Below are 54,936 nucleotides of genomic sequence, written 5' to 3'. Positions count from 1 at the left end.
GCTGCACCTCGGTTTCCAGGCGGCTCGCCAGGTCCAGCTGCATGCCGAGCACGCACACCAGGATCAGCACGAACGCGCCCAGCATGCCCGACATCAGGTCGCCGAACACCGCCCACACCGGGACGGTCGGCTCCAGGCCGGCGTCGAGGTCGATTTCGTCGCGCACCATCTCAGGCCTCGGCGCTCACAGCGGCCTGGCGGCTCGCGAACTGCTGCAGGTCTTCGACGATCTGCTTCTGCGACATGATGCTCAGGTCGATCACCTCGCGCGCCTGCGCCACGTAGTAGGCCAGCTGCTCGTCGCTGCGCGCCAGCGACTTGCCAAGCGCGCCTTCGATGCGCTGCAGGTGGGCCACCAGCTTGTCGTTCGATTCGCCGAAGCGCTGCACGGCGAAACCGAAGGCCTCGCCCAGGCTCGCCACCTCGACCGCGCCGCCGGTGATCTGCGCGGCGATGCCGGCCATCTTCTCGGTCTCGCTCTCGACCTTCTCGGTAAAGCTGCTGCCGACGCGCTCCATCATCTCCGCCGAGGCCGTGACCAGCGCATCGATCGCGGTGCGCTGTTCGGTCGACGCGTGGTTCACCGCGCCGAGCAGGGTTTCGAGTGTGCCGAGGATGCGGTTGCGCTCTTCCAGCATGTCGTTGTCGCGCGCCATGCCGTCGGACAATTTCTGGCGCAGTTCGGCGATCACGTCGGCCGCGGCCTTCGGCGCTTCGGCCGCCACCTGCAGCAGCTGCGCGACTTCGGCAACGGTCTGCTTGGCGTTCGCCTCGGCCTGCGCCGACATGTCGCGCACGGTCTGCGCGAGCGTCTCGCTCATCTGCTGTTGCTGGCTCAGGCTGTGCGCGCCGGCCTGCTGCCATTCCTTCTGCAGCGAGGCTGCCACGGTCTCGAGCGATTCGCTCCAGGCCGCGAGGCGCTGCGCGTCGCGCGTGGCGAGTTCGGTCTGCAGGCTCGCATGCGCCTCGCGCACGCCCTCCAGCAGCGAGGCCGCGGCCTTGGGCGCTTCCGACGCCGCCTGCAGCAGCTGGGAGACTTCGGCCACGGTCTGCTTCGCATGCGCTTCCGACTGGGCGGTCATGCCGCGCACGGTCTGCGCCAGCGTGTCGCTCAGTTGCTGCTGCTGGCTCAGCGACTGCGCTCCGGCCTGCTGCCATTCCTGGCGCAGCGTCGCGGCCATGCCTTCGAGCGACTCGGTCCAGCTCGACAGGCGCTGCGCGTCTCGCACCGCCAGCTCGGTCTGCAGGTTCGCGTGCGCCTCGCGCACGCCTTCCAGCAGCGAAGCCGCCGCCTTGGGCGCTTCCGAAGCGGCCTGCAGCAGTTGCGTGACCTCGGCCACGGTCTGCTTGGCATGGACGTCGGACCGGTCGGTCATCTCGCGCACGGTCTGCGCCAGCGTGTCGCTCAGTTGCAGCTGCTGGTCCAGCGTGTGTGCACCGGCCTCCTGCCATTCCTTGCGCAGCGAGACCGCCATGGTCTCGAGCGAGCCGGTCCAGGCCGCGAGGCGCTGCGCGTCGCGTGCCGCCAGCTCGGTCTGCAGGCCGGCATGCGCCTGGCCGACCGTCTGCAACAGCGAGGCCGAGTGCTGCTCGAACGCGGCCGCCGCCGCGACGAGCGCGCGGTGTGCCTCGCCCGAGTACTGCTCGCTCACACGCTGATGCTGCGCCAGCGCGCTGCCCCAGGTCTCGGAGACGCCACCCACGGTGCTTTGCAGCCGTTCGGACACGCCCGCAACCAGTGCGTCCGAGCGCTGCGCGAAGGTCTCGGCGAAACGCTCCAGCGTGCCACGCAGGTCCTCGGACAGCGCGCCGCTCGCGCGCTGGTGCTCGGCCAGCGCGGCCTTCCAGGTGTCGGCAACGCCGGCGGTCGAGGCATCGAAGCGGCTCGACAGGCCTTCGAGCTGCAGCTGCACCGCTTGCGCCACGCCGCCGTGCAGCGAAGCCGCCTCGCGCGCGATGCCGGCCATGGCGGCCTCCACCACGGGCTGGATCGTCGCGCCCGCGAGGCGGGCGCTGTCGGTCACGCTGTCTTTCAGTGCGCGATCGACCGAGGCCGCGAGGCCGCTGTACGCGGCTTCGGCCTTCTGATGGAAGCTGTCCTGGCTGGCGACGAGGCGCTCGGCCTGCGCCTGGCCCTGGCGCTCCATCGTCGCCATCAACGCCTGGAGCTGGCCGATCATCTCGGGCATGGCCTGGGCCACCGGCTGGATCGACGCGCCGGCGATGCGGGCGCTTTCGGCCAGGCTGTCCTTGAGCGAGCGATCGACCGACGAGGCCAGCCCGCTGTAGATCGCCTCGGTCTTCTGATGGAAGCTGTCCTGGCTCGCGAGCAGGCGTTGGCCCTGCGCCTGGTTCTGCTGTTCCATGGCGGCGACCACGGCCTGCAGCTGGCCGACCAGCGCGGGAATCGCCTCGGCCTGCTGCTGCATCAGGCGGAACGACTCATCACGGCGGTGCGCCAGCGAATGGCCGCGCAAGGTGGTCGCGATCTGCGTGTCGAGCGCCTGCCCGGCCAGCAGCCGTTCGCGCCGGCACAGCGCCGAGGCCAGGCCCAGCATGGCCGATGCCGCCACGCCCGCCACCGAGGTGCCGAAGGCCAGGCCCAGGCCGCGCACGGGCGCCGACAGCGAGTTGCGGATGGCCTGCACGTCGGTCGCGCTTTCGAGCGCCAATCCGGTGCCGTTGAGCGTGACCACCATGCCCAGGAAGGTGCCCAGCATGCCCAGCAACACCAGCAGCCCCGCGAGGTACGGCGTGAGGGCCGGGCCCGGCAGGCCGACGCGCTCGCCCTCGACGCGCAGGCGCACCGCGTTGCGCAGCGAGGGATGCAGTGCACCGAGCCAATCGCCGAGGCTGGCCGGTGGCGCCGACAGGTCGCTCACGGCGTGCGACAGCGTGCCGGTGGCCTGGTGGAAGCGGTGCAGTTCCAGCGCGCCCATCAGGTAGAACGCGCCGATCAGCACCGTGATCACCAGGGCCAGCGGGTTGGAGCCGACGTAGCTGGCACCGACCCAGCACACGACGGCCAGGCCCGCGATGAAGACGGCGTATTGGAAAAATCTGTTCATGAAGGCTTGTTGTCTCTTGAGGGCTGCTGGCTAGCGATCGCGAAGGGCTTCGAGCAGGCCTTCGACCGGTTGCATGCGAATGTCCAGTTCGGCCCGCAGCACGCTTTGCATGTCGCGGCCGAACACGTCCAGCCAGCCGCCGGCGGCGGTCGGTGCTGGCGGGGGGTTGTCGGGGTGTGCGTCCTGCGCGGCCTGGTCTGCCCGGTGGGCCAGATCGGTGTCACGCAGGCGCTTGAAGTGTTTCTCCAGCAGCGCGGGCACGGTCGCCAGCAGGCTGCGCTCGCGGGCGCCCACCACCTGTTCCAGGATGGCGTCCACCGCGGCCAGCCGGGCCAGTTCGGGTGAGCGCGTCGCCAGCCGGGCCCGCAGGCGGGCACGCAGCGGCTCGATGCCTGTTTCCATGGCCTGCTGGCGTGCGAAGTAGCGGCGGCGGTACGGCGGAAAGTCGTCGTTCGCGCCCGGCAGCACGGAGGCCACGCCGCCTTCGGCATTGGCCTTGGCCAGCGCGGCCTTCAGGCGCGCGCATTCCAGCGCCTCCTCGGTGGCGTCGGACGCCCGGGCGCCGGGCAGGGCTACGCCCAGATCGGAATCCAGAGCTGCAGACAGGGAGATGGCATCGGTCCAACTGAACCACTGACCCAAACGATCCGCGAGGGCTTGCCTGGATTCGGGAACGTCGGTGTCGCTCAATTGAGCGAGCAAGCGAGTGAGCGCCGAGCCGGTGAAGCCTGTGCGCCGTGACACTTGCACCATACCGCGAGAGAGGGAGAAAACCGGGCAGTTTACACCGGTCAACTGGGCGCTTCTCCTCTGTGAACTGGTGCACGGAAGGCATCGGAGAAGTGAAACAGTCTGCGACAGAAACCGAAGAAACCGGGCCCCGGAAGGACGGCCGTTTCCGCGTCAAGACACACCGAATACCCAGAACAGGTGAGTGTGCTTGTTTACATTTGTCGCAAGAATGAATACTTTCATTTCCCAGGAAACCGAAGAGCCGCAGAGCTCGGTCAGGGTGGGTTCTGGACTGCATGGTCGATTGGACAAATGTCGTCATCTCATTCGGTTTCCGCCTGCCCCTGCCACCTCGCGGACATGGATCGCCAGCCGCGCAGCGGGTGGATGCGCCTGCTGCCCTGGCTGCGCCTGTACCGCTGCTCGCGCTGCAACAAGCCCCAGCTTCTGTCCAAGCAGAAGGTGGACAACGCCCGCATCGTGCACGCCGCCCAGGTGCGCGCACGCGGCGGCTGAGGTCGCTGCCCGAGATTTCCCTGCTATCATTTTTGCGTTCGTGCGCCCTGCGCGAACCGGGCCGAGGACGACCTCGGCCTTGCACCTCCACCTTGCAAGGGACGGCCCTTTCCTGACTTCTCACGAAGTTTCGACATGGCCACACTGCTCTCTTCCTGGCGCCTCGCGGCGCAACGTTTCCTCCTTCTTTTTCGCCTTCCTCATGCCTGCGAGCCGGATGCCTTCCGGCTGACGCTCGGTGCCGTGCGCCTGCACGTGCGCACGGGCGCGACGCGGCTGTCCTACCGCGCTGAATTTCCACGTGAGTTCACACGATCGGGAGCCGCGCGATGAACGGTCTTGATCTGCACTGGCCCGCGTTGACCATGGCGGTGGCCCTCGCCTACGCCGCCTGGCATGCGCGCCGCGAACAATGCGAGCCCCGCGACGTGAAGGCCCTGTGGGTCGCGAGCGCGCTCAGCCTGGCGGGCAGCGGCATGCTGGCCCTGGCTTCCCTTCTGATGTCGGAGTGACAACGCACATGACAACAAGCCCAACAAGCCCTCCGTCCCGCCTGGTGCCGCCCGCCACCTGGGCCCTGATCGCCGCCGCCTGGCTGGTGGTCGGGCTCTTCGTCGCCTTTGGCGACCGCTGGCTGGCCGCGCCGATCAGCCCCGTGGTGGCCGTCTGCGTCTTCCTCGCGTTGTTCGTCACCATCCTGGCCGCCTCGTTCGGCGTGGTGCGCGAGGCGGACCACCTGGCGCACCAGCTGGGCGAGCCCTACGGCACGCTGATCCTGACGCTCTCGATCGTGTCGATCGAGGTGATCCTGATCGCGTCGGTGCTGCTCGGCCCCGGCGAGTTCCCGACCATCGGTCGCGACTCGATCTTCGCCGTGATGATGATCATCCTGAACCTGGTCATCGGCATCTGCCTCATCGCCGGTTCGGCCCGCCACGGCGACCAGGAATACAACGCCCAGGGCACCACCGCCTACCTGTCGATGATCGTGCTGCTCACCGGCACGGCGCTGGTACTGCCCAACCACACTTCGGGCGCGGGCGAGTTCACGCCCGTGCAGGCCATCGGCATGTCGGTGCTCACCGCCGTGCTGTACGGCGCCTTTCTCTGGATGCAGATGCGCAGCCACCAGCGCTTCTTCATCCAGCCGGAGACGGGGCGGTTGTCGGTTCGGGCGACCATGCCCTCACCCACGCCCTCACCCGCCACGCAGACCGATCACGGCGGCCTGGACAAACGCGCCGTGGTCGTTCGCTCGCTGCTGTTGCTCGCGATGATCCTGCCCATCGTGCTGCTGGCGCACTACCTCGCGGTGGTCGCCGACTACGGCATCGCCGCAGCCGGCGCACCAGCGGCCGTGGGCGGTGTGCTCATCGCCATCATCGTGTTCACGCCCGAGTCGATCACCGCCGTGCGCGCCGCGATGAACAACGAGATGCAGCGCGCCGTCAACCTGTGCCTGGGGGCCTTCGTCTCCACCGTCGGACTCACGGTGCCAGCGGTGCTGGTGATCGGGCTGGTCACGGGCAAGCAGGTGGTCATGGGCATCTCCGGCGCTGAAACGCTGCTGTTCGCGGTGACTGCCGTGCTGACGATGCTGAGCTTCAACGGGCAGCGCACGTCGCCGATCCAGGGGCTCATGCACCTCCTGCTGTTCGCGGTGTACGGAATGCTGCTGTTCCTGCCCTGAGGCTGTACAGGGCTCACGGCCGGGAAACAGGCACGGGGGTACCCCCCAATCGGTACACCTTCGCAGGCAGAAGCGGGCGAACGGCGAGATACCGCGCCATCGCCGGTGCCTCGAAGGCCCGGCCATCGGCCCTTTCGCGGCTCAGCGCCGATTTCCATTCATTCGAATGAAATCAAATGAAAATATAGTTACTAATTGTTGATGGAACGAGATTTCAATTGATTGTGCACACCAAAGTAGTAATGTGAACTCGTCACACATTGTGGTCTCTGGTAATAAAAATGTATTCCAAGCCATCACTGCCAAGCAGCCCCGCCGACGCCGCGATTTCTCGCGGTGCGTGACATGGTCCATCCACAGGATGCATCCCCATGCCAGTCCAGGGCCCCGCTCCCAGCATCGACGCCAGCTTGGCGACGGATGCGCTCATGGTGGGACGCATGCGACTCGTGCTGTCGATCTCGGCGCTGCTGGCGATCACGGTCGACGCCGCCGATAGCCGGCAGCAGATCCCCGCGGCGGTCTGGCTGGCCTTCGTCGGCTACCTCCTTCACAGCCTGCTGATCCACGTCTGCACGACGGTGGGGCGGCCCTACTTCCAGGGCAGGGCCATCCACTGGTCCGATGTGCTGTGGTTCACGCTGATCCTCGCGGTGACCGACGGCACCCGCAGCCTGTTCTTCCTTTTCTACTTCTTCGCCATCCTCACCTCGTCGTTCCGCTGGGGCTTCGAGGAAGGCGCCCGCGTGACGATCGCGTCGGTCGCCTCGTTCGCCGCCTGCGGGCTGGCCACGGGCACGGAAGACACCCCGCAACTGCTGATGCGCACCGCCTTCCTGCTGGCGCTGGGGCACATGATCGTGTATTGGGGTGGCTCCAAGCTGGCGCTGCAGCGGCGCCTGGCGCTCCTGGGCGACGTGAGCCAGCTCTCGAACCCGCGTTTCGGCGCCGCGCGCACCATCGCCCGCACGATGGAACGCACCCTGGCCTTCTTCAAGGCCAGCCATTGCATCCTGCTGACGCGCGACCGGTCCACCGGCATGTGGCTGCTGCGAACGCTGCGCGAAGACGACGCCTGCGAGCAGGTGAGCATCCAGACCATCGGCCGCCTCGCGGAATCGCCGCTCATGGCCCTTGCACCCGACAGCATCGTATTGAGCAGCCGCCTGCCCTGGCCCCTGAGCCACCTTCGCGCGCAGAACCAGGTCTTCGATGCGGGCGCGACCGCCTGGCGCAGCGCCGACGAAGAAGGCGCGCAGCTCTTCACCGCCATCGCGGCCCTGCTGGAAGCGCACGCCTTCATCAGCGCGCCGCTGCCGATGCGCCTGGGCGAGGGCCGGGTGTTCGTGTCGTCGCGCCACGGCCAGCTCGGCAAGTCCGACGCGCTGTTCCTCGCCCACCTCATGGCGCAGATCTTCCCGGTCATCGAGACCATCGAGGTGCTCGACCGGATGGCCTCGGAAGCCGCGTCGACGGAGCGCCTGAAGATCGCGCTCGACCTGCACGACACGGCCATCCAGCCCTACATCGGCCTGCGCATGGGCCTGTGCGCGCTGCGCAAGCGGGCCGCTGCCGACAACCCGCTGCGCGAAGACCTCGACAAACTCGCGGACGTGGCCGACGGCGTGATCGCCGACCTGCGCCGCTACGCCGGCGAAGTCAGGCGCGGAGCCGACGATTCCGGCGGGCTCGTACGGCCCCACCTGGAACGCCAGGCCGCGCGGATCAAGGGCCTGTACGGCATCGACATCGACATCGTGATGACCATCGACGCCCCGCTCCACCTGGACGACCGGGTGACCGCGGAGCTGCTGCAGATGGTGAGCGAAGGACTGAACAACATCTGCAAGCACACCCATGCGCGCCACGGCAGCGTGCGCATCGACTGCAAGAACGGCCAGCTGGCGTTGTGCATCGAGAACGACGCCTGCCAGGAAAGCTTCACCGCCTTCCAGCCCCGCTCCCTCACCGAGCGCGCCGCGGCCCTGGGCGGCCAGGCGCATGTCGACCGATGCGCGAATGGCGGCACGGCGGTGCGGATCGAAATCCCGATCTGACCGCGCCGCAACACAGGAGGAGTCCCTCATGCAAACCCTCGACCATCCCGACCACCCCATTGCCGTGTTGCTCGTGGACGACCACAAGACCATGCTGTGGGGCCTCTCGAAGCTCATCGACGGCGAACAGCCGCGCATGAAGGTGGTCGGCACGGCCAGCTGTTGCGACGAAGCGGTGGCCACGGCGCAAAGCCTCGCGCCCGATGTCATCGTGCTGGACCTCGACCTGGACGGTCACAGCGCCCTGGACATCCTGCCCCAGCTGCTGACCAACGAGGGGTCGCGCGTGATGGTGCTGACGGCGGAGAAAGAGCAGCGCACACTCGACCTGGCCGTGCTGTACGGTGCGCGCGGCGTGGTGGGCAAGGACGCCTCGGCGCAGCAGCTGCTCGACGCCATCGAGCGCGTGTTCCGCGGCGAACTCTGCGTCGACGCGCAGACCATGGGCCGCGTCTTCTGCGAACTCACGTCGGCCAGAAAGCCGCCGAAGGCCGACCCCGAAGCGGCCCGGCAGGCCACGCTGACGCACAAGGAACGCGAGATCATCCGCGTCGTCGTGACCGGCTGCGGCGCCTCCAACAAGGCGCTCGCCGAGCGCGTCTTCGTCACCGAGCACACGCTGCGCAACCACCTGTGCGCGATCTACCAGAAGCTGGGCGTCACGAACCGGCTCGAGCTGTACATCTACGCAACCAAGCACCAGCTCGACGCCCTGGCGGCCTGAGCCGTTGCGGCAACGCCTCCCGGCGCGTGCGCGCCGCTCACAACTGCTGCCCGGCCAACATCGGCATGATCATCCGGATCACGCGGATCGCCGCCGGCGTGAGGATCACGAGCGAGATGCACGGGAAGATGCACAGCACCAGCGGCAGCAGCATCTTGGTCGGCACCTTGGCGGCCAGCTCCTCGGCGCGCACCTGGCGCTTGTGGCGCAGGTCGTCCGAGAACACGCGCAACGACTCCCCGATGCTGGTGCCGAAGCGGTCCGCCTGGGTCAGCATGGTCGCGAAGGTGCCGATTTCTTCCACGCCTGTGCGCAGTGCCAGGTTGCGCAGCGATTTCTCGCGGGTGCCGCCGGCGCGCATTTCCAGGTTGGTCCAGTGCAGCTCCTGCGCGAGCGCCTGGCTCTTGATCTGGATTTCGTCGGTGACCTTGGCCAGCCCCGCGTCCAGTCCGAGCCCCGCCTCCACGCACACCAGCATGAGGTCGGCAGCGTCGGGAAAGTTCTCGAAGATCTCGCGGCGCCGCGCACGGATGCGCAGGCGTAGCACCAGGTTGGGCAGGTAGCAGCCGGCCAGCGCCGCCAACGCGAGCCACAGCAGCATCGTCACGCCACCCTCCACCCCTGCCGCGCGCATCACGAGGAACGCGAGGGCCGCGAAGCCCAGCGGCAGCAGCGTCTTCAGGCCGAAGTAGACGAGGTACGCATCCGGATGGCGGATGCCGGCGTTCAGGAAGCGCACGCGCAGCGGCGACAGGTCGGCCTCGCCAGTCGGGGACGACAGCTGCGCGAACGGGCCGACGAGCTTGACGGCCGTCTCGGTCCAGGCCGACTTGCCGGACGGCAGCGCCACCGCCTGCAGCCGCTGCGCGGTGCGCGTCGGGGACAACCACACCGCCAGGCCGATGACCGCCAGCGACACGGACAGAAAAACCAGGATGGGAAACAGCATGGCCATGACGCTTCTCCTTCAGACGTGAATCTTCACGATCTTGCGCAGGATCACGATGCCCACCAACATGAGCACCAGCATGTACTGCAGCACCGTCTGGCCGATCGGGTCGGTCCACAGCGGCGACATGAACTCGGGATTGAAGATGTTCATGAGCGCCGCCAGGGCGAACGGCATGATGCCCAGAATCCAGGCCGACAGCCGCCCTTCAGAGGACAGCACTCGCACCCGCGCGAGCAGCTTGAAGCGCTCACGAATGAGTCGGCTCAGGTTGCCCAGCACCTCGGTCAGGTTGCCGCCCGAATCGCGCTGGATCAGCACCGACACCACGAAGTAGCGCAGGTCGGTGAGCGGCACACGCTCGCTCAGGTTGGTCAGCGCCTGCTGCAGCGAGACGCCGAAGTTCACCTCGTCGGCGACCAGGCGGAACTCGCTGGCGATCGGCTCGGGCATTTCCTCGCCGATCATCTGCACGCCGCTGGCAAAGGAGTGACCCGCGCGCAAGGCGCGCGTCACGAGGTCCAGGGCGTCCGGCAGCTGCTTTTCGAGGCGGTCCAGCCGGCGGCTGCGCTGACGCTGCAGGTACAGGACGGGAAGCGCCGCCGCCACGGCCCCGGCCAGTAGCGCCAACATCGCGGGCTGGTGCGCCAGCCACACGGCGCAGAACGCGAACACGCCGAGCGCACCGCAGGCCAGCAGAAAACTGGAGACCGTCCAGTCCAGCCCCGCCTGCAGGATGAAGCGGTCCAGCCGGTGCGCCCGCGGCAGCGCCAGCAACTGGCGCTGCATCCAGGGCACGTCGCTGAGCATGCGCTCCTTGGCGAGATGGGCCTGCGGTGTGCGGTCGACCGCGGCGGACATCGCCTGCAGCCGCTTCTCGATCTTGCGCGCGTCGGGCCCCTTGTAGGACCGCCACAGCAGGTAGAGCCCCTCGATCATGAGCAGCGCGGTCACGAAGACCAGCACCGTGACCGTGATCAGCGTGTCACCACCCAGGTTGTCGAACATGGCGAGCTCCTATTCGTAGTGCTTTTCGGGATCGAAGATGCTGTCGGACAGTTCCACGCCGTACGCATGCAGCCGCTCCATGAACTTCGGCCGGACGCCTGTCGCGTGGAAATGCCCGCGCACCTGGCCGTCGGGCCCCATGCCCGTCTGGTGGAAGGTGAAGATCTCCTGCATGGTGACGATCTCGCCCTCCATGCCCGTGATCTCCTGGATGCTGGTGACCTTGCGCCGACCGTCGATGAGCCGCAAGACCTGGACGACCACCGTGATCGCCGAGGCGATCTGCTGACGCACCGTGCGGTGCGGCAGGTTCAGGTTTGCCATGCCGATCATGTTTTCCAGCCGCGCCAGCGCATCGCGCGGCGAGTTGGCATGGATGGTGGTGAGCGAGCCTTCGTGACCGGTGTTCATCGCCTGCAGCATGTCGACCGCTTCGGCGCCGCGCACTTCGCCGATCACGATGCGGTCGGGCCGCATGCGCAGCGCGTTGCGCACCAGCGCGCGCTGCGTGATCTCGCCCTTGCCCTCGATGTTCGTCGGCCGCGTCTCCATGCGCGCGACGTGCGGCTGCTGCAGCTGGAGCTCGGCCGCGTCCTCGATGGTGATGATGCGTTCGGACTCCGGAATGAAGCCGGAGAGAATGTTCAGCAGCGTGGTTTTCCCCGCCCCGGTGCCGCCCGAGATCAGCATGTTGACCTTGGCCTGGGCCAGGCCTTCGAGCATCTGCGCCATCGGCGGCGTGAGCGACTTGAGATCGTTCACCAGGTTGCCCATGCGCAGCGGGATCTTCGCGAAACGTCGGATCGACATCATCGGCCCGTCGAGCGCCACCGGCGCAATGACGGCGTTGACCCGCGAACCGTCGGGCAGCCGCGCATCGACCATGGGACTGGACTCGTCGATGCGACGCCCGACCAGAGAGACGATCTTGTCGATGATGCGCAGCAGGTGCTTCTCGTCCGTGAAGCTGACGTTGGTCAACTCCAGCCGGCCCCGGCGCTCCACGTAGATGCTGGTGGGCGAGTTCACGAGAATGTCCGACACGGTTGGGTCGGCCATCAGCAGCTCGATGGGCCCGAAGCCCAGCATCTCGTGCTGGATGTCGCGGATCAGCGTGCGCCGCTCGATGTCGTTGAGCGCCTCGGGCTCCTCCTGCAGGAGCCGACCGACCATGGTCGAGATTTCCTGGCGCAGCGCGTCGGGCTGGAGGGTTTCGAGCGCTGCCAGGTCGAAGCGCTCCAGCAGCTTCAGGTGCATGCGCTCCTTCAGCAGCTTGTAGGTGTCGGAGGCAAAGGGCGACGTGGTCAGCTCGACGACCGGCCCCGCCGGCCGCGTGCCGGCATCGCCGTCGATCGCATTGAGTTGGTCCCTGAATGACATGGTTGGCACCTCCGCCTGGGTATTGATGGGAATCCGCCCTGTCGCCTTACTTCAGGCACGGCGGAAGAGCCGCCCCATGAAGCCGGGCGTCGCCTCCGGTCGCGGACTGAGCGTGTGCGCGATCTCGTCGAGCCGCCTGGCGAGCGCGCTGCCGCGCGACATCTCCGCCAGCGGCACGCCGCGGTTGATGGACGCCTCGACGTCCTTGCCGCCGTCCGGCACCGCCGTGAACATCACGCCGGGCAACGACCGGCGCATGTCCGACAGCCCGATCTCGCCGCCGCCGGTGCTGCGGTTCACCAGCAGTTCCACCTTGCCGGGCGCGTAGCCGAGCGACTTGAACACCTGCACCAGGCGCGTCACGTTGCGGATATGCGGCAGGCTGGTCTGCAGCACGGGAAAGATGTGCTCCGCGCGGTCGAGCACGCGCAGCGTGAGCGTGTCGATGCGCGTGCCGAGGTCGAAGATCACGAAGTCGTACTGCGTGAGCGCCACCTGCAGGATGGCATCGATGTGCTCGGCCTTGACGTCCAGCGCGCGCGCCAGGTCCTCGGGCGCGGGCAGGATGCTGTAGCTGGGCGACACGCGCACCACGCTCGCCGCCAGCAGCGAGGCATCAAGGCGCCCGATGTCGCGCGCCACGTCGGCCATCGTCGAGGTCGGGCGCAGGTCGCTCACATACGACAGCGCGTCGCCGAACTGCAGGTTCAGGTCGATCAGCAGCACCGATCGCTCGCGCGACAGCTGGTGTGCGATGTTGGTTGCGAGAAAGGTCGCCCCGCTGCCGCCCTTGCAGGGCATGAACGCAACGATCCGCCCCGCACTGTGCGCCTGAGCGCCAGCCATCTTGAGGGCGATGCGGCCGACAGCGGCCTCGAGCGCGGCGGTGTCGGCGGGCGACGGCAGCACCTCGCGCACGCCCGCGCGCATCGCGTGGATCAGGAACTCGGGTGTCTGCATCGCGCACAGCAGCACCACCGCCACTGCCGGATGCCGCAGTGTCAGTGCCTCCACCAGCGAAAGCTCCTGCAGGTCGCAGCACATGCCGTCGACCAGCAGCAGGTCGGGCGCGACCTTCTCGACGACCGCCTGCATCCGGCTCTTGCCGCCTTCAAAGAGCGACACGGCATGGCCGCGCGCCTCCAGCACCTTGCGCATGTCCTGCAAGTGGTTCGGATTGGGGGAAACGATGGCGATCTTCATGGTCGTGTCCGGTGTGCTGCTAGGAACAGATGGCCGCGCTGTGCGGGTCTTGCCGCATGACCTCGCGGGGCAGGAAGGTGGAGAACCCCGGCATCGGGATGAGCGGCGCGACGGCGCCCACGATCGGGGAGATCCATTGGTAGTTGAGGCCCGTGATACTGACCGTGACACCCTGGCAGGTACTTGCCGTGCAGCCTGAGGGAATCCAGGTCACGCTCGCCGTCTGCACCTGCGGCAACAAGGCCCGCATCCTGGCGAGCACCAGGGCCTGCTGCGTGGTGTCGTCGCACACCACGGCATAGCGCGCGCCGGCGCGCGTCGCCTCGTTGGCCGCATTCCAGGTGAACAGCATGCGGGCGAAGTCCACGATGCCCAGCACCAGCATCAGGAAGACCAGAAGACCCAGTGCGAACTCGAGGGTGGTCGCGCCCTTGACGTGGTGTCTCATGATGGCGCCCTCATGGTGGCGGAGATGTCGCTGAAGACGATGTTGCCGTTGGTGCCAGTGAACTGCACGCCGAACACCGACGCGAACATCGAGTGGAAGGTGTAGCCGGTGATGCGCACCGTGACCGTGTTGATGATCGGGTCCGCTCCCGCCAGCTGCCAGGTGCAGCAGCTGCCGGCCGGCACGTTCGCCAGGCTCAGGCCGCGTGCCAACGGCGCGCCGGTGCCGGCGGTGTTGCCGTACACGACCAGATTGCGCGCCTGGGTGACGTTCGTGCCGGGCGTCTGGACCGAGAGATAGCGCACTGCGTCACGGGCCGACTTGGTGACCGTGTTGTATTCGTACATCGCGCGTCCGAACTCGGTGGTGATGAAGGTGAGCAGCAACAACAGCGGCGTGATCAGCGCCAGCTCGATCAGCGCGGCGCCGCGTTGCCGGAGGGAAGAGGTTTTCTTCGTCGTCATGGTGCTCACCTCACAAGGACCGGAACCAGCGGGCCGGCCGAACCGCCAGGGAGCCCGCTGGTGGTGCAGGGACTCGACGTCGGCGAGACCACGCCGGCGTTGCCGAGGTATTCGAGCTGCGTGTCGCTCATGGGAATCTGCAGCGGCTGGAGCATCAGGAAGCAGAGGTAGTCGATCACATGGGACGAACCATCGACCACGGGCGCCGTGACGATGCGGCGGTCCATGCCGTACTGCTTGTGCCCCCCCGCCACGTTGCCGGGCGCAGCAAGTTTCTGGAAGCTGTTGAGCGACAGGCCCGTGCGCGTTTCGCAGCCGTTCAGGCTGGCTCCGGTGTCGTCGCACGACGCATAGGCCGCGCGCTTGGTCACGAAGTTCTGCGCGCTCGCCGGTGCGCCGGTGGGCGGGCTGCCGTCGTAGGCATTGGGCACTGCGCCGGCAGCACGCGGGGGCCAGTTGGTCACGGTGTAGGCATAGCCCGTGTAGTCCGGTCGCCCCGCGCTCGGACTGCCGCTATTCTTGTAGATGCCGAAGCGCTCGTTCCAGACCTCGGCGATCGAGGCCTGCACGCCGGGGGTACCGATCGGGTCGCCAATCCGGGTTTCACAGTCGCTGCCGCTCAATTCATCTCTGGTTTCGTCGGCGCTGCTGGTGCCGTTGAGGTTGGCCCAGCCGATCTGGCCGCCGGTTGCGGCGTTCTGGGCCCTGATCAACGTCACCCACTCGCCCCGGACGAAGCCGTAGTCGGGTGCGGTACCGCCGGGCTTGGGCTTGACCAGGACCGGAATCGGGCAGGTGGTCTGGGCGCTGCCGCGGGTTGCCACGGCGTTGGCCGCAACGCTGCGCGTGGACGGATTGCCGGCGTAATCCCCGGAGAACGCGCCCATGGCCTTCATGAGCCAGATCTGGATGTTGGGCTGGGTGTGGGTGCACTGCGCATAGCGTGCACTGGCAGGCGCGGTGGTGACCGCGTAGGACGCATCGCGAAACGTGATGTCGGCCGCAATGAGCTTGCCTTGCCCGCTCCAGGTGGCCGACTGCAGGTTCACGTTGTTGGCGTTGCCAGCGGTCTGGCCCGCGCTGCGCGCCCGGTTGATGGCCGTGCTCTCCCCGTTGAGTTCATTCGCAGCGGCCAGCGCACAGCTGTCCACCGCCGTCTGCAGTTCGGTGCGAGCGACGAAGAGCCGGCCGAAATCGAGCGCTATGCCCATGAAACCGAGCAGGAACAGCAGGAACAGCGCGACCGTGATGATCATCGCGCCACGCTGGCGACGAGGGGAGCTGTGGGCTCTCATGATCGGCTCCTGTGCAGTGGTGGCAATTCGACAAGGTCAGTGCTTCAGGCGCAGTTGACGCCGCCGAGGCAAGTCAAAACGCGATCAATGAGATCGCTGAGACCGGTGCCGGTTACCAATGGGCTCAACGCGATGATCAGCAGCATCGAGATCACGGCGATGACCAGTGCGTACTCCACCACCTGAGCACCGCTCTCTTCCTTCAGAAAGGACTGGAACATGGGACTACTCCTTTTTCGTTGAGAAGAATGCGGACCTGGTAAGTGAGGCGGTGAACGTGGGGTATGCCCCGGCTCACCCGCCTAGCTGCTTACACGCAACCGCCAGTCGTCGAGGTCAGGCATGTGGTGACGCGACCGATGAAGGTCGAAAAGCTGCCACCGCTGTCGGTAAGCGCCTTCAGCGCAACGACCAGCGCGATCGAAACGACCGCGATGATCAGTGCGTACTCCACCACTTGAGCGCCGCTCTCGTCCTGCAGGAATGACTTGAACATGGAGCTACTCCTTTTCCATTGAGAAGAATGAGGATCCGGCAAGTGGGGTGGCGAGCGTGGAGCACGCCCTAGCTCGCCCACCCACTTACACGCAACCGCCCGTCGTCGAAGTCAGGCAGGTGGTGACGCGACCGATGAAGGTCGAAAAGCTGCCGCCGCTGTTGGTCAGCGCCTTCAATGCAACGACCAGCGCGATCGAGACGACGGCAATGATCAGTGCGTACTCGATGACCTGTGCACCCTCTTCGTCGCGCAGGAAACCGCGGGAGGATTGGCCGATGGCCTGGAGAAGGTTTTTCATGGTTCTTTCCTTTCAAGGTTTGAACAGTCGGAAATCAGGTTTCAGGAAATTGACGTGGTGAGGAAAAAATTTCATTGCGTTGTGGCGCTCTCCTTTCCATGTGAAGACTCTGTGAAACGAATCCGCGAAAGGCGACCTGTCACTTCGCCGTGCCACCGATCTGGCCGCCGATGTTGATGACGTTGGTCACCGGCGGCGGCTTCTTGTAAGACTCTTGGTACTGCACCATCGCCTCGCGCGACGCGCGGCCGTCCATGCCCGTGACCGGATCGCCGTTCTTGCCGGCGTTCGGGTTCAGCGTCATCTTCTTTCTGGCGTCCCGCACGGCTTCGCCGAAGCGCGCGTCGTAGTTGGGTGTGACGCTCGAGCAACCTGCTGCCAGGAGGCATGCGAGCACGAGGGGAGTCGATCGGATGAACATGGCGGGGCTCCTCACGGGGTTTCGCTGGCCGGGGCGGCCGGTGCCGGGGTGCTGCTTTCGAGGGCCCCATTGAGGTACACCTCGGCGCGGCTCGGAAGCACGTGGTTGTCGGTCGGTACGCGCGGCGACTCGGCCAGCGGGCGCACCAGGCGCGGTGTGATGACGAACATCAGCTCGGTCTGTTCGTTCTGGAACTCGGTGCTGCGAAACAGCGCGCCCATCACCGGCACTTCGCCCAGGCCCGGATAGCGCTTGATCGCCTCCGTCGCGTTGCTCTTGATGAGGCCGGCGATGACGAAGCTCTGCCCGTCGTTGAGTTGCACCGTGGTATCGGCGCGCCGTACCGTGAGCGAAGGCACGACGGACGTCACGCCCCCGACCGTGGTGAAGGGTGAACCGGTCTGCGACAGGTCCGACACCTCCGACACCATCTTGAGATTGATGCGGTCGCCGTTGAGCACTGTCGGCATGAACTTGACGCCGATGCCGAATTCTTTTTCTTCCAGCGTGATGGTGCTCCCGGTACCGGTACCACCGGTTTGCGCCACCGGAATGAAGATCTTGCCGCCCGACAGGAAGCTGGCCTGCTGGCCACTGATGGCCATGATGTTGGGCTCGGCCAGGATGCGCACCAGGCCGTCGTCCTTCTGGCCGTCGATGGTCACCACGCCGCGGCCGATGCGCAGTGCCTCGACCAGGCCACCGCCCGTGCTCAAGAAATTGGAGATCAGCGAATAGTTGTGAAGGCCGCCGCCGCTCATGCGCGAGATGCCCACGCGTGCACCCAGCCGGTCGAGCAGGGTCTTGCTGACCTCTGCGATCTTCACCTCGAGCATCACCTGCTGGGGCGTCCCGACGCGCAGCAGGTTCACCACCCTCTTTCCGTCAGCGCCGTAGGCCGAGGCCAGGCTCATCACGTCGTCAAGCTTCAGCGCGTCGCTGATCTCGCCGGTGAGCACGATGGATTTTTCCGCACTGCGCACGCGGATGCGGCGCTCCTCCGGCATCAGCTCAGCCAGCTTGGCCTGCAGCGCCCCGGGATCGACGGTCACGATCACATCCTTGATGTAGCAGGTGCCGTCGGCACTTTGCAGCACCACGTTCATCGAGCCGGCCTGGCGGCCGCGGAAGAACAGGTCGGTCGGGCTCAGCAGCGTGACCTCGATGTCGGCCACGCCGTCGCCCACGTTCGCATTGGGCGCCGGCATCGCTGCTGCGGGCTGCGCCGGCGCTGCGGGCGCGGCCGCCCGGCCCTGCGGCTGCCCGCCGACCACGATGCGCACAACGCGCGCCTTCAACGGAATGACCACCGACTTGCCGAGCATGGCGTGCGTCGGCTGGTCGTCCGGAATGATGGCGGTGCAGCGTCGGCTGGCCGGGGCTGCGGGGGCTGCGGGTGCTGCCGCCGCAAGTGCAGCAGGCGCGGGCATGGCGGCGGCCGTGACCGGGGCGGTTGCCACGACCTCCGCGGCCATGGCGGGGGTCGCCACTGTCGCGAGGGTCGCCAGCAGACGGGCGATGGTGGTTGTGAGTGGGCGCACTTGGTGTTCCTCCTGACGGACGATCAGAAACAGGTGAGCGAGTTGCCGGCGTGCTGGATCACCTCCACGCACTCAGCGGCTCGCGGCGTGGCGGGACCCGCCAGCCGTACACGCGGGCGAGCCGGTGCCGCAGCGACGGAGACCGGCACGATGTCCTTCTTCTCGCCGAACAGCTGTCCCTTGGTGATCCCGAGGGTGGCGACCGTGGTCTTGTCCATCTGGTTGCGCAGCACCAGCGACAGGGTCCCCACGCTGCGTGCCAGGTCGAGCTTTTCGGAGTCTTCGAGCGAGAGCTCCAGCGTCACCGCACTCACGACCTTCGGCTTGGTGTCGTCGCGGTTGGCCTCCTGGGCCACCGCCAGCACCAGCACTTTCTCAAGCACGGTCTTGCTGATCTGCAGCGCGTCTTCGCCGCGCCCTTTTTCCTGCTGGGCGTTGACCATCACGTCGACGTAGTTGCCCGGCAGCGCGAAGCCGGCAACGCCGACGACGTCGTTGACGCGCACCGTCATGGCCCTCTTGCCGCTGGCGATCACCGCCGACAGCCCGCCCTGCGTGCCCACCGGCGCCAGCTTGCCCTCCATGAGCGCTTCACCGCGCAGCACGCCGACCTTCACCACCCGGTCGTTCAGCGCCTTGATGTCGCTGAACGAGCCGTTCGGCACCGAGCCGCTGGGCCAGTCGACCGTGGACAACATCTGCGCGTTGACGCGGCTGCCCAGATCGATGTCGACGGCGGCCACGACCACCTTGTTGGACGCGATGCCGCTTTGCCGAGAGATCCAGCCGGTCGCGTAGACCGCGGCCGCCAGCCCGAACAGCAGGGCCAGAAAGATCAGCCCGATCGCCTTGATGTTCTTCATACGAACCTCCGCCACTTGTGAAACATGTAGGAGCTAGACAAAGCCCAGCTGGTGTGCCAGCACCTGGACCACCGAGCCCGCGGCAATGCAGACGCCGTAGGGCAACTTGCCCACGGACTGGCCCGCCTGCAGGCGCCCGTCGGGCCGCACGCCCGCGATGGTGGAAAAGACCACGCCCTGCGCCGCCGTCTTGACGTTGCCGAGCATGTGGACGAGGCGGCGGCGATGGATCGCGAAGGCCAGCGCCGCAACGCCGCCCGCGATGAAAGTGAAGAGCACAGCCATCAGCGCCTGCTGGGGCCCCAGGAAGGCCCCGGTCATGGCCATCAGCTTGACGTCACCCGCACCCATGATCCCGAGCGCATAGAACGGCAGCATCGCGCCGAAGCCCACGGCCAGGCCGCCAAAGGCGGCCAGTGCACCGGACGACGGCGTGCGTGCCGCCATCGTTCCGTAAAGGATCGCGAAGAACGCGCCGCCGAAGGTCAGCCAGTTGGGAATGCGATAGAAGCGCCAGTCGCTGACAGCCGCCACGCAGAGCAGCGCGAAGAGCGCCAGCATGCGGACGTCCGTCGCCAACATCGCGAGCAGTTCGAGAACAGCGTTGAATTCCTGCATGGTGGACTCCCCGTGTTCAGGCGCTGCGCCGCAGGGCGAGCAGCAGCAAGAGGGCCACGACCATCACCAGCGCACCGATCAGTGCGAACTCCATGAACGACATGCCGGCGTCTTCGCGCAGCAGGCTCAGGGCGGTTCTCGGCAGAACTTCGAGCGGTTCCATGCGGCTTCCCCGGTGGTCGTGACCGGCCGAAACCACTAGCCTTCCCAGCGTGGGAAGAAGCGTTCGGCATGGGGATGACTGTAGGAATCGCGCCGCTTTCGCACATGAGCGGAGCGCCCTTTCCTGGGGGAGTCAGGTGTCCCGCGACGGCGCGGGGCGGGCATGACAAAACGCCTACCCGACAAGGCGGGTCATTGCGACCCGCACCGTGCGAGGGCGGGAGAAGACGCAGGCGCGCTTCAGATCACCTGTGCTTCACGCAACGCCTCGAGCCGCGCCTCGTCGAGGCCCAGTTCGCCATACACCTCGTCGTTGTGCTGCCCCGTGCGCGGCCCCGTGGCGGCGGGCCGGACGCCCTCGCGCCCCACGAAACGCGGCACGGCCGCCGGAGCCGGCACGGTGCCGAACTGCTCGTCCGGCACGTCGATGAAGGCAGCGCGCGCCTGCATGTGCGGATCGGCCTGCAGGTCGGCGATCGAATACACCTTGCCGTAGGGCACCTCCTCGCGGTCCAGCCGGGCAGCCAGTTCGGCGAAGGGGAAGCTGCCGCACCAGTCGGCAATGATGCGGTCCAGCGCCTCGAGGTTGCGGATGCGCGCGGCGTTGTCGGCAAAGCGGGCGTCCGTGAGCAGGTCTTCGCGGCCGATGGCCCGGCAGATGCGCGCGAAGATCGGCCCGCCCGTGCCCACCAACGTGAACCACACGCCATCTGCCGCGCGGAACACGTTGGACGGCGCGGTGTAGGTGGCGCGCGAGCCGGTGCGCTCGCGCACCACGCCGCCGATGCGGTGCTCGGCCGCGAGCGGATCGAGCAGGCGCGACATCGCCTCCGTGGCCGACAGGTCGATCTCGGCGCCCCGCTGCTGCGCGGGCGGCAGCGCGTTGCGCTCGGCCAATGCGGTGCTGATGGCGAAGGCGCCGAACAGGCCCGCCACCACGTCGCCCAGCGGATAGTTCATGTGCTGCGGCGGGCCGCCGGGTTCGCCGGTCAGGTGCGTGAAGCCGCTCATCGCCTCGAAGATGCGGGCAAATCCGGGCCGGCGCGCGTAGGGGCCGGTCTGGCCGAAGCCCGTGAGGCGCAGCACGATCAGCCGCGGATTGGCCGCGTGCAGCGCGGCGATGTCCAGCCCCCATCCGTCGAGCGTGCCGGTGCGGAAGTTCTCCACCAGCACATCGAAGCCGGCGATGAGCTGCAGGAACAGCGCACGGCCCTCGGGCTTGCGCACGTCCAGCGAGATGCCCTTCTTGCCGCGATTCGCGGTCTTCCAGAACAGCGGATGGCCCTCGTGCACCGGCGTCAGGCCGCGCAGCGGATCGCCGCCGCCCGGCAGCTCGAGCTTGACGACCTCGGCCCCCATGTCGCCGCACAGCGTGGCCGAGAACGGCGCCGCCAGCACGGTCGCCATGTCCAGGATGCGCACCCCGCTCAAGGGTGCGCGGTCAGCAGGCTGGCTCATCAGTTGCCCTTCAGGTCCACGCGCTTGAGCACGGGGTCCCACACCTTGCGGTCGGCGGCGACGCGTTGGCCGAACGCGGGCAGCGACGGGTCGAGCGAGGCGGCGCCGAGCTTGCCCAGCTTGTCCTTCACCGCGGGCAATGCCATGGTCTTGGCCAGCGCCGCGCGCAGCGGGCGCATCACCGCATCGGACGTGCCCTTGGGCGCGACGATGCCCACCCACAAGCCGCTGTCCAGGCCCTGCAGGCCCAGTTCGGCGAAGGTGGGCACGCCGGGCGCCGAGGGCGAGCGGGTGCGGCCAGTCTGCGCCAGGATGCGGATCTGTCCGCTGCTCATGTAGGGCAGCGTGCCGCCGAGGTTGTTGCACATCACGGGGATGTGGCCGGCAATCAGGTCGTTCACCGCGGGCGCGTTCCCCTTGTAGGGCACGTGCTGCATCTTGATGCCGGCCTGGTGGTTGATCATTTCGCACACCAGGTGCGACGGCGTGCTCGGGCCGGCCGAGCCGAAGGCGAGCTGGCCCGGCTTGGCCTTGTCGGCGGCAATGAGTTCGGGCAGCTTCTGGTACGGCGTCTTCGCGTTAACCGCGATCACGTTGGGCAGGTCGGCCACCAGGCCCACGGGCACGAAGTCGTCCACCGGGTTCCAGGTGAGCCCCTTGTGCACGTAGGGCAGGAAGATGTTGGTCAGGCCCGCCATGAGCAGCGTGTAGCCGTCGGGCGCGGACTTGGCCACGAGCTCGGAGCCGATCAGGCTGCCGGCGCCGGGCTTGTTCTCCACGATGATCGGCTGGCCCAGGGCCTGCCCCATCTCCAGCGCCACCTCGCGCGCCACCAGGTCGGTGCTGCCGCCGGCGGGAAAAGGCACCACCAGCTTCACGGGGCGGTCGGGGAAAGCCGCCATGGCCAGCGAGCCGGCCAGGCCGAGCGCGAGGCCCGCCGTCAGGTGCACCAGGTGCGAAAGTGTCTTGTGTATCTTGGGCGTCTTGGTCGAGGACGTCATCGTCAGTCTCCAGTTTCTGTATTTGCTCGGCGTTTCAATGGGTGAGGAAGCGGCGGCCGAGCGTGGCGCGATGCAGCTCGGAAGCACCGTCGTAGATGCGGAATGGCCGCAGCTCGCGCACGATGAGGGCGATGGGCGCGTCTTCCGACATGCCCTGCGCACCGCACATCTGCGCCGCGCGGTCGGCGACGCGGTTCAGGGCTTCGGACACGAAGACCTTCGTCATGGCCGACTCGGTCTTCACGGACAACCCGTCGTCCATGCGGCGCGCGCAGTCCAGGCTCATGAGCCGGCTGGCATGCAGGTCGATGTGGCAGTCGGCCACCATCGCCTGGGTCTGCTGCAGGTCGGCCAGGCGCTCGCCGAACGACGTGCGCTCGCACACATAGGCCTGCGCGATGTCGAGCGCGCGCCGCGCACGGCCCATGAGCCGCAGGCAGTGCGACAGCCGCGCAGGTTCGAGCCGCTGCTGCGCCTGCGCGAAGCCCGAGCCCACCTCGCCCAGCACCGCATCGCCGCTCACGCGGCAGGCTGAGAAGCGCAGTTCGCCGTGGCCACCGACGGCGAACGGATCGAGAGCCTGGATGGCGCGCACCAGCGACAGGCCTGGGTTGTCCATCTCCACGATGAACTGCGTGGGCCCCTCCTGCGTCTGCGCCAGCACGATGCAGAAGGTCGCGCCCACCGCGCCGGTGATGAACCACTTGTGGCCGTCGATGACCCAGCCATCGTCCTCCCGCCGCGCGGTGGTGCGCAGCATCGACGGGTCGGAGCCGGCGCCGGGCGCTGGCTCCGTCATGGCAAAGCACGAGCGGATGCGGCCTTCGGCCAGGGGCCGCAGGTAGCGCTGCTGCTGCGCGGGTGTGCCGCTGCGCAACAGGCTGATCATGTTGGGCTGGTCGGGTGCCGCGCAGTTGAGCGCGGCCGGGCCGAGGTAGCTGCGGCCGGCCTCTTCGAACACCGCGGCACGCTCGCCCCATGACAGGCCGAGTCCGCCCTCCTCCACCGGCATCTGCGGCAGGTACAGGCCCAGCTCGCGCGCGACCGGGCGCAGCTGCGACAGCGTGGCGTCCAGTGCCAGCGGGTCGTGCACGTGGGCATTCGATTCGAGCGGGATGCAATGCCGCCCGACGAAGTCGCGCACCCGCGCACCGAGGTCCGCGCGCGGGCTCATCGCGTGCCCGCCTCGCGCAATGCCAGCTTGGCGATGTTGAGCTGGTGGATCTGGCTCGTGCCCTCGTACAGGCGGAACAGGCGCACGTCGCGGTAGTAGCGCTCGATGGGGCTGAAGTCGGCCACGTAGCCGGAGCCGCCGAACATCTGCACCGCACGGTCGGCCACGCGGCCGCACATCTCCGATGCGAAGTACTTGCACATCGAGGCCGACATGGCCACGTCTTCGCCGCGATCGCGCGCGCGCGCCGCTTCCAGGATCATCGAGCGCGCCGCGTAGATGTCGGTGCGGCTGTCGGCGATCATGGCCTGCACCAGCTGGAAGTCGGCCACCGCCTGGCCGAACTGGTTGCGGCTGCTGGTGTGCGCCATGGCCAGGTCCAGCATGCGGATGGCCGGGCCCGTGCACAGCGCCGCCAGATGCAGGCGCTGCTTGTTGAGCACCTTCATCACCGTCTGGAAGCCCACGCCCTCGCGCCCGCCGATGAGTTGGTCGACGTGCACGCGGCATTCGTTGAAGTGCACGTCCGACACGAACGAACCGGCCTGACCCATCATGCGGTAGGGCTCGCCCGTCGTGAGCCCCGGGCCGCGCTCGACCAGGAAGGCCGACACGCCCTTGCTGCCCTTCGTGCCTTCTTCGGTGCGCGCGATGACGGTGAACACATCGGCCACCGGCGCATTGGTGATGAAGCGCTTGCTGCCGTTGAGCACGTAGTGGTCGCCCTCGCGTCGCGCCGTGGTCTGCACGTTGCTCGCCTCCGAACCGGCCTCGGGCTCGGTGAGCGCCAGGCAGCCGGTGAGTTCGCCGGTGGCCATGCGCGGCAGCCAGCGCTGCTTCTGCGCCTCGGTGCCGTCGGCCACCAGCGCTTCGGAACCGATGCCGGTGTTGGTGCCCACGCGGGCACGCAGCGCCACCGACGACTGCGACAGCTCCATCGCGCACAGCACCAGCTCCTCGGTCGTGAGGCCCAGGCCGCCGTACGCCTGCGGAATGCTCCAGCCGAAGTAGCCCTTGCGCCGCAGCTCGTCGACCACGTCGGGCGGGATGTCGTTGTCGCGGCTGACCTGGTCTTCCAGCGGATGCCAGCGTTCGCGAACGAAGGCGCGGATGTCGGCCCGCAGGGCCTCGAAGTGGGGGGTGTCTCGGATCATGGTGGCCGCGACTGTAGGAACGAGGTCCACAATCACCGGCACTGAATTTCAATTATTGAAACTGCAATTCACGCCATGCCCCGCCCTGTCCAGAATCGCCGCCACCCCATGAAGGACTCCGACGACCTGCGCCGGGTGCGGGACGAAGACCCGTACTTTGCCGGCACCCTGGCCAAGGGCCTGCTCATCCTGCAGATCTTCGTGAGCGACCCGCGCGCGCATGCCAACAGCGAGTTCGCCGCCAAGCTGGGCCTGTCGCGCCCCACCGTCTCGCGCCTGTGCCGCACCCTGCTGAGCATGGGGTTCCTGGACCACGACGAACGGCTGGACCGCTACTTCATCGGCCCTGCCGCCGTGGCGCTGTGCTACCCCTACATCATCAACACGCCCCTGCTGGCCGCGCTGCGCCCGGCCATGCAGCAACTGGCCGACCGCATCGAGGGGGCCGTCTCGGTCGGCGTGACCAGCGACCTCGACGTCGTCTACCTGGAAACCTGCGCCCACGAAGGCGGCACCCTCAAGCGCCCCGGCGTCGGTGCCGTGCGCGGCATCGTCGAAACCGCGATGGGGCGTGCGTGGCTGGCGCAACTGCCCGCAAGCCAGCGCCAGGAGTTCCTTGCTCGCGTGAAGCGCGAGCGACCCGAGGAGCACGCGCGTTGCCTCGAAGGTGTGCGCGAGAGCATGGCGAACTACGGCAAGCGCGGCTTCGCCATCAACCTGGGCGATTCGGGCTTCGGTGTGCTTGCCGTGGGCGCGGCGGCACGCATTCGCTATGGGCCGCGGCAGTTGCTGTTCAACTGCGCGGTGTCGGGGTTTCGCTGGAAGAAGCCGCAGCTGCTGGACACGATCGGTCCGGGGCTGGTGCAGCTGGTGGGGGCGGCGGATCGGCAGTCGGGGTTGCGGTGAGGTGATGCGGCGGGCCGCTTTCACACCTTCTCAGTCGGCCTGGAAGATCTTCAGCTGCTCGTGCAGCCTTGCGCGTGTCTGCTGTGCGAACGGCGTCAGGTAGGCATTCTTTCGCCAGAAGATCGCGAGCCGCCCTTCGGGTTGGGGGAATTGCGGCAGGTCCAATGCGGCGAGGCCCTTCGCTGCGGGAAATTTCAACATGCCCGCAGGCATGACGGTCAGCAGGTCGCTGCGTTCGACCAGATGGGCGACGTTGAAGGGATGAAGGTCGCTCTCCAGGAACACGTTGGCTGGCGGAAGTTCGAACCGTGCCAGCGACGCCTCAAGCCAGATGCGAGGAGGTACCTGGGATGAAGGCAGGACCCATCTGGCGCTCACGAGTGCACCCGGATCCATGGCACCACGCAACAAGGGATGCCCCTTGCGCGCGACGACGCGGTAGGAGGCCTTGCGGAATCCGGCAATCAAGTCATAGGAGAGCGTCGCGGGCACGGCGTCGGTGTACACCGCCACCGCAAGGTCGAGGGCGCCGGCCTCCAGATCGGCGTACAGATACGGTGTGAGCTTGGCGGCGACCGAGTAGCAGATGCTGCCCGGCCTCTGAAGATCGGACATGACGATCGGGATGACGATGGGCTCGATCAGGATGGGCAGGCAGCCCAGCCGGACCTTCCCTTCGTTGCCGTGCCGGCGCGTATGCATCTCGTCCGAGATGTCGCGCAATGTCGTGCGCAGCCTTTCCGCACCCGCGAGCAGGGCCTGGCCATCGGGCGTCAACGCAACGCCGTAGGCGCTTCTGTTGAAGATGCGGATCTGGTATCGCTTCTCCAGGCGGGCAATCGCCTTGGACAGGCTGGACTGCGTGGTACCGCATTCTTCTGCCGCCCGATGAAGGTTTCCAAGGCGGGCGGCGGCAGCGAACAGGTCGAAATCATCCAGCTTCATGTGTCGAGCCGTGGTCTGGCGAAAATTTCATGGGGGAGCACAGTCTGTCGGAAGGCGCTTGTCATTTCGGGTTGAGATTGGCCTTCCTGATGTAATCCCCCCAGCGCGTCGCTTCCGCGTGTGCAAAAGCTGCGGCCTCTGCGACGGTCAGCTTGTTGCCTTCACCGCCCATTTGCCTAAAGAGCCGATTCGCTTCGGGCGAGTCCAGCCATTGATTGACCGCCGTGTTGAGCCTTTCCACGACCTCCTTGGGAGTGCCCGAAGGCGCGAAGATGCCATTCCAGGCCCGCAGTTCGATGTTCGGGAAACCTTGTTCCTTGAACGTGGGCACGCCCGGCATGGACGCGTTCCTCGCCGGTCCCGCAATGGCAATCGCGCGGATGCGTTGACTGCTCGTCAGCGCCAGCGCCGCAGCCGGATCCGAGAAGGCGTACGACAGTTGTCCGCCGACGACATCGTTCAACGACTGCAGATTCGACTTGTAGTTGGCCGTCACGGCATCGACGCCCGTCGCGCTTTTCAGGACTTCGCAGGCCACCTGGGTGACGGAGTTGCCGCTGCCGCAAGTCAGGTTCCGGGGGCCCTCGCGCCTGGCTGATTCCAGCAGATCGTGGACCGTCTTCCAGGGGGACGCATGAGGAACATAGAGCGCCAGCGAACCGCTCGATACGCCCGCGACCATGACGAACGATGCTTCGTCATAGCCCAGGCTCCCCACGTGGAAATGCAGGTTGGTTGCGTTGGTCGTGGCGCTGCCGAAGAGCAATGTGTAGCCATCGGCCTGCGCCGCCGCGACCAGGCGGGTGCCGACCGCGCCGTTCGCACCGGGCTTGTTGTCAACCACGACCGGCGTCGCAAGTGACCTCGACAGGTCTGCCGCGAGCACGCGCGCCAGGAGGTCGGTGCCGCTTCCAATGGCAAAGGGAACCACAAGGGTGATCGGGCGAAGCGGATAAGCGTCGACCGCCCAGGAACCCGTTGACGCCAGCGCGCTGGCCAGGAGAACTGCTGCTGAGCGAAGTTTCACGGCGCCTCCAAGCGGCCTGGAAGTCCTGCGCATGCACAAAGCCGGATCGGCGAATTCCAAATCGGAATTGAACAATTCCAATGCGGAATTGTGTGGCTTTGTCGCGAACTTTAGCATCACAAAAATGTAAACAATGTATGTGAACCAAAATGTCTCAGGCCCTTGTGTTCGCTCTTTCTCGGTGGCTGCAGCCTGTGCAGTCAAGGGCGGTCGTGGTCCTGAGCAGCGAGGCCCCTGATGCGTGCGGTTGAAGCCGAGCCTGTGCTGCATGCGCTGCTGATCCAGGCGCTGGATGGCGACGCGGTGGCGTATCGGGAATTCCTGCAGCGGATGGCCGATCATTTGCGCAAGTTCATCGGCAGGCGCCTTTTTGCATGGCCGGACGATGTCGAGGACCTGGTTCAGGAATGCCTCCTCGCCATGCACAGCCAACGCCACACCTACCAGCCCAGCCAACCGGTAACGGCGTGGGCCAGCGGAATCGCGCGCTACAAGCTGATCGACCTCCTGCGCGCCCGGGCCAGCCGGGAAATGCGCCATGTGCCGATCGACGACTGGGAGCTCTTTGCCGAATCGACCACGGAGGCGCATGAAGCGAAGAACGATGTTCTCGTGCTCCTGAAAGACCTCCCCGAGCGCTATCGCCTGCCGATCATCCACGTCAAGCTCGAGGGGCTGTCGATCGCCGAGGCTGCCAGGCTGCTGGGCATGTCCGCAGCGGCGGTGAAGGTCGGCATCCACCGGGGGCTCAAATTGCTCTCCGAAACCATGGGCGAGGCTTCCTCCCAGCATTGAGCGGGCTCGTGCTTTCATGCACGCAATGCCGACGAACGGGTGAGACACCCACGCGGCCGGACCGAGGACGCGGCCTCCCGCGAACCTTCAGTCTTTCTTTAATTCCATCTGCCGCGCGATCTGCCCGAACCGCGCCAGATCCGACCTGGCCCGATCCGCCGCCTCCCCAGGTGAACTCCCTATCGGCATCCACCCCGCGTCGATCAGCCTCTTGCGCGTTTCAGGCCGGGCCATGCCCTGGACGATCACCGTGTTGAGCCTGTCGATGATGGCCTGCGGCGTGCCCTTGGGCGCAGCCAGGCCGAACCATCCAGAAGTCACGAAGCCAGGCAGCCCCGCCTCCTGCGCCGTGGGCACGCCGGGCAGCGACTCGCTGCGCGCCCGTGTCGTGACGAACAGCGCGCGCACCTTGCCGGCCTGCACGTTGGGGACCTGCGCGGCGGCGTTGTCGATCATGGCGTCGATGTGCCCGCCCAGCAGGTCGGCGATGGCGCCGGTGCCGCCCTTGTAGGGAACGACGTTGGCCGAAATGCCGGCCTCCTTCATGAACATCATCTGCGTCAGGTGGGCCTGCGTGCCCACGCCCGCATTCGCGAACGAGATCTTTCCCGGATTCGCCCTGGCATGCGCGATGAACGCCTGCAGGTCGCGCGCGGGAAAGTCCGGCCTCGTCACGACCACGAAGGGAATGTCGACCAGGATCGTGATGGGCGCGAGGTCGTCCACCGGCTTGTACTTCAGGTCGTACAGGTAGGGGTTGACGGCCATCGTCCCGCTGGCCGTGAGCACCAGCGTGTGCCCGTCCGCGTTGGCGCGCACCACCTGCTGCAGCGCCATGGACCCGCCCGCGCCCGGCTTCGCGTCCACGATGACCGGCTGGCCGAGCGCCTTGGCGAGGATGTCGGCGATCTGGCGCGTCATGGCGTCGGTGGCACCGCCGGCTGCGTAGGGAAACACGATGGTGACCGGCTTGCTGGGGTAGCCCGGGCCGGTCGCACGCGCCGCAGTGGCGAGCGGCGCCGCGCACAGGGAGGCAGCCGCATTCAGCACGAAGGTTCGGCGATGGATCGTCATGAAGGCATCTCAACGTATCGGCACTGAAGAAGCAAGGGGCCGGCCTGTTCGGCGAAGCGCATCAACGCGGGCACCATGTCGGGCCGGTACCAGTGCGCCTCGTGCAGGAGATTCAGGGAACCGAGGGTGCAGCCGCCGTGCCGGATCGGCACGTTGACGGCAGACCGGCAGCCCAGCGAATCGATCAGCGCATGGTCGGGAAACGCGCGGCGGCAGGCCTCCTGGTCGGCGCAGATGCGGGCGCGACCGCCCTGCACCACCTCGCGAAAGAACTCGCTGTCGTGCGGCAAGGGCTTGGTTCCGCCGCACGGATAGGCCACCGGATCGCTCGTGTACAGGCGCCGACATGCGGCCAGACTGCTGTCGATCGCCAGGACGGTGAACAGCCTGTGTCCCGGAGACTGCCGCAGCGCGTGGTCCATGGCCTCGAAAGAAGCCGGCTCATCCGACCCGGACAAGAGCAGCGCGTCCATCGCCCTTACTGCGCAATGCCCAGCCGATCGATGATGGGCCCCCAGGCGGCCGAATCGCGCTGCGTGAACTTCAGGACGTCGGCCGGCGTGGACTTGACGGCGGTCAGCATCTGGCCGGCCAGGCGCTCCTTCATCTCGGGCGTGTCCAGGGCCTTGTTGATCTCGGCATTGAGCCGCGCCACCGCGTCGCCGGGCGCACCCGCGCGCGTCACCAGCGAGTACCAGCCGGGCACCTCCATGTCGATGCCCAGCTCCTTGAACGTGGGCACCTCCGGCAGCTGCGGCAGCCGCCGCTCGCCGGTGACGGCCAGCGGCACCAGCTTGCCGCTCTTGACCAGCGGCACGACGCCGACCGGGACGGTCGTCATCACCGGCGTGTCTCCCGCCATCACGCTGGTCAGGGCATTGGGGCCGCCGGCACCGCTGATGGGCACGTGCTGCATCTGGATGCCGGTGCGCGACTTCAGCAACTCGCTCGCGAGATGCGTGGAGTTGCCAATGCCGGCGGATGCGAAGCTGAGCCGCTTCGGATCGGCCTTGGCCATCTTGACGAGTTCCGGCAGCGTCTTCACGCCCAGGCCCGGCGCCACGACAGTCACGAACGGCGTGTTGGCGATGACGGCGACGCCGGTGAAGTCGCGGGCCGGCTGGTGCCCCAGCGACTTGTACAGGTGCGGGTTCCACGACATGTTCGAGACGCCGGCCAGGAACAGCGTGTAGCCGTCGGCGGGCTGCGAAAGCGTGTAGGCCGCGGCCAGCGTGCCGTTCGCGCCCGGCCGGTTCTCCACCACGACACTTTGTCCCAGGCTCTTGGCGAGCACGTCGGCCAGCGTGCGCGCCAGCGTGTCCGGCCCCGAGCCGGCGGGCTGCGGGACCACCACCTTGATCGGCTTGGAAGGAAACCCCTGCGCGAACGCAGGCGCGGCGAGCAGCGAGGCTGCAACGGCCAGCGCGGAAAGAAGGAGGCGACGGTGGGTCATGGTGAGGTCGAGGTCGGAGGGTTGCGAAAGCAAGTGCGGTGGGTCTTCGGTCTTCGGTCGTCGGCCTCAACCCACGGTGGCGTAGTCGAGCGACTTGGGCGTGGCCGTGAGCACGCGCGGCGTGGCGCCCACCACGACCGTGTCGTCGATGCGAAAGCCACCCACGCCGTAGACATACAGGCCGGGCTCGGCCGAATAGACCTCGTCGTCCAGCAGTGGGCGCTGGCTGAAAGCCATGTCCTCCGGATACTCGTGGTGCACGATGCCGATGGCATGGCCCGTGCGGTGGCGGATGCAGTCGGCGAAGCCGGCGCGCTCGATGACGGCCTGGGCCGCGGCGTCGATCGCGCACACGGGGCGGCCTGTCACGGCCGCACCGATGGCCGCCTCGGTCGCGTCGCGCGCGGCCGTCCACAGCGCCTTCTTCTGGTCGTCGGGGCGCCCGCAGAACCAGGTGCGCTCGTTCTCGATCGTCAGCCCGTTGAGCCGGGGGATCACGATGTTGACCAGCACGTCGCCTTCGCGGATGCGCGCGCCGCAAGAAGCACCATCGCCGTGCGGCGAGGCCGAGGCCGGGCCGCTGAGCGTCCAGCAGCGCACGACCTCGAACTGTTCGCCGGGAAAGCGCTCGGCGGCTTCCTGCACGAACAGGCTGCTCATGGCGCAGTCCATCTCCTGCACCAGGCGGCCGGGCTTGATGGCTTCACGGTAGCGGTCCTGCAGCCAGTCCGTGAGCCCGGCCATGGCCTGCATGACGGCGAGTTCCTCGGCGTGCTTCTGCCAGCGCAGGCTGCGCAGCTCCGCGGTGGCAACGCGCACACCCAGGTCGGGCAGCAGGCGCTGCACCGCCGCCATCACGCCGCTGCCGGCATCCAGGGCGATGCGCGAGCGGCGCAGGCCGGCGCGGCTCAGGCGCTCGGCGAGGACCTCGGGAAGCTGCGACACCAGTGGCAGGCGGTTCTGCACCATCGGATGCTCGGCATAGAACGTCACGTCCGTGATCCACACCTTGCGGGCTTCCATGGAAAAGCGCATGTGGTTCGTGGACAGCTCGTTCATGACCAGGAACCCCTCGCCCTGGCGCGGCACGACCGCGAAGATCGGTCGCTCCCACGGCTGCACGTCGGTATGGAAGTTGGTCGCGAACTGGAAGAAATCCGCGGTGGTGAACACCAGCGCGTCGACGGCGAGTTCGTCCATCAAACGGATCATCTTGTCGTGGCGATACCGCCAGACGGCTTGCGTCAGCTTGGGCATGTCTTTTCCTTGAAGGGAGTCGAAGGAGCCGGAGGCATCCGGCAGGTCTGTGAACAGCGCGGGAGGGGCTACAGCGCGTCGAACGCCACCACGCCGGCCTTCATCACCAGCGGAATGCGCTCGCCCTGCCCCAGCAGGCAATCGACGCTGCGCATCGGATCGCCATCGACCAGCAGCAGGTCTGCCAATGCGCCCGGGATCAGCCGGCCGAGCCGATCGCTCATTCCCAGCACTTCGGCACCGACCACCGTGGCACTGGCGATCACCTCGGCCGGCGACAGCACCTGCGCACGCAGGCGGAACTCGTCGCTTTGCAAGCGGTGCGATTCACCCAGCAGGTCGGAGCCGAAGCCCATCTTCACGCCCGCCGAGCGATAGATCTCGAGCGAGCGCAGCCCCGCGCCGCGCACGTCTTCCACCTTGGCCACGCTGGCGGGTGGCAGCCCCAGGGCCGCGCCTTCGTTGGCAAGTGCGTCGTAGGTCACCAGCGTCGGCACCACATAGGCGCCGAGTTCGGCCATCAGTGCCGCGGTCGGCGCGTCGATCAGATTGCCGTGCTCGATCGTGCGCACGCCGCAACGCACCGCGCGTTCGATCGCCGCCGGTGTGTAGGCATGTGCCAGCACGTAGGTGTTGCGGCTTGCCGCTTCGGCGACGATGGCGCGGATCTCGTCCTCGCAATAGCCCAGGGCGTCGACCGGGTCGGTGGGCGACGCCACGCCACCGCCGGCCATGATCTTGATCTGGTCCGCGCCCATCTGCAGCTCTTCACGCGCGGCCTTGCGCACGGCATCCACGCCGTCCGCCACGCGGGCGAGCATGCCCACCCGTGCACAGTTGGGGCATACGGCGTTGGCCATCAGGTAGTCGGAGCGCGCGCGTCCGTCGCCGTGGCCGCCGGTCTGGCTCAGCGCGCGGCCGGAGACGAACAGGCGCGGCCCCTGCGCCAATCCCGCCTGCACCGCCTGCTTGAACGCGTCGCCTGCGCCACCGGCGTCGCGCACGGTCGTGAAGCCGCGACGCAACATGCCGCGCAGGATCGGCAGGCTGCGCAGCGTCACCAGCACGTTGGGCATCAGCGCCTGGCGCTGCAGGTTCAGGTCGACGGCCACCAGGTGCACATGCAGGTCGATCAGGCCGGGCATCACGGTCTTGCCGGCGGCGTCGATGACGCGCGCATCGCGCGCCACGATCGGCCGGTCGGACACCTCGCGGATGGTGTCGCCCTCGATCAGGATGTCGTGCCGGTCCTGCAGTTCAGGCTTCAGCGGATCGAGCAGGCGGGCGTTCTTGACGAGGACAGTCTGGGTCATGGGGTCTGCCGGGTTTCGAGGCATGAGCGGTGAGGAATGCTGGAATCGTAGGATCGCGTCACAATTCCGAAAAATTTATATGCTGAATCCAATGCATTGATGCAATGAATGGTTCGGCCCATTGCCCATGAACTACCGCAACGCCGACCTGAACCTGCTGAAGGTCTTCGAGGCCCTCATGAACGAAGGCAACGTGACGCGCGCCGCGTCCAAGCTTTCGCTCACGCAGCCCACGGTCAGCAATGCGCTGCGCCGGCTGCGCGAGACCTACGGCGATCCGCTGTTCGTGCGCAACGGCGCGGGCATCCGCCCCACCCGGCGCGCCACGGAGCTGTGGGCGCCGCTGGCCCGTTCGCTGCGCACCATCCGGGGCACGCTCGAGGGCGAGAGCTTCGATGCATCGCAAAGCGATGCGCGCCTGACGGTCTCGATGACCGACTACGTGGCCTGCATCGTCGCCCCCCGGCTGCTCGAGCGACTCGGCGAACTCGCGCCGGGCATGCGCCTGCACACCCACCCCGGCACGGTGGTGGACTTCGGACAGTCGCTGGACGACAACCGGGCCGACTTCGCCATCGGCGCCTACAACGACGACGTGCAACGCCCCGGCTTCATGCGCTCACGCCGGCTGTGGGCAGTGGACTTCGCCTGCTTCATGCGCAACGACCATCCGCTGGCGAAGCTGGACAAGATCCCCGTGAAGAAATTCTTGAATGCACGCCACCTGGACGTGAGCCTGGCGGGCCGCGTCGGCGGCATCTACGACCGCGTGCTGCAAAGCCGCGGCCTGCAGCGCAACCTGGTCAGCACGGTGAGCCACTACACGGCCGCCTACGAGGCCGTGCGCCGCTCCGACCTGATCGCCGTGCTGCCCTGGTCCGAGGGCCTGGAGACGATGCGCATGACCGGCCTGAAGCGCGTCGCGCCACCGCTGGCAGCACCGGCGCGCACCGTCGAACTGGTCTGGCACGAGCGGCACGAGACCTCGGCGCTGCACCAGTGGTTCATCGGCCTCGTGGTCGAGATGCTGGCGCGGGAGCCGGCTGCGCGTACTGCACGGACTCGCTCTTGGGGGTGATGACAGGTCCCGGAGGACCGCAAGTACTGCTTCGCGAGTGAGGTTCGAGGTTTTTTCGTTTCGCGCCGAATTCGCCATGTACGGTCAAAAACATATTTAGTAACATTCGACTCCGAACTGGCATCTACACAAGATCACCGAGCAAAAAGCCGGTTCCGGGCTGGAGGTTCTCAAGATGGATGAGGCATGGAGGGAGGCACTGCGGGATGTACAGAATTTCCGCAGTCCGGATGCATGGGGGAGCTTGCCGTGCGCATAGAGCCGACACTGGGCAGTTCCAGCGACTGGCAAGCATTGGCGCCAAGCTCCACCACTGGCAATGCCGCCGTGGATCAGGCATCGCTGTACGCGGCTGCCATCGGCCCTCACAACCAGGGTCATTACGTTGCCAAGTTCAAGGCCTTCGACCGGACAAGCAGTCCGCATCTCGGCTGGCACTGGCCCGCATTTTTCCTGACCGTTTACTGGCTGCTCTATCGCAAGCTTTGGTGGCATGCCCTGGGGTACTTCGCCGCGCCGTATGTACTCCTGGCCATGGCTGCGATGCTGGTCCCGATGGTTGGGGCCGACTGGGCGGCGATGGTCGGTCTGGGATTTTTCGCCTTGCTCTTCGTCGTACCCGCGCTGCTCGGGGATGGAATCTACTACCGACGTTGCCGCCAGCTCATCGAGCAGGCACGCGCTGAATCCTCAGATGCGCGCACGCAACTGGCCTATCTGAGCAAAGAGGGCGGTACCAGCAAGGTGGTTGCGGTGCTGTTCTATGTTCTCTTCGTCCCCGCGCTCATAGGCATGCTGGCAGCGATAGCGTTGCCCGCGTATCAGGACTACACGGTACGTGCCAGGCTTCACGAAGCTCTTGTGCAAGCCAAGGCGGCCAGCTCGGCAGTGGAAAGCTTCTACGCCCGGAATCGCCGCATCCCAGGAGACTTCGCAGAAGCGGATTTCTCAGCGTCGCCGACGCCCCACGTGCGAGAGATGCGGGTGGATACGCGCAGCGGCATCATCACGGTCGTGATGAACACCAGCGTAGTTGCAGGGCGCTCCCTTCTCCTCATTCCCAAAGCCACGGCCGATGGCGTCGTCACCTGGACCTGCAGGTCAGAGGATATCCCCGTGCATCTGCTGCCTCGGGAGTGTCGCTAGTGCGGGCCGGCGGGCCTGCTCGCCGGGCCACTGAATGGCTGACGATCTTTCATCCCTTGATCCACCCCCTCAAAAATGACACCACAACAGGTCGTAGGTTTGGCTTGCCGTCTTTTCTCGATCTGGCTGGCCGTTTCGGCGTTCCAGGCATACGCCATCGCACAGGCATTGAAGTCAAGCGGGCCCGGCGCGCCGACATGGGTGCCCTACCTGATCGCAGGCGTGTACCTCTTGGCAGCCTTAGTGAGCTGGTGCCTGCCGATGTCAATCGCCCAGCGGATTCTTCCGCGCACTGCGGGCCAGGAACGAATGACGTTGCCCATCCTTCAGGTCGTTCCGGTTGCGTGCATCGCTCTCGGTCTCGTGGTCATCGCGTTTCGCGGGCTGATGCCTGTCGCAAGCTATTTGTCGCTGTGCGCTCTCTGGATTGCAAGCGGGCAGCCGCTGACGACCATGGATGACTGGCGGCACGTTGATGGCTTGGTAGGCGTGCTGCAATTGGCCGTGGGATGTCTGCTGGTCTTCAAGGCGCGAGCCCTCAGCACCTTCATCCTTGCAGTGAACGGGTTGGTAGACCGCGAAGATCGACCATCGGAAGTGCAAGAAGAGACGCCCACTTGAGGGTTCACAGACTCGCGCCCTAGGCCCGGAACCAGATCCTGAGCGTCACATACATCGCATAGCCCAGGGCCAGCACGCACCACGCCAAGAAGAACATGTTGGCCCAGTACTCGCTCGCATGAGCCGCCAGGGCGTAGACCTGCCCCCCGCACCCCTTGCCGACACAGGGCACCTCGCCTCGAACCAGGGCACGCAGCATGGCGAAGAAGAGATAGCACGCCACGCCGGCGGCCATCAGGAACCCGACAGGCCCCACGATGCCCTGGGTGAGTTCGCCCTTCTCGTCGCGGTACCCCTTGCTCAGCAGGTTCTGTCCGAACCTGTACCAGGCGTATCCGAGCAGGAGCATCAGGGTGTAGTAGACGAAGTTGCGCATGTCCTCGTGTCGTCAGGCGATAGCGGGAAGGGCCGGCACGGATCGTATCCGGCCCGGGCCCCCTACCGCGCGCCGGCCACGATGGCGATGCCGCGGATCTGCCCTGCGCCGGACGCGTCCGCCGGCTTCGCGTAGCGCGACGGCGCAAAGCGGTGCAGCAGCTCGGCCTCGCGGGTGCGCGCTGCGTCCAGGTTCGCCAGCTTCACATGGCCGAAGCCGCGCACCGACAGCGGCAGGGCCGCGATGCGTGCGGCGGTCGGCTGGTTGCCGGGCGTCAACTCGGCGGCCATCTCCTGCAGCAGGCGGTCGAAGTGATCGATCAATGCGCGCTCGGTCCGGCGCTCCGCCGTGTGGCCGAACAGGTCGAATGGCGTACCGCGCAGGCGCTTGCCGTGGGCCAGCCATTTCATCGCCGGCAGCATCCAGCCGCCCAGGCGCACCTTGGCCGGTGCCTGCCCGTGCGCGGGACGCGAGAGCAGCGGCGGGGCCATATGGAACTCGAGCTTCAGGTCGCCTTCGAACTGGTCCTTCAGCTTCTGCAGGAACGCGCCGTCGGTGTACAGGCGCGCGACCTCGTACTCGTCCTTGTAGCTCATGAGCTTCAGCAGGCTGCGCGCCGCGTTGCGCGTGAAGGGCAGGCTCGCGTCGCCGCCTGGCAGTGCGGACTCGGCGACCTGCAGCGCGCGGATGCGCTTGTCGAAGCGCTGCGCCCATGCGGCGTTCTGATAGCCGGTGAGGTGGCGATGCGCATCGGCTAGCAGCGCTTCCAGCGGGCGATCGTCGGACTGGTGCATCGCGGCCTCGACCGGTGCCGCGCGCAACTGGTCGAGCGCCTCCGGGTTGCCAGCCGCCAACCGCCCCAGCGAGAACGCCGATTGGTTGGCCGCCACGGCCACGCCGTTGAGCTCGATCGCATGCATGAGCGCCTCCAGGCTCAGCGGCACCAGGCCGCGCTGCCACGCATAGCCGGTCGCGACGATGTTCGCGGCCAGCGTGTCGCCCAGGAACTCTTCCGCCAGGCTCTGCGCATCGAAGGTCTCGACCTGTTCTTCACCCGCGACAAAACGCATCTTCTCCAGCAGCAGGTCCACATGCAGGTCGGCATCGGGGTTGCGCAGCGACTCGGCCACCGGAATCTCGTGAATGTTCGCCAGCACGCGCGTGCGCCCGTGCCGCACGGTCTGCAGTGCGTCGGCCGAAGCGCCCACCACCACGTCGCACGCCAGGATGGCATCGGCCTGCTGCGTGTCGATGCGCACCTGGTTCAGGCGCTCGGGCGTGTCGGCCAGCCGCACGAAGCTCAGCACCGAGCCGCCCTTCTGCGCGAAGCCCATGAAATCGAGCACGCTGGCCGACTTGCCTTCCAGGTGCGCTGCCATCGCAATGACCGCGCCCACCGTCACCACGCCGGTGCCGCCCACGCCGGTCACCAGCAGGTCGTAGGGGCCAGTCCATGCATGCGGCGCGGGATGCGACAGCGCCGCCACGCGGTGCAGGAAGGCGTCGCGCCCGGCCGCCAGCGCACCGCTCTTGCGGCGCAGCTTGCCGCCGGTGACGCCCACGAAGCTGGGGCAGAAGCCCTTGGCGCAGGAGTAGTCCTTGTTGCAGCTGGTCTGGTCGATCTTGCGCTTGCGGCCCATCGGCGTTTCGTGCGGCAGCACGGCCACGCAGTTGCTCTGCACGGTGCAGTCGCCGCAGCCTTCGCACACGGCCTCGTTGATGAAGAGGCGCTTGGGCGGATCGGCCAGCTCGCCCTTCTTGCGACGGCGGCGCTTCTCGGCGGCGCAGGTCTGCTCGTAGATGAGCACGGTCACGCCGGGCATCTCGCGCAGGCGGCGCTGCACCTCGTCGAGCGCGGCGCGGTCGTGGAACTCGGTGCCCGCCGGGAAGCGGTTCTTGATGGCGTCGTACTGGTGGATGGCGTCGCTCACGACCACCACCTTCGTCACGCCTTCCGACTCCACCTGCCGCGCGATCGCGTCCACGCTGATGACGCCGTCGACCGGCTGGCCGCCGGTCATCGCGACCGCGTCGTTGAACAGGATCTTGTAGGTGAGCGTGGCCTTGGCCGCCACCGCCTGGCGGATCGCGAGGTAGCCCGAGTGGTAGTAAGTGCCGTCGCCCAGGTTCTGGAACACGTGCGGCGTCTTGGTGAACATGGCGTGCGAGATCCAGTCGACGCCCTCCCCGCCCATCTGAATCAGGCCCGCCGTGCTGCGGTCCATCCAGTTGGCCATGAAGTGGCAGCCGATGCCCGCACGAGCGGTCGATCCCTCGGGCACCTTGGTGCTGGTGTTGTGCGGGCAACCGGCGCAGAAGTACGGCAGGCGCTTCACGGCATCGCTCGCGTTGCCCAGCAGCTCGGGCGGCGTGAAGTCGCGCACATGCTGCAGGTGATCGCCCAGATCGTGGTTCTCGGGGAAGTGCACGGCCAGCCAGTGCGCGACCAGTTCGATGAGGCGCGAAGGCCGCAGTTCGCCGAGTGCCGACACCAGCGGCTGGCCGGCGCGGTCGTGCTTGCCCACGAGCACGGGGCGCGCATCGGGCGGCGCGTTGTAGAAGATGTCGCGCAGCTGCGTCTCGACCACCGCGCCCTTCTCTTCCACGATGAGGATCTCGTCGAGCCCGCGCGCGAATTCCTTGATGCGTGTCTGCTCCACCGGAAAACTCAGGCCGATTTTGTACAGCCGCACACCGGCGCGCGCGAGCTGTTCAGGCGAAAGCTCCAGGCGGCGCAGCACTTCCATCAGGTCGTGGTGCGCCTTGCCGCAGGTGACGATGCCCACCTTGGCGTGCGGGCTCACGATGACGTGGCGGTCGATGCTGTTGCGCTGCGTGAACGCGGCCACGGCGGTGAGCTTGTCTTCCAGCCGCGACTCGATGCGCAGCGACGGCAGGTCGGGCCAACGGTAGTGCAGGCCGTCGGGCGGTGCGGCGTGGCCGGTGGCGGCGCGCACGGTCTCGGCGTCTTCCCAGGCGGCCACGCGCGCGTTCACCGCATCGAGGTCCACGGTGCCCGCGCTCTCGACGATTTCGGACAGCGCCGCCATGCCGACCCACGCGCCCGAATAGCGCGACAGCTCGTAGCCGTACAGGCCGAACTCCAGGTACTCGGCCACGCTGGCGGGCTGCATCACGGGCATGCGCCAAGCCATGAAGGCGTGGTCGCTCTGGTGCGGCATCGACGACGACACGCAGCCGTGATCGTCGCCCGCCACCACCAGCACGCCGCCGCGCGGCGACGAGCCATACGCGTTGCCGTGCTTGAGCGCATCGCCCGCGCGGTCCACGCCGGGGCCCTTGCCGTACCACATGGCATACACGCCATCGACGGTGCGCTCGGGGTCGGACTCCACGCGCTGCGTGCCCAGCACTTGCGTGGCGGCAAGCTCCTCGTTCACGGCGGGCACGAAGCGGATGCCGGTCTTCTTGAAACGTTCGCCGGCCTTCCAGATGGCCTGGTCGACCATGCCGAGCGGCGAGCCGCGGTAGCCGCTGATGAAGCCCTGCGTGTGCAAACCGCGTGCCGCATCGCGCTGGCCCTGCATCGCCAGGATGCGGATCAGCGCCTGCGTGCCGGTGATGAAGACCGAGCCGGTGTCGGCCCAGAGGTTGTCGGAAAGCTGGTAGTCGGGCCGTCTGAGTGCGGCCGCTTGGCGTGGGGCGTTCATGCCCGGAATTGTTCTGCCGCCCCCCAAGTAAGTGTTTCTTCAATACACTGGCGCAGACCCTTGTTTGAAGAAGAATCCTCTCGAAAACCACGATGAACGCCGGTTCTATTTCTCTTGACGAGCATTGCCTCAAGATTCTTTCTGCACTGCAGCATGACGGCCGGCAGACCGTGCAGCAGATTTCCGAGGCCGTCGGCCTGTCGCCCACGCCCTGCTGGAAGCGCATCAAGGACATGGAGGCCGCCGGCGTCATCCGCGGCTACACCGCACTCGTCGACCCCGAGCAGGTGGGCCTGCACGTGTCGGCCGTGGCCGAGGTGAACCTCGACCGGCACAGCGAGGCGATGGTGCAACGCTTCGAAGAAGCCGTGGCCGCGAGTCCGCAGATCATTCGCTGCGTGTCGGCCACCGGGCCCGCGGACTACATCCTCAACGTGACCGTGCCGGACATGAAGCACTACGAGCGCTTCCTGCACGAAGTGCTCTTCAGCCTGCCCGGCGTGACACACGTGCGTTCGAGCATCGTGCTGCGCGAGATCAAATCAGAGACCGCGCTGCCGCTCAGTCATCTGCTGGATGCGAAGGCCGGCCTGGCAGGTACGCGACGGACGTAGAGACAGCCCGAAACCGGGCACCGGACCTATTCCGCGTCGAACAGCCCCGGCTTCTTGAGTTCGGCAAACTTGGCCGCCATCGTCGGGTTGCCGCGCGTGAGCTTCTTGATCGTCACGTCCTGCGCCTTGTCGTTCGCCAGCCGCAGGTTCCGGTCGGTTCCCATCAGGGCATCCTTCGTCTTCTGCAGGTGGTCGATCGACTTGTCGATCTCCGCGATCGCCTTCTGGAAATGCCCGTGGGCCAGGTCGTAGTTCCTGCCGAAAGCGGCCTTGAAGGTCTCCAGCTCGGTCTCGAACTTCGTGATGTCGATGTTCTGCGCCCTGACCAGCGCCAGCTCCGACTTGTACTTGAGCGAGTTCATCGCCGCATTGCGCAGCAGCGTGATGATGGGCAGGAAGAACTGCGGCCGCACGACATACATCTTCGGGTAACGATGGAACACATCGACGATGCCGGCGTTGTAGAGCTCGTTGTCGGGTTCGAGCAGCGAGACCAGCACCGCATACTCGCAACCCTTCTCGGTGCGGTCCTTGTCGAGTTCCTTCAGGAAATCCTCGTTCTTGTTCTTCGTCGCGGTGCGATCGTTCTCGTTCTTCATCTCGAACATGATCGAGACGATCTCGGTGCCCGCCTCGTCCGTGTCGCGAAAGATGTAGTCGCCCTTGCTGCCGGTGCGCGCGTCGTTGTCCTTCTCGAAATAGGCCCGCGGAAACGCCATCGACCGGATGCGATTGAACTCGGTCTCGCAGTGCTGCTCCAGGGTCTCGCCCACCATCTTGGTCGAGAGGCGCGCCTTCATGTCCCGCAGGCGCTCGATCGCGTCGTCGCGGTCCTTGATCTGCGTCTCGTACTTGTCCTTGAGTGACTTCTCGGCCAGTTGCTTCTCGAGCTCCGTGCGTTCGAGACCGCTCTTCAGCTGGTCCCGCTCTTTCTCGACAGTGCTGACCGCCTCGGCAATCGCGAGCTTTTTCGCCACTTCGATCGCATCGAGCCTAGCCTTCAGCTCTTGGATCTCCGCATCCTTCGCAGCGGCACCCCGTTGCAGTTCGCCCACGTGCCTCGCCTCTGCGAGTTCTTCCGCCGCCTGTTTGTCCTGCTTCGCTTTTTCCAGCGCGTTCGCGAGCGCATCGCGCTCCCTTTCCACGGCGCTCAAAGCTTCGCTCACCGCGAGTTTCCGCGCGACATCGCCGGCCTCGAGCTTCGCCTTGAGTTCCTGAATCTCGCCGTCCTTGGCTGCCGCAGCCTTCTGCAGTTCGCCGGCGGCTTTTGCCTGAGCGAGTTCGACGGCGTTGCGCTTGTCCCGCTCGGCCAGTTCGAGCCGCTCGTGCAACTGCTTCTCGAAATCGCCGTCGCGAACCTGCTTCAGGATGTCCGCGTAGCCGGCCTCGTCGATCTTGAATGCCTTGCCACAGTGTGGGCAGATGATTTCATGCATGGTGGGTGACCTTCGGGCTCACGTGAGACTTTCAATTGATTTGTAGCTGTATCGCGCGGGCACGGCCCGCGTCTGGCTGGATTCTCCAGCAACCCTTCCCCTGCGAACTGCGCGACGCCCACATAGACTGTCCGCATGTCCCAACCCACCTCCGCCTTCGGCGACGCGTCCGCCACCAATAACTACGCCGACAAGACCGCCCGCCTGGTGCCAGGTCTGCACGACCTGCAGACGATGGCGCGATTGCTGGTCGCCGAGCAGGCCCCGGACGCCGCGAACGTCCTGGTGATCGGCGCCGGCGGCGGGATGGAATTGAAGGCACTCGCGCAGGCGCATCCCCTGTGGCGCTTTGTCGGTGTCGATCCGTCGAAGCCCATGCTCGACCTTGCCGTGGCGACCCTCGGCGCGCTCGGTGGGCGGGTCGTGCTGCACCACGGCTACACCGACACGTCACCCGAAGGCCCCTTCGACGCGGCGACCTGTCTGTTGACGATGCACTTCCTGACGCTCGATGAACGAAAGTCGACGTTGATGGAAATTCGTCGCCGCCTGAAGCCCGGCGCGCCGTTCGTCATGGCGCATCTCAGCTTTCCCCAGGCGGATGGCGAGCGGGACCTGTGGCTCTCGCGATATGTCGCTTTCGCGGTGGCTTCAGGTGTCGATCCGGACAACGCACGCAAGGCGGCTTCCGCGATCGGGGCGACGCTGTCGCTGCTGAGCCCGGCGCAGGAAGAGGAACTGCTGAAAGAAGCCGGCTTTGCGAATGTGCGCCTGTTCTATGCCGGCCTGGCTTTCAGGGGCTGGGTGGCGCAAGCGGCCTGACACCGCGCCGGCAGCTCAGAACTGCTGCGTCACCAGCACCAAGACTCCGGCCAGCGATATGGCGGCGCCTACAAATTTCCTGAAATTCTTCAACAACATCTTGCGCGCTCCATCAGTGAGATCAGTGAAGCTAGATGGTGCACCGCTTGCGGGCGCAGCGGGTTTGGCAATCCCGATGGCGGAGATAGCCAAACTTCAACCGCGCAATGAACAAGATCAGCTCGGTCGCGTGCCCGCAGACCCGGTCAGCGAAAGGCGCTCGCGGGCGAACTGGCTGGCTCGCAGCCGCACGCGCGCAAGTGCTGCGTCTTGCGAAGGTTGCTGCATGAAGACGAGAACGCCGCGCTTGTGCCCGCCCAGGCTGAGTTCGGCAACGCCGGCATAGCCGCCGCCGGCGGTTTGCGTGATATCGATCTTGCTGGACCAACCGTCGGGCAGTTCGACGAAAAGATGTTGCTGTGGGGCGCTCATGACGGAGTGAAGCTTAGGGCTACTGCCGTCGTCACTCCAGGAAATAGTTCCTAGGTATTAGCATTTAATTTCTTTTAATAACAATTTCACGCAGACCGACAAAAGTAAACGCCATGTGTAAACAACAACATGACTTTAGGCACTCGGAGCGACATGCCGTGCCGTCTAGGATGGAGCGGCCGTGATCCGTCTCCCCCTTTCCGCGCATCCTCCTGATCGGCCTGCCACGGCAGTCGATGCCGTCCGACCCGCCTCCCCTGCAGCCGCCGCATGAAGGACGAGACCTACACAGAAGAGCACCTCTACACCGTCGAAGTGGAGGGAAGGAACGTCACGGTGCGTGACGTGATGGTGGCGGCATTCACCTACCGCATCAAACTCGAGGAACTGCTCGGTTCCTCTCGACAGGTCGCGCATTGCTACCGGCTCTGGCGCCGGCTCGAGCAGCTCGACGAGCCGCCCATGACGCGCCTGGACATCAAGTACGCCACCGCCTGGCGCGACGCGCACCAGATGGCCTGGCAGGCCGCACACGTGTTTCTCACCGATCCGCACACCAAGACTTTCGTGCTCCGGCTCGCCCATCCCTGAGCACGCAAGAGCACCCGCTCACTGAATGAGGGCCGTCAGCGCATGTGCGCCAGGTCACGGATGTCGGCGCGCAGCGCGACGCGGTCCGCACCCGGCATCGGCAGGTTGACCAGCAGTTCCAGCCGGCGCCTCAGCGAATACAGCAACTGGACCGCGCCGTGCACCGCGTCCTGTGCGCCGCTGCTGTCGGCCACCACGTCGGGATAGGCCCACAGGGCCGCATCAGGCTGGCCGGGCCAGCGCGGTTGCAGTGGTTCGAGCGACGGGTCCAGCGTGATGACGAAATCCGCCCGGGGCGACCCGACGCGCGCGAACACGTCCCAACTGCGCGGCGGCGACGTGGGCAGTGCGATGCCGGCGCCGCCCAATGCCTCGACAGCCGCGGGATGCACATCCGCCGCGAGCCGCCCCGGCTGGCCGCACGAACGCGCCGCGAAACGCTTCGAATCCAGGTGGGCCAGACAGGCCTCGGCCAACACGCTGCGCAGTGAATTGCGCCGGGAGACAAAGACGACTTCGATCCGTTGTTGCATGGTCGAAAAACTATAGCCACGCGGTGTGGCAGGTGTGTGCAGGGGCCGCGCGACCCTCTTGCTGACGCCTGTTTACCTCTGTCCCGCGAGCACCGCAAATAAGTGTAAACATTGGTAAACCTTGGAGGGTGGATCGGCGTTGGAACCGCATGTGGACATCCGACCCCTCCCTTGTTGTTCTTGCCTTCCTGGTCGGTCTTGCCGCGGGCGTGACGCTCATGAGCATGTTGGCAGTCCTGCGTTCCGACCAGGACATGCCGCCCGCCGAGCGCACCCGGCTGTAAGGCAGACCGCAGGCCAATGCCCGCCGGCACGCGCCGGCCGGTTCAAGCGGGCGCGCTTGTTCAGTCAAAACCCGGATTGCTCGATCAGCACCGAGGTCGCCGCATTGATCCAGCGGCGCGCCAGGCTCTCGCGGGTGCCTTCGAAATGCGCGCGAACCTCGCGCACCACGTCCACCGGCGTGTCGTCCTCGCCCTCCACCGTCACACGAAACCAGGCTTCGGCTGGCCGCAGGTCTTTCTTCTGCGCGGTCGGATTGAGCGCGATCGGGCCGCCATGGTCCTGTGCCAGCAAGAGATGCGGCAGCCGGCGCACCGGGCTGTTGTCGATGGCGCGCACCTGCCCTTCGAGCTTGCGCGTGCGGCCCTTCACGATGATCACCGCGCGGCTGCCTGCCGCCAGCCGCTGGCGGTCGTGCTCGGGCACCAGCGCTTCCACACGCCAGCGCCGACCGTCGACCACCATTGCCATCAGCTGCGACGGCGCGACCCAGGTGCCTGACTGCAGCAGCGGATCGACGTCGCGCATCGTGCCGCCATGCGCCGCCACCAGCCGCAAACGCAGCAGCTCGGCATCGCGCGCGCGCCGCTCGGTGTCCCAGCGGCTGGCCTGCTGCTCGGCCAGCACCTGCTGCGCCGCCGGACGTTCTTCCAGGCCCATGGCGCCACGCGCCGCGCGCGCGTAGGCGCTGGACATCACACGCGCCTTCTCGCGCTCTTCGGACTGGCCGGGTGCCTCGAGCGTGACCAGCGACTGGCCCGCCGCCACGGCCACGCCGTCACTGGCTTCCATGGCCGCCATCCGCGCCGCGTACGGAGAGAACACGGGCTGCTCGACACCGGCCCGGATCACGCCCGGGGCCGAGATGCCGCCGTGCCACGGCACCAGCAACACCGCCGCGCCGAGCGCGAGCAGCAGCGCCGCCGCGATGCGTCGCCCGGGCCGGATCTCGTCACGCCGCGCATGCCACACGCGCAACTCGGCCATCACCGGGCGCACCACGAAGACGCCCATCTCGACCATGAAAAGGAACACGCCCAGCGCCTTGAAGAAGGCGTGATACACGATGACCGCGATGCCGATGAACAGCACCAGCCGATACAGCCACGTGGCAAATGCGAACGCGATCAGGAAGCGGCGAAAACCCGGCGTCAGCGTTTCGGGCGACGGGTCGTTGAAGCCCAGCAGCCAGCGACGCAGCGCGCGCTTGGCCTGCTGGCCGGCACGCTCGTGCAGGCCCGGAAAGTCGAGCGCATCGGTCAGCATGTAGTAGCCGTCGAAGCGCATGAAGGGGCTGGCGTTCACCGCCAGGGTCAACACCCAGGCCGTGGTCGCCAGGAAGAACAGCGCGTTGCGCAGGTCACCGTCGGGCATGAAGGCCCACAGCAGGGTCGACCACGCGGCCAGCACCAGCTCCGCGCAGATGCCGGCCGACGCGATGGCCAATCGGTGCCGCGAGCGGGCGAGCTTCCAGCTCTCGCCGGTGTCGGTGTAGGCCATCGGCCACATGACCAGCAGCGCGACGCCCATGTGCCCCACCCGCACGCCGTGGCGCGTGGACATGAGCGCGTGCCCCATCTCGTGCAGCAGCTTCGACACGATGAGCGCACCCGCAAAGCCCAGCACGCCTTCCCAGCTGATGGCGCCGCGCAGGTTGGCCGCGACTGTGTCCCACTGCCGCGCCGCCAGCAGCACGCCGGCACCGGCGGCCAGCACGGTCAATGCGACGAACCAGCGGCTGTAGAGCCAGCCAACCCAGGGCAGCAGCTTCTCGAGAAGGCGCGCCGGCCGCACCAGCGGAATGCGCACGAACAGGTAGTTGTTGAGCAGCCAGCGCCAGGCCGGCATCGGCGGCTTGCGGCGCACCGTGCGCAGCAGTTGGTGCTGTTCGAGAAAGCCCTGGAAACGCGCCACGTCGTCGGCATCGGGCGCCAGCGTGGTGTCGCGCGCGATCTCTTGTGCGATGCGCGCGGCATCGGCCATGTCCCAGCGCAGGAGGATCTCGAACTCGAGCCAACCGATGCGAAAGAACAGGTTGCGCACCGGATCGCACACGTGCCAGGCCGGCGAGCCATCGCGGTTGGCGCCGGTCGGATGGATCTGCAGTTCCTCGCGCAATGCCGGCCACGGCGGTGGCGATGTGGCGCCGCCGCCCGCAGGGGCACCACGGCCCAGCGCGGTCGCACCGCTCAGCATCCGCACCACTCCCGCGCCGCTGCGAAAGGCCGGCGGAACAGCAGATAACCGAGCACGGTCCACTCGCCCGACACGCGCGCCGTGCCGCGCAGGCCGATGCGCGCCACGCTCGACGGCTCGCTCAGGTGCCCGCGCAGCTGGTAGCTGGCCACGCCGTTGGGCGCCTCGATCGCCTGGTAGCCGGCGTAGTCGAGTTGCGCCGACACGGGGTCCAGCGGTGCCACGCGCAGGAACAGCGTCATGGGCGCACCCGGAGCGAGGTTCACCGCTTCGCTCACCGGCGCCCAGGCCTGCACGCCGAGCGCCGCCGGGTCAGCCAACAGCCCGACGCGCTCGCCGGTCTGCACCGGACGGCCGGCCCAGTCGTCGGGGTCGGAGTAGACGAACACGCCCTTGGCCGGTGCCTTGATCTGCAGCTGCGCCACTTCGCGCTGCAGCGCATTCACCTCCACCTCGCGCTCGCGCAGCTTGCCCTCGGCCAGGCTCAGCTCGGCCTTGGCCGACTGCGACTCGATGGCCCGTTGCGAGGCCTGGTGCAACTCCAGCCGGGCGGTCGAGAGCGCCGCGCGCGCCACGGCCAGACGGTTGTCCAGCGTGGTGTCGTCGAGTTCGGCGATGGTCTGGTCGGCTTCTACCGGCGTGTTGGGCGGCACGGTCATGCGCCGGATCACGCCGTCGCGCGGCGAGGCGATCACCTGGCTGCGGGTGGAGATCACTTCCGCCTGCAGCAGCGCGTACTCGCGCACCGGCACCAGCAGGGCGAGCGGCAGCAGCGCCAGCGCCCAGCGCAGCGGCTTGCGCGCCCACAGCTCGCGCAGCATGGTGCCCAGCGACCGGCGCCGCCCGGTTAGCGCCCACCAGGCGTGGCCGTACATCGCAGCGGCCTGCAGCAGCAGGAACTCGGGCGCCTTGGCGTCGAACTCGGTGGGCCACGGCGCCTCGCGCGCCAGGAACAGTGCGGCGCGCGAGCGGCCCTCGGGATCGGCCATGGGCAGCACCCACACCTGGTCAGGCAGCCAGTCGGCCCACGACGCGGCGAGCGCGGGCGGCAGCATGCCGGGCGACAGCGCCAGCACGCGCGCAACCGCCGGCAGTTCGTCCAGCCGCGGCTTCAGGTGGTCGGCCACCGCCGCCAGCCACAGCGCATAGGGCGAGTCGGACTCCACGTCCGCCAGCCCCGAATGCGCCACCAGCCGCGTGCGACGTGCGCCGAAGAAGCCGACCAGCGCGGCCTGCCGATACGGTGCGATCGCGTGGGTCTCGTTGCAGATCAGAAAGGCCAGGTCGGCCGGCCGCTGCGCCGCGCGCACCTTCGCGGCCAGGGCGTGGAACGCGAGATCGGTCACGAAGAAGAGGCCCCGCGTGCGGTGCTGCTCATCCCTTGCTGGCCGGCGCGCGCACCTGGCCGCTCATGCCCGGCAGCACCTGGCCAACCCCGTCGCCCACGAGTTCGGCCTCGATCTCGATGGTCTGGCTCACGGCATCCACGCGGCCCGACACACGCGTGACCTTCAGCGCCACGACACCGCCGGTCTCGTCGACCGCACCTTCCAGTCGCTGGCCGGTCTTCAGCCAGGCCAACCATTGCGAGGGCACGTTCATGCGTGCTTTGAGCGGCCCGTTGCCGACCAGCTCGACCACCGGTGCGCCGGGGTTCACGCCCTGCCCCACCTTCACATGCACGCGCGCCACCTTGCCGGCGAACGGCGCCACGAAATTGCACTGCGCGATCTGCGCATCGAAGATGCGGACTTGGCTCTGCGCCTTGTTCACGTTGGCCGCGGCCAGCTCGACCTCGATCTCGGCCGCCGACTGCAGGCCCTGCAGCTTCAGCTTGCCCACGTACTGCACCTTGGCCGCTTCATGCTCGGCGCGCGCGGCCGCGCGCCGCGCCTGGATCTCGTCGCACTCGTAGGACGCCAGCACCTGGCCGGCGCGCACCGTGTCGCCGAGGCTGACCGGCACCTTCGCGAAGCGACCCGGCGCCGACGCCGAGAGCACGCTTTCCTGCGCGGCCACGACGAGAAAACGCACTGGCGCGGCGTTGCCCGGCGCACTGCGCGGCGGGGCCGCGGCAGGCGCAGGCTGTGCGCCCGCCTGCATCGCACCGCCCAGGGCGCAAGACAGGAGAACGATGGCGCGAAGAACGGTGTGGCGCGATGGCTTCATCAGGTGCTCGTTCACGTTCACTTCTGCGTCACCGTGGCCCCCGTGCGCGCCAGGCGGCGCACATCCGAGATCACCGACAGCGTCGCCGCCTCGGCGAAGGCGCTCATGGCGCTTTCCGTCGTCACGGCCGGCACGTAGCTGGTGTAGTTCTGCGTCAGCAGCTGCCGCCCGCCCGGCTCGGCCAGCGTGAGCCGCCACTGCGCGCGCGTGGTGCCGCGCACCTGCGGCACGTTGCGCTGGAAGGCCAGCGTGAGCACCAGCGCGTCGCCCGAAGCCGACGACACCAGCTCGTTGCGCGTGACGATGCGCTCCACCGCCGCGCGCACCGCCGCTTCGCTCACGCCCGGCGGCAGGTCGCGCACGCGCACGCTCACCGGCCGGTTCTTCGTCTGGATCAGGGCCGCCTCGAGGAACACCGACTTCTCGCCTTCGGCCATGCTCTGCTCGATGGCCTGCGCGACGGTCTTGATGTCGGTGCTGGCGACGGTGGCCGGCAGCAGGTCGACGCCGACCGAGTTGAGCACCCGGCCGTACGAAGTCTGCGTGGCGGCATAGGCCGTGGCGAGCTGGAAGCGCGACACCAGCGCGCGCGAATCGACGCGCAGCGCCTCGAGTTCGCTCTCCATCTGGTTGCTGGCGCCGGCCCTGGCCACGCTGGACAGGCGCTGGTCGACGCGGCTCGATTCGGCCGCCAGTTCCTGGTCGACCACCGCCAGCTTGTAGCGCTCGGCCGACACGCGCACCTGCGTGATCACCGCCATGGTCAACGCCAGGCGCCGGGCCTCGTCGGTCTTCTTGCGTGCGTCGTTGGTGCGGTTGATCGCCGGGATCGCGGCCAGCCGGAACAGGTCCATCGACAGGCTCACGCCCGCGTCGCTCCAGTTGTTGTTGTAGAGGAAGGAGTTGGAGTCGTAGCGCGCCCCGGCGTACAGGTTCAGGCTTGGGAACAGCGAGGCGATCTGCTTCTTGGTTTCGGCGATGCCGATGCGCGCCTTGTAGTCTTCCTCGCGCAGCTCGGCGCGGTTCTCCAGCGCGGCGATCTCCAGCTTGTCGATGTCCAGCGTGACCGGTGCGCGGCCGTCCTGCGGCCCTTCGACCAGCGTGAAATCGACACCCGGCGGCAGGCTCATGAGCGCCGCCAGTTCGCGCTTGGCGAACTGCATCTCCTGGCGCTTGGCGTTGACCAGCGACATCGCGTCGAGCAGCGCGCGCTGGTAGGCCAGCCCCTGCGCGGGCGGCAACACGCCGGCGCGCTCGGCTTCGCGCGACTTCTTCAGCGCGTCCTCGATGCGAACGGCCAGGCGGTCGGCGTCGCCGATCAGCTGCTGCGCGCCGATCGCACGCCAGTAGGCGCTGCGCACGTCTTGCGCGATGTTCTGCAGGATCTTGCGGCGGCGCTCTTCCGAGATGTTGACCTCGTCGGCCGCCTGCTTGGCGCGGAAGTAGCTGATGCCGAAGTCCAGCGCGTTCCACGACAGCGTGGCGCGGCCGTAGTAGTGCGAGCGCTGCTCCGAGGTCGAGGGCCGCAGGCTCACCACGCGGTCCTCGATGCCGATGCTGGTGCCGCCCGAATCGTTGCTGCGGTCGTTGTAGCCGGCGTCGGCCACCAGCTTGGGCAGCATGTCGGCCGCCGACACATCGAGCAGGCCGCGCGCCAGGGCCGACTCCATCAGCTTGAGGCGGTAGTCGGCGTTGTACTTCAGCGCGCGCGCCAGCACCTCGGAATAAGTCATGGGCGTGGCGACCGCCGCCTGGTCCTTGTAGAGCTGCTTCTGGTCGTTGCGCACGCGCACGACGATGTCTTCACGCGTGAGCTGGACCGGGGTCATGCTGCAACCCGCGAGCATGAGCGCAGCCGCGGCGGCGGTCCATGACAGGGGGGTGCGGAGCGTCGATGCGATCGGTTGTTGGATGTCGGTCATGGTGCTCGATGAATGGAAGGGTTTCGGGAGGTTCCGGAAGGCTTCTGGCGTCGATCAACTGGAGGGAACGCGCACGGTGGGTGTGGCACGCTGCGAATGCTTCATTGCGTCGCGCACGGTCCCGCGCTCCGCGGCTGCCGCAGCCACGCGGCTGGAGAACGAGCGCGCCGGTTCGGCCGCGGCAGCGGCCGAACCGGCCTGTGCGGCTCCGGTGGACGAATGCGGCGCCTCGGCGCGCGGCACCACGATGCGCGCGCCGTCGCGCGGCTGCGGTGGTGCCTCGCGGGCCTGCGGCGACGGCTCCTGCGGTACCGAGAAGCTGTCGAAGTCGCCGAAGAGCGGGCTCGCGCCGTCGACCAGCTTGCCCGCCGTGACACCGCGCAGCGCGAGCGTCTGCTCCACGTCGCGCACCATGCGCAGCGAGAACGCCACGCCATCTCGGCTCACGTGATCGGCGTAGTCCACACCCTGCGGTTCACCCCACAGGTCGGTGGGCCGGTCCTCGCCGAAGATGCGGTCGCCGCCCAGCGCGCGCGCGGCGATGGCGCCCGACAGCGTCTGGCTCAGGCGCTGCGACTCCTGCACCGCCACCTGCACGTACAGTGCGGGCGTCACCGACTGGTCGATGCGGCGGCTGGTGTCGCCGAAACCGGCCGGGAACACCTGGTCGCCGGCCAGCGGCCGATGCTGTGAGGTGCCGCGGATGGTGATGGTCAGCTTCGCCGTGCTGGTGCTGCCGTCGGCGTCGGTGATGACGTAATCGAACACCTCGGTCAGCGTCTGCCCTTCGCCCAGCGAGGCGACGCGCACATTGCTCGCATTCACCGAGTAGCTGTAGCTGCCGTCGGCGTTCAGGCGCAGATTGCCGTAGCGGCCGGCGAGCGCGCTGCCGATGATGCCGGCCTGCCCTTCGAAGGAGACACCGGTCACCGGCGTGGCCGTGCCGTCGGCGCCCAGGCGGTCCGCCACGTCGCCCGCGCCCATGCCCGCGCCGCCGAAGACGTTGCCGCTCACCGAGGCATTCGGGCGCTCGGTGCCGATGCTGGTGGTGTCGTCTCGCGCCGTGGGCACATCGTCGAGGATCAACACACGCAGCGTGCCCTGCGCGGCGTCGCCGTCGCGGTCGGTCACGACCAGCGCGATGTCGTCGGTCACCTCGCCGGTGCCGTGGGTCTGCGCGGTGCCGAGCGTGTAGGTGTAGCGCACGGTGCCCGTCGCGACGTCGAAGCCGGTGAGCACGATCGAGCCCTTGTCGGTGACGACGGTGATCGGCTGCGTCCCCAGGGTCGTGAGCTGGGCCAGCGTCACCACCGTGCCATGCACCGTGATGCTGCCGATGCCGTCGGGCGCGGCGATGACGAAGCTGCCCGACACGATCTCGCTTGCATTGGATGCGTCGTTCAGTCCGCGCTCGCTGACCGTGGCCTGGCCGGTGGTGCCCGCGCCGTTGTTGTCGTCCACGACGAGCGAGGGGCCGTCATTGGCACCGTGGATCGTGATGGTCAACGTCGCCGTCGAGGTGTCGCCGTCCGCGTCGGTGATGGTGTAGGTCACCTGCTCGGTCAGCGTGTCGCCCACGATCAGCGCTTGCACCCGCGCATCGGCGTTGTTCAGCGTGTAGGTGTAGGTGCCGTCCGCGTTCAGCACGATGCTGCCGTAGGTCGTGGTGATCGACGCGCCCACGGTGCCCGGCGCACCACCGAAGCTCACGCCCGTCACCGGCACGCCGTTGCCGTTGTCCGCGCCGTCGCGGTCGTTCGCCTTCACGCTGCCCGACACAGTGTTCGGAGTCGCGTCCTCGGTGATGGCGGCACTGTCGTCGGTGGCCGTCGGCGTGTCGTTAATGATCAGGACGCGCAGCGTGCCGTCGGCCACGTCGCCGTCGCGATCGGTCACGCGCAGGGCGATGTCCTCGGTCACCGCGCCCAGGCTGTGGTTCTGCGTCACGGCCAGCGTGTAGTTGTAGCTGACCGTGCCGGCAACCACCAAGCCGTTGGGCAGCACCGTACCCGTGAAGCCCGTCAGGCTGATCTGGCCGTACGGCGTGGTGATCACGATCGGCGCGCCCGGGCTCAGGCCCTGCAGCTGCGCCAGCGTCACCACCGTGCCACCGACGCTGACGCTCCCGATGCCATCGGGCGACGTGACGGTGAAAGTGCCGGGGGCCGTTTCACTCGTGTCGCTGATGCTGGTCAACCCCGCTTCAAACACAGTGATCTGGCCTGCGGACGATCCGTTGTTGTCGTTGCTCACGACACCCGGCACGTCGTTGGCGCCGTGGATGGTGATCGTCAGCGTCGAGGTCGAGGTGTCGCCGTCCGCATCGGTGATCGTGTAGGTCACCTGCTCGGTCAGCGTGTCGCCCACGATCAGCGCCTGCACGCGCGGATCGGCGTTGTTCAGCGTGTAGGTGTAGGTGCCATCCGCGTTCAGAACGATGCTGCCGTAGGTCGTCGTGATCGACGAACCCACCGTACCTGCCGCACCGCCGAAGCTCACGCCCGTCACCGGCACGTTGTTGCCGTTGTCCGCGCCGTCTCGGTCGTTCGTCTTCACGCTGCCAGACACCGTGTTCGGCGTCCCGTCTTCGGTGATGGCGTTGCTGTCGGCATTCGCCGTCGGCGTGTCGTTGATGATCAGCACCGTCAGCGTGCCGTTGGCCACATCGCCGTCGCGGTCCGTCACCGTCAGCGCGATCGCCTCGGTCACCTCGCCTGCGCTATGGTTTTGCGCTGCGCCCAAGGTGAAGCTGTAGCTCACCGTGCCTGCAGTCACTACGCCATTCGGTAGCGTCGTCCCCGTGAAGCCTGTCAGTGTCAGTTGGCCGCTCGGTGTGTTGATGACCAGCGGCGAACCCGGGCTCAGGCCCTGCAACTGCGCCAGCGTGATCGTCGTGCCACCCACGTTGATGCTCGCCACACCGTCCGGCGAGGTGATCGCGAAAGTGCCTGCCACCGTCTCGCTTGTATCGCCTGCGCTAGTCAGGCCGGCTTCGTACACGGTCACTTGCCCGGTCGCCGCGCCATTGCCGTCGTTCACAGTCACGCCCGGTGTGTCGTTCGCGCCGTTGATGGTGATCGTCAGCGTCGAGGTCGAGGTGTCGCCGTCCGCGTCAGTGATGGTGTAGGTCACCACCTCTGTCAGCGTCTCACCCACCGTCAGCGCCTGCACGCGTGGGTCGGCGTTGTTCAGCGTGTAGGTGTACGTTCCATCGGCGTTCAGCACGATGCTGCCGTAGGTCGTGGTGATCGACGAACCCACCGTGCCTGCGGCACCGCCGAAGCTCACGCCCGTCACCGGCACGCTGTTGCCGTTGTCCGCGCCGTCGCGGTCGTTCGTCTTCACGCTGCCCGACACCGTGTTCGGCGTGCCGTCCTCGGTGATGGCGTTGCTGTCGGCATTCGCCGTCGGCGTGTCGTTGATGATCAGCACCGTCAGCGTGCCGTTGGCCACATCGCCGTCGCGGTCTGTCACCGTCAGTGCGATCGCCTCGGTCACTTCGGCGCCCCCGCTGT

Annotated in this window: 54 protein-coding genes (1 of these 54 only partly in view); 15 read left to right on the top strand and 39 right to left on the bottom strand. The window is 67.3% G+C overall.

Going from position 1 to position 54,936, the window contains the following annotated elements; all coding sequences use genetic code 11:
• The 3 genes in view from D3H34_RS09455 to D3H34_RS09445 are tightly spaced (at most 30 nt apart) and all read right to left on the bottom strand, a layout consistent with a single transcriptional unit that may run on beyond the window.
• Positions 1-169, bottom strand: the start of a protein-coding gene (locus tag D3H34_RS09455) for an OmpA family protein (protein ID WP_119553196.1). Its footprint begins 494 nt before the window's first position; the window shows 169 of its 663 coding nt (coding positions 1-169); it begins with the start codon at positions 167-169; the stop codon falls past the left edge of the window.
• 1 nt (position 170) lies between these two features.
• Positions 171-3,068 carry a DUF802 domain-containing protein gene (locus D3H34_RS09450; RefSeq protein WP_119553195.1) on the bottom strand — a complete coding sequence of 966 codons (2,898 nt, stop codon included), beginning with the start codon at positions 3,066-3,068 and terminating at the stop codon, positions 171-173.
• A gap of 30 nt (positions 3,069-3,098) precedes the next feature.
• Positions 3,099-3,821, bottom strand: coding sequence for a DUF3348 domain-containing protein (locus tag D3H34_RS09445; protein ID WP_119553194.1), 723 nt, complete (start codon positions 3,819-3,821; stop codon positions 3,099-3,101).
• Between the two features lie 339 nt (positions 3,822-4,160).
• On the opposite strand from D3H34_RS09445, the gene D3H34_RS34215 reads away from it, so the two are divergent.
• The 6 genes from D3H34_RS34215 (at position 4,161) to D3H34_RS09430 (ending at position 8,787) form a co-directional block, all read left to right on the top strand.
• A complete protein-coding gene (locus D3H34_RS34215) occupies positions 4,161-4,316 on the top strand; it encodes a hypothetical protein (protein WP_167481160.1) in 156 nt (51 codons plus the stop codon).
• Positions 4,317-4,451: 135 nt separating this feature from the next.
• A complete protein-coding gene (locus tag D3H34_RS33910; RefSeq protein WP_147400415.1) occupies positions 4,452-4,649 on the top strand; it encodes a hypothetical protein in 198 nt (65 codons plus the stop codon).
• Entirely contained in the window at positions 4,646-4,828 is a 183-nt protein-coding gene (locus D3H34_RS33905) for a hypothetical protein (RefSeq protein ID WP_147400414.1), read from the top strand. Before D3H34_RS33910 ends, D3H34_RS33905 begins: the two co-directional genes overlap by 4 nt.
• An 8-nt stretch (positions 4,829-4,836) precedes the next feature.
• The gene (locus tag D3H34_RS09440) at positions 4,837-6,006 is read left to right on the top strand and encodes a calcium:cation antiporter (protein ID WP_119553193.1); all 1,170 of its coding nucleotides are present in this window, start codon (positions 4,837-4,839) and stop codon (positions 6,004-6,006) included.
• A gap of 371 nt (positions 6,007-6,377) precedes the next feature.
• Positions 6,378-8,063: a sensor histidine kinase gene (locus tag D3H34_RS09435; RefSeq protein WP_119553192.1), complete on the top strand. Its 1,686-nt coding sequence runs from the start codon at positions 6,378-6,380 to the stop codon at positions 8,061-8,063.
• A gap of 28 nt (positions 8,064-8,091) precedes the next feature.
• Positions 8,092-8,787 carry a response regulator gene (locus tag D3H34_RS09430; protein ID WP_119553191.1) on the top strand — a complete coding sequence of 232 codons (696 nt, stop codon included), beginning with the start codon at positions 8,092-8,094 and terminating at the stop codon, positions 8,785-8,787.
• Positions 8,788-8,824: 37 nt separating this feature from the next.
• On the opposite strand, the gene D3H34_RS09425 is transcribed toward D3H34_RS09430, so the two are convergent.
• The 19 genes from D3H34_RS09425 to D3H34_RS09340 form a co-directional block, all read right to left on the bottom strand.
• Positions 8,825-9,742: a type II secretion system F family protein gene (locus D3H34_RS09425; protein WP_119553190.1), complete on the bottom strand. Its 918-nt coding sequence runs from the start codon at positions 9,740-9,742 to the stop codon at positions 8,825-8,827.
• Positions 9,743-9,754: 12 nt separating this feature from the next.
• The gene (locus D3H34_RS09420; protein WP_119553189.1) at positions 9,755-10,744 is read right to left on the bottom strand and encodes a type II secretion system F family protein; all 990 of its coding nucleotides are present in this window, start codon (positions 10,742-10,744) and stop codon (positions 9,755-9,757) included.
• 9 nt (positions 10,745-10,753) lie between these two features.
• On the bottom strand, positions 10,754-12,124 hold the full coding sequence (locus D3H34_RS09415) for a TadA family conjugal transfer-associated ATPase (protein WP_119553188.1): 1,371 nt from the start codon (positions 12,122-12,124) through the stop codon (positions 10,754-10,756).
• Between the two features lie 51 nt (positions 12,125-12,175).
• Entirely contained in the window at positions 12,176-13,327 is a 1,152-nt protein-coding gene (locus D3H34_RS09410; RefSeq protein ID WP_119553187.1) for a CpaE/TadZ family protein, read from the bottom strand.
• 19 nt (positions 13,328-13,346) lie between these two features.
• Entirely contained in the window at positions 13,347-13,775 is a 429-nt protein-coding gene (locus D3H34_RS09405) for a TadE/TadG family type IV pilus assembly protein (protein ID WP_119553186.1), read from the bottom strand.
• Entirely contained in the window at positions 13,772-14,239 is a 468-nt protein-coding gene (locus tag D3H34_RS09400; protein WP_119553277.1) for a TadE/TadG family type IV pilus assembly protein, read from the bottom strand. The genes D3H34_RS09405 and D3H34_RS09400 overlap by 4 nt, the downstream gene beginning before the upstream one ends.
• A 5-nt stretch (positions 14,240-14,244) precedes the next feature.
• Complete coding sequence (locus D3H34_RS09395) at positions 14,245-15,534, bottom strand: pilus assembly protein TadG-related protein (protein WP_119553185.1); 1,290 nt, start codon at positions 15,532-15,534, stop codon at positions 14,245-14,247.
• Between the two features lie 44 nt (positions 15,535-15,578).
• Entirely contained in the window at positions 15,579-15,755 is a 177-nt protein-coding gene (locus tag D3H34_RS09390) for a Flp family type IVb pilin (protein ID WP_119553184.1), read from the bottom strand.
• Between the two features lie 89 nt (positions 15,756-15,844).
• On the bottom strand, positions 15,845-16,030 hold the full coding sequence (locus D3H34_RS09385; protein ID WP_119553183.1) for a Flp family type IVb pilin: 186 nt from the start codon (positions 16,028-16,030) through the stop codon (positions 15,845-15,847).
• An 85-nt stretch (positions 16,031-16,115) separates the two neighbouring features.
• The gene (locus tag D3H34_RS09380) at positions 16,116-16,331 is read right to left on the bottom strand and encodes a Flp family type IVb pilin (RefSeq protein WP_119553182.1); all 216 of its coding nucleotides are present in this window, start codon (positions 16,329-16,331) and stop codon (positions 16,116-16,118) included.
• A gap of 139 nt (positions 16,332-16,470) precedes the next feature.
• Positions 16,471-16,752, bottom strand: coding sequence for a hypothetical protein (locus D3H34_RS09375; RefSeq protein WP_119553181.1), 282 nt, complete (start codon positions 16,750-16,752; stop codon positions 16,471-16,473).
• Positions 16,753-16,763: 11 nt separating this feature from the next.
• Positions 16,764-18,227, bottom strand: a complete 1,464-nt coding sequence (locus D3H34_RS09370) for a type II and III secretion system protein family protein (RefSeq protein WP_119553180.1) — start codon at positions 18,225-18,227, stop codon at positions 16,764-16,766.
• A gap of 89 nt (positions 18,228-18,316) precedes the next feature.
• The gene (gene cpaB / locus D3H34_RS09365; protein WP_119553179.1) at positions 18,317-19,156 is read right to left on the bottom strand and encodes a Flp pilus assembly protein CpaB; all 840 of its coding nucleotides are present in this window, start codon (positions 19,154-19,156) and stop codon (positions 18,317-18,319) included.
• A gap of 33 nt (positions 19,157-19,189) precedes the next feature.
• Positions 19,190-19,774 (bottom strand): A24 family peptidase, encoded by a 585-nt coding sequence (locus D3H34_RS09360; protein WP_119553178.1) that lies wholly within the window; start codon positions 19,772-19,774, stop codon positions 19,190-19,192.
• Between the two features lie 16 nt (positions 19,775-19,790).
• A complete protein-coding gene (locus D3H34_RS34210; protein ID WP_167481159.1) occupies positions 19,791-19,937 on the bottom strand; it encodes a hypothetical protein in 147 nt (48 codons plus the stop codon).
• Positions 19,938-20,176: 239 nt separating this feature from the next.
• Complete coding sequence (locus D3H34_RS09355) at positions 20,177-21,394, bottom strand: CaiB/BaiF CoA transferase family protein (protein ID WP_119553177.1); 1,218 nt, start codon at positions 21,392-21,394, stop codon at positions 20,177-20,179.
• Positions 21,394-22,395: a Bug family tripartite tricarboxylate transporter substrate binding protein gene (locus D3H34_RS09350; protein WP_119553176.1), complete on the bottom strand. Its 1,002-nt coding sequence runs from the start codon at positions 22,393-22,395 to the stop codon at positions 21,394-21,396. The genes D3H34_RS09355 and D3H34_RS09350 overlap by 1 nt, the downstream gene beginning before the upstream one ends.
• 34 nt (positions 22,396-22,429) lie before the next feature.
• On the bottom strand, positions 22,430-23,569 hold the full coding sequence (locus D3H34_RS09345; RefSeq protein ID WP_119553175.1) for an acyl-CoA dehydrogenase family protein: 1,140 nt from the start codon (positions 23,567-23,569) through the stop codon (positions 22,430-22,432).
• On the bottom strand, positions 23,566-24,723 hold the full coding sequence (locus D3H34_RS09340) for an acyl-CoA dehydrogenase family protein (RefSeq protein WP_119553276.1): 1,158 nt from the start codon (positions 24,721-24,723) through the stop codon (positions 23,566-23,568). Before D3H34_RS09340 ends, D3H34_RS09345 begins: the two co-directional genes overlap by 4 nt.
• Positions 24,724-24,831: 108 nt before the next feature.
• On the opposite strand from D3H34_RS09340, the gene D3H34_RS09335 reads away from it, so the two are divergent.
• On the top strand, positions 24,832-25,629 hold the full coding sequence (locus D3H34_RS09335) for an IclR family transcriptional regulator (protein ID WP_286185574.1): 798 nt from the start codon (positions 24,832-24,834) through the stop codon (positions 25,627-25,629).
• Positions 25,630-25,659: 30 nt separating this feature from the next.
• Here D3H34_RS09335 and D3H34_RS09330 read toward each other — a convergent pair whose 3' ends face one another.
• Together D3H34_RS09330 and D3H34_RS09325 are read right to left on the bottom strand one after the other, a co-directional pair.
• On the bottom strand, positions 25,660-26,574 hold the full coding sequence (locus D3H34_RS09330; protein ID WP_119553173.1) for a LysR family transcriptional regulator: 915 nt from the start codon (positions 26,572-26,574) through the stop codon (positions 25,660-25,662).
• A gap of 61 nt (positions 26,575-26,635) precedes the next feature.
• Positions 26,636-27,682, bottom strand: a complete 1,047-nt coding sequence (locus D3H34_RS09325) for a Bug family tripartite tricarboxylate transporter substrate binding protein (protein ID WP_167481158.1) — start codon at positions 27,680-27,682, stop codon at positions 26,636-26,638.
• 156 nt (positions 27,683-27,838) lie between these two features.
• On the opposite strand from D3H34_RS09325, the gene D3H34_RS09320 reads away from it, so the two are divergent.
• Entirely contained in the window at positions 27,839-28,396 is a 558-nt protein-coding gene (locus D3H34_RS09320; RefSeq protein ID WP_119553172.1) for a sigma-70 family RNA polymerase sigma factor, read from the top strand.
• 87 nt (positions 28,397-28,483) lie between these two features.
• Here the strand turns inward: D3H34_RS09320 and D3H34_RS09315 are convergent, their stop codons facing one another.
• The 5 genes from D3H34_RS09315 to D3H34_RS09295 form a co-directional block, all read right to left on the bottom strand.
• Positions 28,484-29,470 (bottom strand): Bug family tripartite tricarboxylate transporter substrate binding protein, encoded by a 987-nt coding sequence (locus D3H34_RS09315; protein WP_119553171.1) that lies wholly within the window; start codon positions 29,468-29,470, stop codon positions 28,484-28,486.
• Positions 29,467-29,943, bottom strand: coding sequence for a GAF domain-containing protein (locus tag D3H34_RS09310; RefSeq protein WP_119553170.1), 477 nt, complete (start codon positions 29,941-29,943; stop codon positions 29,467-29,469). Before D3H34_RS09310 ends, D3H34_RS09315 begins: the two co-directional genes overlap by 4 nt.
• Before the next feature lie 5 nt (positions 29,944-29,948).
• Positions 29,949-30,923 (bottom strand): Bug family tripartite tricarboxylate transporter substrate binding protein, encoded by a 975-nt coding sequence (locus tag D3H34_RS09305; protein WP_119553274.1) that lies wholly within the window; start codon positions 30,921-30,923, stop codon positions 29,949-29,951.
• 66 nt (positions 30,924-30,989) lie between these two features.
• Positions 30,990-32,180, bottom strand: coding sequence for a M24 family metallopeptidase (locus D3H34_RS09300; protein WP_119553169.1), 1,191 nt, complete (start codon positions 32,178-32,180; stop codon positions 30,990-30,992).
• Between the two features lie 68 nt (positions 32,181-32,248).
• The gene (locus D3H34_RS09295) at positions 32,249-33,493 is read right to left on the bottom strand and encodes a metal-dependent hydrolase family protein (RefSeq protein WP_119553168.1); all 1,245 of its coding nucleotides are present in this window, start codon (positions 33,491-33,493) and stop codon (positions 32,249-32,251) included.
• 127 nt (positions 33,494-33,620) lie between these two features.
• Here D3H34_RS09295 and D3H34_RS09290 point away from each other — a divergent pair, with 127 nt between their 5' ends.
• From D3H34_RS09290 to D3H34_RS09280, 3 genes are all read left to right on the top strand, one after another.
• Positions 33,621-34,571, top strand: coding sequence for a LysR family transcriptional regulator (locus D3H34_RS09290; protein ID WP_119553167.1), 951 nt, complete (start codon positions 33,621-33,623; stop codon positions 34,569-34,571).
• A 234-nt stretch (positions 34,572-34,805) separates the two neighbouring features.
• Positions 34,806-35,717, top strand: coding sequence for a pilin (locus D3H34_RS09285; protein WP_167481157.1), 912 nt, complete (start codon positions 34,806-34,808; stop codon positions 35,715-35,717).
• Between the two features lie 75 nt (positions 35,718-35,792).
• Entirely contained in the window at positions 35,793-36,338 is a 546-nt protein-coding gene (locus D3H34_RS09280) for a hypothetical protein (RefSeq protein ID WP_205736701.1), read from the top strand.
• Between the two features lie 19 nt (positions 36,339-36,357).
• Here D3H34_RS09280 and D3H34_RS09275 read toward each other — a convergent pair whose 3' ends face one another.
• Both D3H34_RS09275 and D3H34_RS09270 read right to left on the bottom strand, forming a co-directional pair.
• Complete coding sequence (locus tag D3H34_RS09275; RefSeq protein ID WP_119553165.1) at positions 36,358-36,714, bottom strand: hypothetical protein; 357 nt, start codon at positions 36,712-36,714, stop codon at positions 36,358-36,360.
• A gap of 62 nt (positions 36,715-36,776) precedes the next feature.
• The gene (locus tag D3H34_RS09270; RefSeq protein ID WP_119553164.1) at positions 36,777-40,385 is read right to left on the bottom strand and encodes an indolepyruvate ferredoxin oxidoreductase family protein; all 3,609 of its coding nucleotides are present in this window, start codon (positions 40,383-40,385) and stop codon (positions 36,777-36,779) included.
• A gap of 92 nt (positions 40,386-40,477) precedes the next feature.
• Here D3H34_RS09270 and D3H34_RS09265 point away from each other — a divergent pair, with 92 nt between their 5' ends.
• Positions 40,478-40,999, top strand: coding sequence for an Lrp/AsnC family transcriptional regulator (locus D3H34_RS09265; protein ID WP_119553163.1), 522 nt, complete (start codon positions 40,478-40,480; stop codon positions 40,997-40,999).
• A 26-nt stretch (positions 41,000-41,025) separates the two neighbouring features.
• Here the strand turns inward: D3H34_RS09265 and D3H34_RS09260 are convergent, their stop codons facing one another.
• The gene (locus D3H34_RS09260) at positions 41,026-42,435 is read right to left on the bottom strand and encodes a DUF2130 domain-containing protein (RefSeq protein ID WP_119553162.1); all 1,410 of its coding nucleotides are present in this window, start codon (positions 42,433-42,435) and stop codon (positions 41,026-41,028) included.
• A gap of 135 nt (positions 42,436-42,570) precedes the next feature.
• Between D3H34_RS09260 and D3H34_RS09255 the strand changes: the two genes are divergently transcribed.
• Positions 42,571-43,257: a class I SAM-dependent methyltransferase gene (locus D3H34_RS09255; protein WP_119553161.1), complete on the top strand. Its 687-nt coding sequence runs from the start codon at positions 42,571-42,573 to the stop codon at positions 43,255-43,257.
• Positions 43,258-43,473: 216 nt separating this feature from the next.
• On the opposite strand, the gene D3H34_RS09250 is transcribed toward D3H34_RS09255, so the two are convergent.
• Positions 43,474-43,728 (bottom strand): hypothetical protein, encoded by a 255-nt coding sequence (locus D3H34_RS09250; RefSeq protein WP_119553160.1) that lies wholly within the window; start codon positions 43,726-43,728, stop codon positions 43,474-43,476.
• A 270-nt stretch (positions 43,729-43,998) separates the two neighbouring features.
• On the opposite strand from D3H34_RS09250, the gene D3H34_RS09245 reads away from it, so the two are divergent.
• Positions 43,999-44,319 (top strand): hypothetical protein, encoded by a 321-nt coding sequence (locus tag D3H34_RS09245; protein ID WP_119553159.1) that lies wholly within the window; start codon positions 43,999-44,001, stop codon positions 44,317-44,319.
• Positions 44,320-44,354: 35 nt separating this feature from the next.
• On the opposite strand, the gene D3H34_RS09240 is transcribed toward D3H34_RS09245, so the two are convergent.
• On the bottom strand, positions 44,355-44,852 hold the full coding sequence (locus tag D3H34_RS09240; protein ID WP_119553158.1) for an arsenate-mycothiol transferase ArsC: 498 nt from the start codon (positions 44,850-44,852) through the stop codon (positions 44,355-44,357).
• A gap of 149 nt (positions 44,853-45,001) precedes the next feature.
• On the opposite strand from D3H34_RS09240, the gene D3H34_RS34645 reads away from it, so the two are divergent.
• Entirely contained in the window at positions 45,002-45,136 is a 135-nt protein-coding gene (locus D3H34_RS34645; RefSeq protein ID WP_286185572.1) for a hypothetical protein, read from the top strand.
• A gap of 64 nt (positions 45,137-45,200) precedes the next feature.
• Here D3H34_RS34645 and D3H34_RS09235 read toward each other — a convergent pair whose 3' ends face one another.
• The 5 genes from D3H34_RS09235 to D3H34_RS09215 form a co-directional block, all read right to left on the bottom strand.
• Positions 45,201-47,330: a site-2 protease family protein gene (locus D3H34_RS09235; protein WP_119553157.1), complete on the bottom strand. Its 2,130-nt coding sequence runs from the start codon at positions 47,328-47,330 to the stop codon at positions 45,201-45,203.
• Entirely contained in the window at positions 47,324-48,676 is a 1,353-nt protein-coding gene (locus tag D3H34_RS09230; RefSeq protein ID WP_119553156.1) for an efflux RND transporter periplasmic adaptor subunit, read from the bottom strand. Before D3H34_RS09230 ends, D3H34_RS09235 begins: the two co-directional genes overlap by 7 nt.
• Before the next feature lie 28 nt (positions 48,677-48,704).
• Complete coding sequence (locus D3H34_RS09225; protein ID WP_147400413.1) at positions 48,705-49,499, bottom strand: efflux RND transporter periplasmic adaptor subunit; 795 nt, start codon at positions 49,497-49,499, stop codon at positions 48,705-48,707.
• Between the two features lie 17 nt (positions 49,500-49,516).
• Positions 49,517-51,421 carry a TolC family protein gene (locus D3H34_RS09220; protein ID WP_119553154.1) on the bottom strand — a complete coding sequence of 635 codons (1,905 nt, stop codon included), beginning with the start codon at positions 51,419-51,421 and terminating at the stop codon, positions 49,517-49,519.
• Between the two features lie 54 nt (positions 51,422-51,475).
• Positions 51,476-54,936: beta strand repeat-containing protein (locus D3H34_RS09215; RefSeq protein ID WP_205736700.1), on the bottom strand; the 3,461-nt coding region annotated here is incomplete at its 5' end.

The sequence above is a fragment of the Acidovorax cavernicola genome, from assembly GCF_003581445.1.
Note: the sequence above shows the minus strand (reverse complement) of the source record. Positions and strands in the feature narration are given on the sequence as shown.

Bases quoted from the DNA above. Each gene is read 5' to 3' on its own strand.
- D3H34_RS09405 (WP_119553186.1), bottom strand. From the start codon at position 13,775: ATGAGACACCACGTCAAGGGCGCGACCACCCTCGAGTTCGCACTGGGT.
- D3H34_RS33910 (WP_147400415.1), top strand. From the start codon at position 4,452: ATGGCCACACTGCTCTCTTCCTGGCGCCTCGCGGCGCAACGTTTCCTC.
- D3H34_RS09225 (WP_147400413.1), bottom strand. From the start codon at position 49,499: ATGAAGCCATCGCGCCACACCGTTCTTCGCGCCATCGTTCTCCTGTCT.
- D3H34_RS09420 (WP_119553189.1), bottom strand. From the start codon at position 10,744: ATGTTCGACAACCTGGGTGGTGACACGCTGATCACGGTCACGGTGCTG.
- D3H34_RS09435 (WP_119553192.1), top strand. From the start codon at position 6,378: ATGCCAGTCCAGGGCCCCGCTCCCAGCATCGACGCCAGCTTGGCGACG.
- D3H34_RS09300 (WP_119553169.1), bottom strand. From the start codon at position 32,180: ATGCCCAAGCTGACGCAAGCCGTCTGGCGGTATCGCCACGACAAGATG.
- D3H34_RS34215 (WP_167481160.1), top strand. From the start codon at position 4,161: ATGGATCGCCAGCCGCGCAGCGGGTGGATGCGCCTGCTGCCCTGGCTG.
- D3H34_RS09400 (WP_119553277.1), bottom strand. From the start codon at position 14,239: ATGACGACGAAGAAAACCTCTTCCCTCCGGCAACGCGGCGCCGCGCTG.
- D3H34_RS09440 (WP_119553193.1), top strand. From the start codon at position 4,837: ATGACAACAAGCCCAACAAGCCCTCCGTCCCGCCTGGTGCCGCCCGCC.
- D3H34_RS09240 (WP_119553158.1), bottom strand. From the start codon at position 44,852: ATGCAACAACGGATCGAAGTCGTCTTTGTCTCCCGGCGCAATTCACTG.
- D3H34_RS09260 (WP_119553162.1), bottom strand. From the start codon at position 42,435: ATGCATGAAATCATCTGCCCACACTGTGGCAAGGCATTCAAGATCGAC.
- D3H34_RS09295 (WP_119553168.1), bottom strand. From the start codon at position 33,493: ATGACCCAGACTGTCCTCGTCAAGAACGCCCGCCTGCTCGATCCGCTG.
- D3H34_RS09290 (WP_119553167.1), top strand. From the start codon at position 33,621: ATGAACTACCGCAACGCCGACCTGAACCTGCTGAAGGTCTTCGAGGCC.
- D3H34_RS09445 (WP_119553194.1), bottom strand. From the start codon at position 3,821: ATGGTGCAAGTGTCACGGCGCACAGGCTTCACCGGCTCGGCGCTCACT.
- D3H34_RS09220 (WP_119553154.1), bottom strand. From the start codon at position 51,421: ATGACCGACATCCAACAACCGATCGCATCGACGCTCCGCACCCCCCTG.
- D3H34_RS34645 (WP_286185572.1), top strand. From the start codon at position 45,002: ATGTGGACATCCGACCCCTCCCTTGTTGTTCTTGCCTTCCTGGTCGGT.
- D3H34_RS09375 (WP_119553181.1), bottom strand. From the start codon at position 16,752: ATGTTCATCCGATCGACTCCCCTCGTGCTCGCATGCCTCCTGGCAGCA.
- D3H34_RS09245 (WP_119553159.1), top strand. From the start codon at position 43,999: ATGAAGGACGAGACCTACACAGAAGAGCACCTCTACACCGTCGAAGTG.
- D3H34_RS09380 (WP_119553182.1), bottom strand. From the start codon at position 16,331: ATGAAAAACCTTCTCCAGGCCATCGGCCAATCCTCCCGCGGTTTCCTG.
- D3H34_RS09310 (WP_119553170.1), bottom strand. From the start codon at position 29,943: ATGGACGCGCTGCTCTTGTCCGGGTCGGATGAGCCGGCTTCTTTCGAG.
- D3H34_RS09395 (WP_119553185.1), bottom strand. From the start codon at position 15,534: ATGAGAGCCCACAGCTCCCCTCGTCGCCAGCGTGGCGCGATGATCATC.
- D3H34_RS09360 (WP_119553178.1), bottom strand. From the start codon at position 19,774: ATGCAGGAATTCAACGCTGTTCTCGAACTGCTCGCGATGTTGGCGACG.
- D3H34_RS09315 (WP_119553171.1), bottom strand. From the start codon at position 29,470: ATGACGATCCATCGCCGAACCTTCGTGCTGAATGCGGCTGCCTCCCTG.
- D3H34_RS09320 (WP_119553172.1), top strand. From the start codon at position 27,839: ATGCGTGCGGTTGAAGCCGAGCCTGTGCTGCATGCGCTGCTGATCCAG.
- D3H34_RS09350 (WP_119553176.1), bottom strand. From the start codon at position 22,395: ATGACGTCCTCGACCAAGACGCCCAAGATACACAAGACACTTTCGCAC.
- cpaB (WP_119553179.1), bottom strand. From the start codon at position 19,156: ATGAAGAACATCAAGGCGATCGGGCTGATCTTTCTGGCCCTGCTGTTC.
- D3H34_RS09415 (WP_119553188.1), bottom strand. From the start codon at position 12,124: ATGTCATTCAGGGACCAACTCAATGCGATCGACGGCGATGCCGGCACG.
- D3H34_RS09250 (WP_119553160.1), bottom strand. From the start codon at position 43,728: ATGAGCGCCCCACAGCAACATCTTTTCGTCGAACTGCCCGACGGTTGG.
- D3H34_RS09345 (WP_119553175.1), bottom strand. From the start codon at position 23,569: ATGAGCCCGCGCGCGGACCTCGGTGCGCGGGTGCGCGACTTCGTCGGG.
- D3H34_RS09255 (WP_119553161.1), top strand. From the start codon at position 42,571: ATGTCCCAACCCACCTCCGCCTTCGGCGACGCGTCCGCCACCAATAAC.
- D3H34_RS09390 (WP_119553184.1), bottom strand. From the start codon at position 15,755: ATGTTCCAGTCCTTTCTGAAGGAAGAGAGCGGTGCTCAGGTGGTGGAG.
- D3H34_RS09410 (WP_119553187.1), bottom strand. From the start codon at position 13,327: ATGAAGATCGCCATCGTTTCCCCCAATCCGAACCACTTGCAGGACATG.
- D3H34_RS09235 (WP_119553157.1), bottom strand. From the start codon at position 47,330: ATGCTGAGCGGTGCGACCGCGCTGGGCCGTGGTGCCCCTGCGGGCGGC.
- D3H34_RS09385 (WP_119553183.1), bottom strand. From the start codon at position 16,030: ATGTTCAAGTCATTCCTGCAGGACGAGAGCGGCGCTCAAGTGGTGGAG.
- D3H34_RS09275 (WP_119553165.1), bottom strand. From the start codon at position 36,714: ATGCGCAACTTCGTCTACTACACCCTGATGCTCCTGCTCGGATACGCC.
- D3H34_RS09430 (WP_119553191.1), top strand. From the start codon at position 8,092: ATGCAAACCCTCGACCATCCCGACCACCCCATTGCCGTGTTGCTCGTG.
- D3H34_RS09370 (WP_119553180.1), bottom strand. From the start codon at position 18,227: ATGGCCGCGGAGGTCGTGGCAACCGCCCCGGTCACGGCCGCCGCCATG.
- D3H34_RS09340 (WP_119553276.1), bottom strand. From the start codon at position 24,723: ATGATCCGAGACACCCCCCACTTCGAGGCCCTGCGGGCCGACATCCGC.
- D3H34_RS09355 (WP_119553177.1), bottom strand. From the start codon at position 21,394: ATGAGCCAGCCTGCTGACCGCGCACCCTTGAGCGGGGTGCGCATCCTG.
- D3H34_RS09450 (WP_119553195.1), bottom strand. From the start codon at position 3,068: ATGAACAGATTTTTCCAATACGCCGTCTTCATCGCGGGCCTGGCCGTC.
- D3H34_RS09265 (WP_119553163.1), top strand. From the start codon at position 40,478: ATGAACGCCGGTTCTATTTCTCTTGACGAGCATTGCCTCAAGATTCTT.
- D3H34_RS09330 (WP_119553173.1), bottom strand. From the start codon at position 26,574: ATGAAGCTGGATGATTTCGACCTGTTCGCTGCCGCCGCCCGCCTTGGA.
- D3H34_RS09305 (WP_119553274.1), bottom strand. From the start codon at position 30,923: ATGACCCACCGTCGCCTCCTTCTTTCCGCGCTGGCCGTTGCAGCCTCG.
- D3H34_RS09335 (WP_286185574.1), top strand. From the start codon at position 24,832: ATGAAGGACTCCGACGACCTGCGCCGGGTGCGGGACGAAGACCCGTAC.
- D3H34_RS09285 (WP_167481157.1), top strand. From the start codon at position 34,806: ATGGGGGAGCTTGCCGTGCGCATAGAGCCGACACTGGGCAGTTCCAGC.
- D3H34_RS09425 (WP_119553190.1), bottom strand. From the start codon at position 9,742: ATGGCCATGCTGTTTCCCATCCTGGTTTTTCTGTCCGTGTCGCTGGCG.
- D3H34_RS33905 (WP_147400414.1), top strand. From the start codon at position 4,646: ATGAACGGTCTTGATCTGCACTGGCCCGCGTTGACCATGGCGGTGGCC.
- D3H34_RS09270 (WP_119553164.1), bottom strand. From the start codon at position 40,385: ATGAACGCCCCACGCCAAGCGGCCGCACTCAGACGGCCCGACTACCAG.
- D3H34_RS34210 (WP_167481159.1), bottom strand. From the start codon at position 19,937: ATGGAACCGCTCGAAGTTCTGCCGAGAACCGCCCTGAGCCTGCTGCGC.
- D3H34_RS09280 (WP_205736701.1), top strand. From the start codon at position 35,793: ATGACACCACAACAGGTCGTAGGTTTGGCTTGCCGTCTTTTCTCGATC.